We start from the raw sequence: 57,671 nt of genomic DNA, 5'->3' as shown, positions 1-57,671 counted from the left end.
GTTGAGACTGGCGAAATTGTTACTTCGTGGACGCTGAAGTAAACTTGCAAAATTGTAGCGGGCAAACCCAGATTTTGCCCGCTCATTGACAGGGTAGTGCCGTTGGTAATGAAAACGTGTTGCCCTATTGGAATGAGTTTGGAAACGCCTTTGCGTCCCCTTTCTGGAAAAGAGACCGATGACAAAAGAACGGCTTTATATCTTTGATACCACTTTGCGAGACGGAGCCCAGACCTCCGGCATTGATTTCTCGGTGGATGAAAAGATTGCCATTACCGGTCTCTTGGAGCGCCTTGGCGTTGATTATGTCGAGGGCGGGTATCCCGGGGCGAACCCTACCGACACGGAGTTCTTCAGCCAAAAGCGGACGAAAGCTGCGACGTTCACCGCATTCGGTATGACAAAACGGGCAGGGCGCTCTGTTGCCAATGATCCAGGCATCCAGTTGCTGCTCCAGTCCAAGGCGGATGCCATCTGCTATGTGGCAAAGTCTTGGGACTATCATGTGCGGGTGGCGCTGGGCTGCACCAATGAGGAAAATCTGGAAGGCATTCGCGAAAGCGTTGAAGCTGCCCGCGCAGCAGGCAAAGAGGCCATGGTGGACTGTGAGCACTTCTTTGACGGGTTCAAGGCCAATCCTTCCTACGCATTGGAGTGCGCACGCAGCGCCTATGAGGCTGGAGCGCGGTGGGTGGTCCTTTGCGATACCAATGGTGGAACACTTCCCCACGAAATTACCGAGATCGTCACAGCCCTAAGAGAAGTTGTTCCCCATACGAACCTTGGTATTCACGCCCATGATGACACAGGCCATGCGGTTGCGAACACTCTGGCGGCGGTGAGCGCTGGTGTACGTCAGATTCAAGGGACCTTGAATGGAATTGGGGAGCGCTGCGGCAATGCAAACCTCGTCACCTTAATTCCAACCCTTTTCCTGAAAGCCCCTTTTAAGGACAGTTTAGAACTGGGAATGCCTCAGGCTGTTTTTAAAGATTTAACTGCAATATCAAGGGGTTTTGATGAAATATTAAACCGGTCTTCTAACGTGCATTCACCTTATGTGGGGCAAAATGCTTTTGCCACAAAAGCCGGTATTCACGCCTCCGCCCTGTTAAAGGAGCCGGAGACCTATGAGCATGTTCCCCCCGAGACTGTTGGAAACCAGCGCCGGGTTCTGGTGTCTGACCAAGCTGGAAAATCCAACCTTTTAAGTGAGCTCAAGCGCCTTGGGGTTGAGGCCGACAAAAGTGACCCACGTCTGGACAGCCTTCTTGCCGAAGTGAAAGAACTTGAGGCCAAAGGTTTTTCCTATGAGGCCGCAGATGCCTCATTCGAGCTGCTTGCCCGCCGCAGGCTGTTCACTGTACCAGATTACTTTGATGTGATCTCGTTCCGCACTGGCGTGGAGCGCCGCTATAACGCAGTTGGAGACAAAATCACTGTTTCCGAAGCTGTCGTGAAAATAGAGGTGGACGGTGAGGTACTCATGTCCGTGGCGGAAGGGAATGGCCCTGTTAACGCGCTGGATGTAGCTCTTCGTAAAGACCTTGGAAAGTATCAAAGCCACATAGACCGCTTGGAATTGATCGACTATAAGGTGCGCATATTGAATGGCGGCACCGATGCGATTACCCGCGTGCTGATTGAAAGCTTGGACAGGGAAACTGGAAAGCGCTGGTTCACTGTCGGAGTTTCAAGCAACATAGTCGATGCCTCTTTTCAGGCTTTGGTGGATTCTGTTCGCTATATCATTCTCAAGAATAGCATTTGATCCTCTGTGCAATGGCGTAGCCTTTGATAGTGGTGCTGTTAAATGTCTTGAGCTTGACTTTACCCAAGTGTTGGTTCCGCAGGAGGCTGCCCTACCATCCAACCTCAGAGGATTCATGTTTTGGCAACTTTCGACCAGTCTGCAGAAAATGCCATCTCGGATGCTGACTATAAAATGGGCCTGCTGTCCGCTGCCACCGCCTACTTTATCTGGGGCATTGCACCTTTATATTTCAAACTCACTGCGAGCTCTCCTGCGCTGGTTGTCGTTTGTTACCGTGTGCTCACGTCTGTTGTTGCAGTTGGTATTTTGCTGGGTTTTCGCCAGCAATTGTATTCGCTTCTCCATATTTTCAAAAATAAGGCACTTCTTTGGCGTATCGCTCTCGCGTCTTTCGTGCTCACCTCCAACTGGCTGGTGTTCATATGGTCCATTGAAGTCGGGCGGGTGCTGGATGCCAGCTTTGGTTACTTCATAAACCCCTTGGTCAGTGTGGCCTTGGGCGTGGTTGTCCTGTCAGAGCGGTTGAGCCGCGGCCAGATGATTGCGGTGGCTCTTTCCGTCATTGGCATTACCTATCAGATTGTTGCAATGGGCACCTTGCCACTGGTCTCGCTGTTTCTGGCATTCACCTTCGCTACATACGCACTTATTCGCAAGAAAACAGAAGTTGCCGCAATTCCGGGCCAGCTCGCCGAAGTCATTTGCATGAGCCCGCTGGCATTGATTGGGCTGTTCTATCTGGGAGGGCAGGGTACGAGTGTTGCACCGCTGGCTGAGGTGAGCCTGTTCCTTGCTCTTCTAGGAACAGGTGTTGTAACAGCTGCCCCGCTCATTCTGTTTACATTTGGCGCAAGACGTATCCCGATGATTTACGTTGGCTTCCTGCAGTATATCGCTCCCTCACTTCAGTTCATACTCGCCTACTGGATTTTCGGGGAGGCACTTTCGACGGATCGATTAATTAGTTTCATCATTATCTGGGTGTCTTTGGGTGTGTTTACCCTCGATGGGTTTGCAAAAACGAAAAGCGCACAGTGATTCGCGCAGAAGAACGCAGTAGCGCACAATAAAAGGTAGGGTGCGCACAAGTTGCGTACTCCTGCCTTTGACTGTGCGATTCTTGAAAAAGAATTGTATTTACAGGCTCTTAGTTAGAAATCAGTAGCGTTCGATGTGAAAAAGGGGCGTCTCCGAATTCTGTGCATTCTGCGTCGCCCTTTTACTTAAAAGGGGGATAACCTCTTCAGTAGTTTCGGCCACTAAATAATCGATTCCATTTTCCTCATGAATAAATTTCTCCCCGTGCATGTGCTGGAGTAGAGTCTTGAGCGGATTCCAAAATCCGTCGATATTCGCGAGGAGGATGGGCTTGTTATGGCGGCCCAGCTGGGCCCAGGTAATCACCTCCACCAGTTCTTCCAGAGTTCCGATACCACCGGGCAGCGCAACAAATGCATCGGCTTTTTCAAACATCAGCTGCTTGCGCTCATGCATGTTCTGGGTAACGATCAACTCATGGCTTCCCTCAAGCATGACCTCTTTTTCCTTTAGAAAGTCAGGAATAATGCCTGTGACTTGGCCCCCATTGTCAAGCACAGCATTGGCGATGATGCCCATGATACCAATAGAGCCCCCCCCATAAACCAGTCTGATATTATTCTCGGCCATTTGCTTGCCAAGGGACAGGGCAGCCTTTCCGTAGGCCGGGTTTAAGCCATTGCTGGAGCCGCAATATACGCAGATGCTTTCTAAATGTTCCATGGTTTAAGTGTTTGCACTTACACCGAGAAACGTCAAGCGCGGCTTTGATGAAAGTTAGAAATTGGTTTGAAGATTGCTATAATATGCAATCAGGCTAGAGCGATTCTCGAAGAATACTTGTACAGTCGTTTGAACAGTTGCTGCGTATCCGTTAAACTAAATTAAAGTTTTTTCTATGCTGCAAATAATTGGTTTAAGGAGTAGGTGAATACCATGTCCAAGGTCGGGGTAGGCGGGGTGGTGACATCTGTTGCCATAGCAGTGGTTCTTGCCGGTGGGGCGCTATACTACTTCAAGGGAAATGACAGCTTCTTCAGCCTTGTCAGCAATTTTGGCAAGACTCCAAAAGTCGAAGTCAACGAACAAGAAAGCTTGCCTGAGGAACGTGAGAGCACCAAATATGTACCGACACAGGACATAAAGCGGAACGAGACCATTGAACTGGACGATGAAGTATTATCTGCTTCGACCATCCCAACTTTCGATGTCATGCGTGTGGAACCTTCGGGCGATGCTGTCATTGCGGGTCGTTCTGAAGCCGGCGCTATTGTGGCTCTGGTGTCCAATGGAATGGTTATCGGCCGCTCCCTTGCCAACGCGCAAGGCGAATTTGCTATTGTTTTAGACACCCCGCTTAAAGCTGGCAACCACGACATCTTGCTTGAATCTCATAGCAAAAGCACTAAGGAAAAAGTTCAATCTGAACAGCGTATCGCAGTTTCCGTTCCTGTCGATAAATCAAGCGAAGTTCTTGTTGTTCTCAGAGAACCCAATGAACCAACTAGGGTTTTACAACTTCCCGGTGTTAATGTGAAGGAGAGTAACCTCCTGACATCCTCAATTGGAGAAACTGAGGAGCTCGCGGCGGATCTACCAAGTGGGGAAGTCTCCAAGACAGGCAATGAAGGCGATGTTCGCGTTGCCGCAGTGGAAAGCGAAGCGGGTAAAATCTATGTTGCAGGGCAAAGTGAGCCAAACGCGAAGCTGCGGGTCTATGTGGATGACGACCTGGTTGGAGAAGCGGAAAGTAACAAGGATGGCAAATGGTTACTGGAAGCAGACAAAGAGGTATCTCTCGGTACAGTCGAAGTTCGAGCAGACAGGGTGTCTGATGAAGAAGGTACGGTGGAAGCACGAGCTCAAGTCGCGTTCAGCAAAGCTAAAAAAAGCGCGATCATTCTGGAGCCTGTAGTCGTTGCTCAAAGCTCCACAGCCTCGGGAAATTCTGGAGTTACCTCCGTTTCTGAGGTTGGCTCAATACCCTCTGTTATCATCAGAAGAGGCGATAATCTTTGGACAATTTCTGCCAGAGTTTATGGTGACGGAATGCGTTACTCAACAATTTACCGCGCCAACGATGCTCAAATTCGTAATCCTGATTTAATTTATCCTGGTCAGGTTTTTGTTCTTCCGGAAGGAGATTTGAACTGGCAGCAGTAACCCCCTAAAATGTTTGGTGAAAGGAGCACTCTAACGGTTGGGGTGCTTTTTTTTTGCAAAATTGAAGCTTGCAATTTCTCTCCATATTAATATATCGGTAAAAAGCGATTAATTAACCATCCTCTTTACTTGGTATAATGAATGTTGCCAGTAAAAATACTGAGAGGATCAAAGAGTATATCCTATGCCTTTGAAAAATATAGATAATGCGAGAGAGGTTGACGATGGTCAGTGGAGTGCCGATGACCTTGCCAGTCAATTTAAAGCCCTGTCCCATCCGGTACGCCTAAAAATAATTGAGCTTCTAGCAAACCAGCCCAATGCAGCCTGCTGCGGTGATATTGTTGACTGTTTTCCTTACTCTCAATCCACCATATCTCAGCACCTACAGATTCTCAGTAGAGCGGAGCTTATTAGCTTGAAAAGTGAAGGGCGAACGACCTGCGTACAACTGAATTGCGCAGGTCTGAAAAAATATAGTCAAGCCATGAGTTCCTTTTTTTCCTCATTAGAGGCGTCTCAAAGTCCTCTTTCTCAAAAACCTAACAAGTGTTCCCAAGGGAGCTAAAGGTTTCAATGATAAATAAATCGAAAATGAATATGAGACCTGAACAAACGGTTCTGAATGCCGATCAGGCCAGCTTGCTTGGACCAATCTCAACTCTCTGGCGCTTTATGTGGCCAGAAGACCGGCCAGACCTTAAAAGACGAGTGGGCTTCGCCACCTTTATTCTTCTCATTGCAAAAATAATTACTGTATTTTCTCCCTATTTCTTCGCTTGGGCAACGGATGCCCTCGCAGGAAAACCAGGTGTTCCCACTTGGTTACCAGAAGCTTTGGTCGCACCGGTAATGCTGGTTCTAGCATATAACGCTACCCGCATTCTGGCTGTGGCATTCAACCAATTGAGAGATGCTATTTTTGCAAATGTAGGCCTTCATGCCGTGCGGGAGTTGGCAAACCTGACATTCGAGCACCTACATTCCTTATCATTGCGGTATCACTTGGCTCGCCGGACGGGCGGGCTTACTCGTGTCATCGACAGGGGGGTGAAGGGAATTGAAGGTATCGTTCGCTTTACCATCCTTAATGGTATCCCAACTCTTCTGGAATTCGCCATTATGGCTGGAGTCATTTGGTATCAGTTTGGGTTGATCTATGTGGCTGTGGTGGCTTTGACAGTCTTTTCCTACATTTATTACACAGTTAAGGCCTCAGATAAGCGTATTGAGATCCGGCGTGATATGAACTCGGCGGATAATGATGCCAATCAAAAGTCCGTTGATACTCTCCTGAACTTTGAAACTGTTAAGTATTTCGGCAATGAAGAAATGGAAAAACGCCGTTTCGACAGTGCAATGGCGGGCTACGAAGATGCTGCAACGAAGACATGGACATCACTTGCCTGGCTCAATTTTGGTCAGGCACTTATTCTTGGAATAGGAATGGCAATTTGTATGGTCCTGTCTGCACGGGAAATTCAGGCAGGGACGCATACACTGGGTGACTTTGTCCTCATCAACGCACTGATAATGCAGCTGTCTTTCCCTTTGAATTTCATAGGCTTTATCTACCGTGAAATACGACAGGGAATTGCAGATCTGGAGGCAATGTTTGAGGTTCTTGCTGTTAAACCGGAGATTCAGGACCTGCCCGATGCTGTAGATCTCAAAGTGAAGCGAGGAACTATTAAATTTGACAATGTTTGCTTCCATTACGATGAAGAACGCTCCATTTTACATAACATCAGCTTTGAAGTTCCCGCAGGTTCTACACTTGCTATTGTCGGCCCATCAGGAGCAGGAAAATCAACTATATCCCGCCTTCTATACCGCTTCTATGATGCGACAAATGGAGCTATTTTGATTGATGGGCAGAATGTTCAGTCCGTAACTCAGAAGTCTCTTCGCCATAGTATCGGTATGGTTCCGCAAGATACTGTCCTGTTTAATGACACGATTGCCTACAACATTCGTTACGGCCGCCCGGATGCAACAGATGAGGAAGTCCGGAAAGCGGCCCAATTGGCCCAGATCGATAGCTTCATAGAAGCTTTACCAAAGGGCTATGAAGCTGAAGTCGGGGAGCGTGGACTGAAATTGTCGGGTGGTGAAAAGCAACGTATTGCTATTGCACGCACAATTTTGAAAGCTCCACCCATACTCATTCTGGATGAAGCAACGTCCGCACTGGATACACATACGGAGACTGAAATTCAGTCGGCGCTTGATGTGGTTTCTCAAAACCGGACTACAGTTGTAATCGCCCACAGGCTGTCTACTGTCATTAACGCAGACCAAATTCTCGTGTTGGAGAAGGGGCGCTCGGTGGAGCAAGGTACCCACAGCGAACTGTTAGAAAAAGGCGGTCTTTATGCATCCATGTGGGATCGACAGCGCGAAGTGAAAGAAGTTGAAGCCCGTCTTGAGGCCATTCGGCAAAATGATAATGGGATTGTGACAAGAAAACCGACCGCAGAAGAAAGCGAGATTGAATCACGGACCATAGAAGGCTAAGAGACTCCTAACTAAAATACTGATAGATTGGTACACCGCTACACAAATGGGCTGGCGGTGTACTTGTGTTTACAGTTTGTTTCGGGATTATTTAATAGGTGGTGTATATGTCTCTGGCAGACACGATTAGAAAAACCTTTGTTCCAATTCATAGGGAAGGGTATCCGTTTATCGCAATAGCTGCGGTTCTGACTATTGTTTTAGGATGGATTTGGGATCCTCTATTTTGGATTGGAGCTGCTCTTACTATTTGGGTTTGCTACTTTTTCCGAGATCCTCCGCGTGTGACACCAGTTAAAAAAGGACTTGTTGTCTCTCCAGCTGATGGCACGGTTTGCCTTATGGGTCCGGCAGTGCCTCCAAAAGAACTGGATATGGGTGAAGAGCCGCTCATGCGTGTATGTGTATTCATGAATGTGTTTAACTGCCACGTGAATAGAGCGCCAATTGCCGGGCGTATTACCCGTGTTGCTTATAAGGCAGGTAAGTTCTTCAATGCCGAACTGGATAAAGCAAGCGAAGACAATGAGCGCAATGGCATCATAATCGAAAATGATGAGCATAGAGTTGGTGTTGTCCAGATTGCTGGATTAGTAGCACGCCGTATTGTATGTTTTGTCAAAGAAGGTGAGACTATTTCAGCTGGAGATCGTTTTGGGCTTATTCGATTCGGGTCACGCTTGGATATTTATATGCCAGCAGGCACTCAGCCTCAGGTAGCTATCGGGCAAACGATGATTGCGGGCGAGAGTATTATTGCTGACCTGTCTTCGGTTTCTAAAGGCGACATTGTTGCACGTGTCTCCTAGTTTTATGAACTCGATTTCAAAGGTTAGTGTGCTTGACTGCTCAATTTCCACTTCCAGGTCCTCTGGACCCTAAAATGAACAGGAAACAAAAAGGTGCGCGGTTTCAACGCGTACCTATGCGCCTTGTTGCTCCAACCGTCGTGACATTACTTGCGCTTTGTTCCGGTTTAACAGCAATGCGCATGGCTCTTGAAGAACGCTGGGATTTAGCCATCGCCGGTATACTTGTTGCTGCTGTTCTGGATGGTCTAGATGGACGCATAGCGCGGCTGCTCAAAGGAACCTCGCGGTTTGGGGCCGAGTTGGATTCCCTTGCCGATTTTGTGAATTTTGGTGTTGCTCCTGCGATAATTCTATATTCATGGGCCTTGGATGACGTTAGATCGCTCGGCTGGATTGCTGCTTTACTCTATGCGATATCGGGTGCATTGCGACTGGCAAGATTCAATGTAGCTATGGATGATCCCGATAGGCCTGCTTGGTCTGCCAAGTTTTTTTCGGGAATTCCTGCTCCTGCTGGTGGTCTGGTGGTCCTGCTGCCAATTTATCTGGATAGGCTTGGTATGAATATCAGCGGCTTCTCAGCTGCAATCGCCATTTACTGCCTGTTTGTTGGGTTTCTAATGGTTTCTCAGCTGCCCTCGTTTTCTGGAAAACAGTTTGGCATGGCGATCCGCCGTGAGCTTGTATTACCTGTTTTTGTGTCAATTGTAGCTGCGGCTGCATTGCTAGCTAGTTACCCCTATGAGGTACTTAGCTTCGCTGTAACTTGTTATCTAATATCCCTGCCATTTGCGTTCAGTTCATTTAGAGCGCATCTGAAACGGGATAAAGAACAGAGCGAAGGTACTGTGGAGTGCGTTGGGGTTGACTAGAGCGCGTTCCGTTTGATTGAGTTCAATCAAACGACAAGAATTCGCTCAATATAAACAAGTTAGAGTGCACAGCGTGAATGCGAATGAACGCGATGTGCTCTGGACCAACATATTCAAGAAGGAAAGGCGATGTTTTTGAAATAAAACATCGCCTTTTTTATATCATTCAGCAGCCACTGCAACTTGTTTTCTATGATGAACATGCTCATCCACTGTTGTGATGAACCCGCCTCCATCAGGGGGAGGGGAGCCATCACGCCCGGTACGTATTCTATGTATCAGGCGAGTGAAAAACTGCGCATAGACGCGGGGGGCTGCAAGCATAGTGGGTATTACAACCAGTGTAAGAATGGTAGAGAATGTCAGACCCGCAATGATCGCAGTAGATAGCTGCACCCACCAGGTCGATGTGACAGAACCATAAGTTGTTACGCGATCAACAAAATCAAAGCTCACCTGTGTCGCCATTGGAATGAGACCGGCGATGGTTGTGATAGTTGTTAGCAGAACGGGCCTTATTCGTTGCGCCGAGGTCTTTAGGATCGCGTCAATGGGATCTTCCCCTTCGCTGCGCAAGCGATTATATGTATCTATCAGCACAATTGCATTGTTCACTACAATACCTGCCAAAGCGACGATGCCCGTACCTGTCATGATTATGGAAAACTTCTGACCAGTTATAAGGATGCCCAATAGTACGCCGAAGACCGACATAACAACGGTAGAGAGAGTAAGAAAGCTTTGATAGAAGCTATTAAACTGTGTAAGCAAAATCAAGAACATGAGAAACAGCGAGCCAAGCATGGCTTTTTGTAGGAAGTCTTGTGCTTCCTTTTGTTCTTCATCCGCACCTCGAAATGTCAGACTGACCGTTTCCGGCCACTCTTGGCTATCGATCCAGTTTTGAAGCTCTTTGACTTTAGTTGTGACGAGATAACCGTTGCTCTTATCTACAGTTGCCTTGATATCCATGATGTATTGACCATCACGCCGTACTATTGAGGAAACTTTCTGTTGCGGAACCTGCTCAATGAAGTTCGACATGGGTATTTGCCCAAGCGGCGTCTGGAGGCGTAGTTGTTCGAAACGGTCAAGCGTTCTTTCTTCTTGTGGCAACCGAACGCGGATCTCTACTTCATCTTCAGAGTCGGAGGGACGGTACTCGCCAATCAAAACACCATTTGTGACAAGTTGGATCATGGTCCCGGCGGGTGCGATGTCAGCTTTATAGCGTGCTGCATTTGTCCGGTCGATATTAATGACCCACTCAATGCCGGGCAGGGGACGGCTATCTTCTTGATCTAACAGCCCTTCCATGGAATCCAGATGTTTCCGAACTCTAGTGACAATACCAGATAACTCATCATAGTTGTTGGAAGCGACTTGAAGCTGAATGTCCTTGCCTGTTGGAGGACCCCCTTCTACGCCGCGAACCTCTACCTTGATACCAGCCAGATTTGCCGTTTTATTACGGATTTCCTGAAAGATTTCTTCGCCTTTGCGACGGCAGCAATAGTCTGCAAACTCCATCGTAATCTGGCCGATGAGATCAGCAGGCTTGTCTTGGCCTCCCGTTCCACCACCGGCTCCGCTAGGAAAGGCTTTGGCGGTTATATTCTGAATTCCGGAGATATTCATAACGATGCTGTTCACTTCGTTTACGAGCTCTACAGATTCCTTAGAGGACATGTTTCCGCGAGCGGAGACAAACAGGTTGGCAATTTCCGGTTCCTCGGCGACAAAGAACTCTGTTCCATTATTTTTGCCAATAAATAGGACAAAAATTCCGCAACAAATGAGCAACATGCCCCCCATGGTGGCGAATGTGCCTAATGGGTTCGTAACCAAAACCCTTAGTGTTCGAATATAGATTCCCATAAAGCCGGTAAGCTGTTGTGGGTCGAACTTTTCCTGTCCACTGAATACCTGCGCCTTTTCATTTTTCGAGGCACGGCTTTTACTAAGCCGTGCCCGCGTATAGGAAAAAACGGCCTTAAAGAGCTTATAGAGTGGAAAACAGACTAATAGGCCTGCGATTATCCCGAGCGTGAGAGCTGGATAACTACCTATCGAATCCTTTAGGGCTGGATTGCCAGCTAAAGCCAGAATGAGGAACAACGACGTGGCGCCGGTCAGAATGAACTCGCCATATTTAGCTAAAAACGAACTGGCCGATGATAGGACACCGCCTGTGACTGGAAGAAATATCATTGCCGTAATTAGTGAGGCAGATAGAACTATAATCACCATAACCGGCAAATAGCTCATGAACTTCCCGGAAACTCCGGGCCATAGCAGCATTGGCAAGAATGCTGCAAGTGTTGTGGCTGTAGAAGATACAATAGGCCAAAACATGAGTTTTGAGGCTCGTATATAGGCTGCCCTAGGGGGCATGCCCTCAGCGGCTTTCCTGTCAGCATACTCAACCATTACAATCGCGCCATCTACAAGCATACCGACTGTAAGAACAAGGCCGAACATGACCATTGTGTTAACGGTCATCCCAATAAAGGAGAGAATGAGAAAGCCGATAAGGAATGAAGTCGGGATAGAAAGACCAACAAGCAGACCGGATTTTAACCCGAGTGTTGCCACAACCAATATCATAACAAGGAAGATTGCTGTGAGAATGGAGGACTGTAGAGAGGCCAAAATCTCTTTAATATTATCAGATTGATCCAGCATATAAGTGACATGGATCGTCTCTGGTAAGTCCCTTGTAACTTGTTCAACCGCAGCTCTGACAGCCTGATTGTTTTCAATAATGTTTTCGCCTATGCGCTTAACGACTTCAAGCCCGATTGCAGGCTGCCCATTGACGATTAGTGATTTGGTCCTGTCTTTGAATGTGCGTTTGATTGTAGCGATATCACCTAGTGTTACAACGCTTTCACCCGACTGCTTAAGTGGTAGGGAGAATACATCATCCGCTGTTTCGACAAGGCCTGGAACCTTTATGTTGAAGCGCCCTTTTCCGCTATCCATGAAGCCCGCAGGAATCAGTTGGTTATTCAGAGCAAGAGCATTCACTAGCTCCGTCTGGGTAACTGAATAGGACTCCATCTTCTGGGTGTCTATGATCACTTCGAGAAGCTCTTCCCGGTGGCCCGACAGTGCTGCTTCCTTTACCGAAGGGATAGCCTCAATGACATCCTTAAGACGGCGGGAAATTTGATAGAGGGTCCTTTCAGGTACATTTCCAGAAAGTGAAATATTAATTGTCGGCTGAAGCGCCATATTGATAGAGTTTACCGAAGGTTCATCCGCATTTTCGGGTATCTTTACCTTCGCCTGATCAACCTTCTCCCTAACCTCATTAAGAGCTAGATCCTTGTCGAAGTTCACATCATATTCCAGCAGAATTCCCGCGTGACCTTCGGTTGTAATGGCCGTGATCTCTTTTAATCCTTCAAGGCCCCTTAATTCGGTCTCCATCGGGCGTGCTATGAGACGTTCCGCGTCTTCTGGTGAAATACCCTGCTGACTTATGGAGATATAGAAAATTGGGATATCAATATCCGGTGCAGCTTCCTTGGGAATAGAGCGATATGCAAGTACTCCGGCAGTAATGAGCACGAGCATTAAGGAGAATACAGTTTTGGGTCGGTTCAAAATGCCTTCAAGCATAGAGATCATGATCCCACCTCCAGCTCAACAGGCATTGGCTTAACAGTCTGCCCCTCAAGGACAAAGTCTTGTCCGACAACTATGACTTGAAGTTCGTCTGGAAGACCTTTTACCCAAACGCCTTCTGTAGTCCCGCCTTCAATGGCTACAGGATAAAAAAGGACTTTATTCTCATCACTTACTGCCCGAACCCCAATTTCTCCATTATCGTTCAATGTCAAAATCCCGGGAGAGATAAAATGAGCGGTTTGAATTGGTTTTATAAGGTTCGCAGTTGCTGTAATTCCATCACGAATTTTCCCTGTTTCATTCGAGATTTCGATTTCAACTCTGAATGTGCGCATATCCGGGTTAGCTGCCGGTGCGATATAGCGAACGCTTCCTGACAATTGTTCGCCTGTCACAAGGGAAACTTGAGCCTCTTGACCTATGTAGACATTATTTATGTCCCGTTCCGAAACCGTTCCAATTACAAGCATTGGATCAAAGTCTATAATAGTTGCACAGGGTTGGCCTGCTTGCAGCATAGAGCCAACTTCCACCATTGGGCTTTCAACTATCCCGCGACCAGGAGATCTTATTTCAGTCTTATCAAGTTCAAGTTCCACTTCCTGTAACTGTGCTTTTGCCGCATCGCGGGAAGCCTTAAGTGCAGCTACTTTGTTTTGAGCTGTAAACCCTTTGTTATTGAGCTTTGTCGAGGCCTGATAATCGAGTTCTGCTTGGGCGAGTAACGCATTTGCATGAAGTACTCTTGCAGCTCGCGCTCCTTCATCAAGCACGCAAAGAAGGTCACCTTTTTCGACGAGATCACCTTCGTTTACAAATCGCTTTCTGACTACGGCGGTAGTTTCGGCTCTAACCACTACCTTGACATCAGCTTCTGTTCTACCGCGAACTTCCAATTTGGCCTCTCGCGGTTGTGCATGAAAAGAGGCAACCCTTACTGCAATTGGTTTGTTTGAAATATTCTTCAATTGCTCAGCCGGAGAGGGTGGAGATGACTCGCCCGCACCACCGATCACAACTTTGCCAGAGGCCATCCATAGGCCGACACCGGAAGCTATCCCAAGAGCGAGCAGGTAAGAGAAACGTAACGCCATGTATAACTCCGAATTTCGTCGCGCAATATCAAGGATTTTAATAAGGATTCGAGAATTGTGAAGGAACTTGATTCTGACGTTCATCTATTATCAGTTAAAAATAAAAAGCAATGCCTCCTAGTATTTTGTACACCAGTTGTCTTCTGGCCATTAGAGGCACTACTTAAGAATTAATTTGCAATGTTTGCTGTGTGTTTTTTCACTCTTCTCAAGGGAATATGTCTCCACTTTCAGTTTGCAAGTTCATCTTTAACTTGAAACGGTCACAAGAGGAGAAAGTTATGAAGTTCACTGATATACTTGGGGTAGCAATCGTAGGAGGGGCGCTTTTAATCGGGTTACCTGCATTGGCGGATGCGAAAAAAGGCGAATTTTCTGCTCCACTAAAGAAGATTTATGCTGTCCAAAACACTGGGTCACCTGCTCCAGAACAGAACAAGAAATGTGAAGATAAATATTTTTCGCTTGTTGGTCAGCCTATTGATGTAACTTATGAAATTGATCCGACATCCGGCAAGATGAAGGCTGATGCCCAGTTCATGGAATCTCATACCAACTTGTTTCCGTTAGGTATAAAAGATCGATATGATTTTATGTCTGATGGTGTTGCCCCCAAACTTAAAGATCTCGATATATCCCGTATTATTTTTAATATGGACCAGAATATGGAAAATGAGCGAGTATCCGTCATGGGAGGTCTTGATGAGCAGTTTAACTGTGTCCTCATAAGTGAGCCATCAACATAAAATGCTCTAAAATCAACGGCGCCAAAGTGCGCCGTTTCTCCTAAAAAGTAGGCCCTAAAGGAATAATGTTGACCTGTTCTCCGGTTTGCGCAGCTGGGGCGTTGGGCTTTCTTACGATAAGCGCATGAGCTTTAGTGAACATTGAAAGCATGGATGAATCTTGAATAGCAAATGGTGTTGCAACAAGGTTTCCATTGTTATCTTCGGTAAGTTCTGCGCGAAGAAAATCCTGCCGGAAATCGTTCTCTTCCAAACTTGCCCCAAGGATTGCGGCAACTCTTTCGCCGCCAAGATCAAGTTGCCCTGTTATTTTTCTAAGAATAGGTTTCAGAAAAAGTAATGCACAAACCAAACTGGAGACTGGATTGCCAGGAAGGCCAAGGACTTTTGTTTGTCCAATATGGCCCGCCATAAGCGGCTTGCCCGGTCGCATAGCAATACGCCAAAACTCAAGTGACATTCCAACTTGACCCAGTACTTCTTGAATATAGTCGTGATCACCGACTGAAGCCCCGCCTAGTGTTACCAAAATATCTGCCTTGGCTTCAAGAGCTTGCTTTATTTTATCTGCTATTTGCTCTTTATTATCTGGGGCTATTCCCAGAAGAAGAACATTAGCATCGCACTCTCGCGCAAGACGGGCAATACCAATTTGATTGGAAGCAACAATTTGGTTTGGTCCGGGCTCTTCTCCCGGTGCAACAAGTTCATCCCCATTTGCTAGAATTGCCACCAATGGGCGCTTGTATACAGGGAGCTGAGAATAGTTCATGGACGCTGCCAAGGAAAGCTCGCGATAGTCTAGCTTGGTCCCGCTTTTGAGAAGAACTTCTCCTTTGGAAAAATCCAAACCTTCCGGCCTTATGAACTTTCCTTTTGAAACAGGTTGTTTGGCAAAGACGATATTGCTTTCTCTATCCGCATTTTCTTGCATTAAGATAGCGTCTGCTCCATCTGGTACTGGGGCCCCCGTAAAAATTCTTACTGCTGATCCCTTCGTAACTTTACCCGAAAAACTCTGTCCCGCTGCAACTTCCCCAATAACTTGAATAGGTCTTTCTGAGTGGTTTGTATCCTCTGCAATAACAGCATATCCGTCCATTGCAGAGGCGGCGAATGGGGGCTGGGTGCGCTCCGCGCATAAATCCTTAGCAAGTATCCTGCCGCCTGCATCCAAAAGTGATACCATTTCAGCTTCTAGAGGATAGGTAGATGCAAGAAGTCTGGCTTTTGCTTCTTCAACGCTTATCAGAGACATTATTCAATCCTTTGCCGCAATGAAATGGCCAGATTTTCCGCCCTTTTTCTCAAGTAGAGTAATACCGGTGATTTCCATGGTCCTATCAACAGCTTTCGCCATATCATAGATCGTCAGACAGGCAATTGATGCCGCTGTTAGTGCTTCCATTTCAATGCCGGTTTGTCCACTAACCTTGGCAAACACTTCAACGTGGATACCTGGAAGCTCAGGTGCTGGAGTGAAGTTAATTGTAACTTTCGAAAGAGGGAGGGGGTGGCACAACGGGATAAGCTCATGTGTCCGTTTGGCTGCCAGAATACCAGCAATACGCGCAGCACCCAGTACATCTCCCTTTTTCGCATTACCAGAGCGAATAAGCTCCAGAGTTTCAGGTTTCATCTTTACAGAGCCGGAGGCACGGGCGATGCGCGCTGTTACCGCCTTTTCAGAGACGTCCACCATATGGGCTGCGCCAGTTTCATCCAAATGCGTAAGTTTAGAGTTTTGGGACATTGCTCAGACTTCTTGCTGGTATGCGTTCTATTTTTCTAGAAGTAACTTTGTTGCTTCTTCCACATTCTTCTGGCGCATCAAACTTTCACCAATAAGGAACGTGGATATTCCGGCTCTTTCCATACGGTTAAGATCCTCACTCGTAAATAGGCCAGATTCTCCAACAACTATCCTGTCCTTTGGAACCAGCGGAGCCAACTTCTCGCTGGTTTCAAGCGATGTTTCGAATGTTCGAAGATTTCTGTTATTGATTCCAATAAGTTGGGACTTCAATTTAAGTGCCCGGCCCAACTCATCCTCATTGTGCACTTCTATCAAAACATCCATACCCAACTCAAAAGCAACTTCCTCCAACTCTTGAGCTAGACCATCCTCGATAGCAGCCATAATTAGCAAGATACAGTCAGCACCCCAACTACGGGCCTCATAGACTTGATAGGGATCATACAGAAAGTCTTTGCGCAGGACTGGCAGGCTTACAACCTTCCTTGCTTCAATTAAATATTCTGGTTTCCCTTGAAAAGACGGAAAATCAGTCAAAATGGAAAGGCATGCCGCCCTGCCATTTTCATAGGATTTTGCAAGTTGACGTGGGTGGAAATCAGGCCTAATGAGACCTTTTGAAGGACTTGCTTTCTTTACTTCCGCAATTAAAGCGTATTGGTTTTGCCTGTGTTTTTCTTTAATTGCACTGCAAAATCCACGAGTGGGATCAGCCTCAGCTGCATTGTTTTTGATGGTTTGCAGAGGAGTATGCACTTTTGCCGCCTCAATCTCTTCTTTTTTATAGGCTTCGATTTTCTTTAGGATATCAGCCATTGTACCACTCTGACTTTACGATTGGGACACAGTAATGATGCGTTGCAAATGAGCAAGAGCGCTACCACTGTCTATACTTTGCGCGGCAAGCTCAACGCCTTCCTTTAGATTAGAAACGCGCTCAGCCACAATTAATGCAGCTGCTGCATTGAATAGCACAATATCACGGTAAGGATTGTTTGCCCCGTTGAGGACGTCAAGAAGTGCTGCTGCGTTGTAGGCAGGGTCGCCGCCCTTCAATTCCGCCAAAGATGACATAGACAGTCCAGCATCCCTAGGGTGTACTTCAAACTCGGTGATTGCACCATCTTTAATCTGGGCTACCCGCGTTGAGCCAGTGGTTGTGATCTCATCAAGGCCATCGGAGCCATGAACTACCCACGCTGACTTGGTTCCCAGTTTTAACAGGGTATCGGCGATCGGGCGCACCCACTTTGTGTCATAAACGCCAGTCATTTGACGGCTTACGCCAGCTGGGTTTGCCAAGGGGCCTAAGATATTAAATATAGTACGTACACCTAGTTCTGTACGGGTTGGGGCAACATACTTCATTGCACTATGGTGTGCTGGTGCAAACATAAAGCCTATTCCGGCTTTGTTGATGCACTCGGAAATCTCTTGTGGTCCAAGGTTAATATTAATACCCAGCTCTACCAGCGCTTCAGAAGAACCTGACTTGGAAGAAAGTGAGCGATTACCATGCTTGGCTACCATAACACCGCAGCCAGCTACGACAAAGGCTGTGCAGGTTGATACATTGTAGGTACCGGAGTTGTCGCCCCCCGTTCCAACTATATCTATCGCATCTATGGGAGCGGAGACGCGCAGCATTTTTTTACGCATAATTTCAACAGCCGCCGCAATTTCATCAATTGTCTCGCCCCTCATTTTCAAGGCGATGAGGAACCCCCCTATTTGGGACGGAGTGGCCTGACCGGACATGATGATTTCGAAGGCTTGTTGAGCTTCTTCACGACTTAGTAAGTGTGCATCCGCGACCTTGGCTATTAGAGCTTTTAAATTGCTCAAGGTACGTTCCTTCCTGCAAAGCTTGTTTTTGAATAATGGCAGGTACCCAGTTTGTGTTGTGTCCAAACTGGGTACAGCTAGGTCTCCTAGCGAGCGGCGGAACGCGAGACTTGCGAGAGCAGGTTTTGATTCACCTGCACGTTGGCATCTGTTTCCAGCCTCTGAACATATTGATTCACCAATGTATTTTGAACGTCATTGGCCATCTCTTGTTCAAGTTGCTGCATCTGCTGCTCATTGGTAACAGGGGTGTTTGAGCTGATAACCTTAATTAGAAGCCGCTCATCGGGACGTCCTATAACCTCGGCTGTCGAGCCAACCGGCTCGGAAAATGCCGCTGAAACAGCCTCTCTGGAGAGAGAAGACGGTACAGAATTCCTTGAAAAGGGTTCTGATGTTTCAACAGTCAAGCCTGTCTCGTGTGCAATTTCAAATAGAGGCGTACCATTCTCAAGCTTTTGCAGAAGGCTTTTCGCCTCTTCGTCTAGAAGCTTTGATCTCTTGTCATCAGTCCAATCTGTTTTAACCAGCTCATTAACCTCAGAGAGAGACTTGTCCCTTTCTGGTATAACTTGATCAACTTGGTACCACAGGTATCCATTTGTACCTAAAGCGATAGCGTCATTCTCTTGACCAATATCACTGCCGAATACATCTGAAATAAAGTTTTCAGCGGAAGGCACTTCAACTTTGTTACCCTCCTGGCCTATGCCGGATCTATTGAAGGGAGCAGATGTTTCTAGGTTAAGCTTGAAACGACTTGCGATTTCCTGAAATGTGCTGCCACCTGCGCGAGCATCTTCAATTTCCTCATAGAGGTTCTGGATTTCATCCTCGGCAATAGATTCGGCAATTTCCTTGCGTAACCGAGGCTCTTCCTGCTGAAGAGAAGACGTTGTCGCTGGTTCTATTTTGTTAACTTTTATGATTACATTGGATAGTTTTCCATTGATAACGCCGCTTGTTTCGCCTTCAGCTAAGGCAAATGCCGCATCTGCAATAGATTGGTCCAAAAAGCCAGATTTCGTCATAAGGCCAAGATCGACATCACTTTCAGTCAAATCTCTTTCACTCATGATATTCTCAAAGCTGGCTCCGCTTTGAAGCTGCTGTGCGGCTTCTTCTGCTTGGCTTTCATTGGCAAATGAAAGTTGGAAAACTTGACGCTGCTCTTTTGTTTGAAGTCTTGGCTTCTGGCGCTCATACTCTGCTTTTATTTGCTCATCTGTAACAGATTGAGGCAGAGCAACGGAGGCTGGAGTTAATTCAATAAATGTGGCTTTACGGAACTCTGGGGCACGGTAATTTGCTTTGTTTTCTTCAAAGTAACTGTTTAGCTCTTCTTCTGTTGGTGGTGTTACTGTACCAACAAGAGTTTCGGGCAGAGAAACAAATTGAATTACACGTTCTTCGTTTTGATATTGATATGCCAACTGTACTAAAGGTTTGGGAGCCGCAACATCTCCCGCAAGAGCTTCGACAAGCTGTTGCCTTTCAGCCAGTTTTTGCTGAAGAACAACAAATTCATCCGAAGAGATCTGAACTGCGCGTAAAAAGTTGTTCAAGCGGTTACGGTCGAAAGTTCCGCCTATTCCTTGGAAACTTGGATCTTTTTGAATGACTTCCAAAATAGCGTCATCTGAGACGCCAAGTTTCAATGATGTTGCCTCATCATTTACTGCAGCCTCGGCTATCAACCGACCCAGAACTTGCCCCGGTATACCAAAAGCGGCCCCTTGTTCAGCCGTAATCTGCTGGTTAAGCTGGTTTGAAAGTGCACTTAGCTCACGTTGATAAGCCTCCTGAAATTGCAAGGTAGAAATTTCAGTTTTACCGACTTTTGCGACTGAGTCATTCCCAAAGCCCGTAAAGACATCAGCAATACCCCAAACGGCAAAACTGATTGCAAGTAAGCCTATAAGTACTTTTGCAATCCAAGAACCTGCCTTTTTCCGCAGCGTGTCCAGCATATTAAAATCCGTTCTTTTGTTTATTTCCTTAGAAATAACACAGTTGTGTCAGCCCGTTGTACAAGGTTGGCGGATAATAAAGTTCCTTTATGATTTGAGCAAGCTCAGTCAAGATTGAACACAGTGAAAATATGAGGGTTTTTGTGAAGTTGTGCAAAAAATAGCAGTATTTGTAGCTGTTGTGGCTCAAAGTGGGTCCTACTACGCGAGTAGGAAAATAATAGTGCGTTATAGGCTGCCTGTATAACTAGATGGTTCGCTCTTCTTTTATAGTTACCAGTCTAAAGATCGACGCATACGTTCCCATGCTGAAAGCTCTTCCACTGGTAAGCCTGCTGGGGGAGTTGGTTGTGCGAGTGGCCTTCTGCGAGTAAAAACCGGAAAGCCCCAGTATGGAGGGTTTGTTACAGGCGGAGCTGTAACAATAGGTGGAGGCCCGCCTTCTAAAGGAGCAATATAATTTGAACTAACCCATCCATTTCGACCGGCATAGACAACTAGACACCAAGAGAGGCAACCTCTTACCTCCAGATAGTTCCCGTAGGGAATAATCAGAACGACTTCGTCATCGAGGCTAGGGCCTGTACGAAAGTTGAGTGGCTGTGTGGTTCTGGCTGGCCATGCGAACACTTCAGATGCAAAAAAAGTAAATAGAATCAGAGATGTAATCAAGAGGTGGCGGAAAGTGCGCATTCCAAACTACCCTATTGCAAATTAAGTATTCTGCTGAGCCTATCTCAGCAGAAGGATGCGCACTATTGGCAAAAGCTGAAAGTTCCCGACCATAAGAGATTAGCTAGCGATGATAGCGAGATCTAGGATATTATCTGGGCTGATGACTAGGTAACCATTGTGTTCTCTTGGGTCCGCATTTTTCGCAAATTTTTCAAACCGTGATAGCTCTTTGAAGCGACAATGAATGGCCGCTAGTTGCAAGCCCTGTGTATTGTTAGGCGCAGCTAAGTCGTAGAGAGCTTTGTAGGCGGAGGGGGAAAGGACCTGAATGGATACATTCCCTGTCTCAAGCTCCAGACCTAGGCTGGATAATCGCGCACTTTTAGATCCAGTGAGAGCTTTCAAGTACTCATGGTGATCGGCAGGGTTATCGGCTACAAGAACAATGGATGATATATCTTCTGCGCCATTAGAGTGGGTAGCTAGTGCTGAATCAAGCTGTGTTTTAGTGTTACTAAAGCTATGCGAAGAAAAAGAAATCTCAGAAGTTAGTGGGTCCCGAGAAAAAAGACATGCAGCTTGGTTGGAGTTATCTGGCTGCAAAAGGCGTCTGTCAACGTAATCTCCAAATCCGGCAGTATTCAATGCAGCGTAATCTCTTTGAATATCTTGACTGCTAAATGAAAGCTCAGTCCTGTGCAAAGAGGATTTCGAAGCATTTTGTAGATATGATCTGAGGGCAGATTTTTCGTGAAAAGGAATCGGTTGAGCCGAATTTTTCTTCTCTGAAAACAGTTGAATAGTAACATTCTTCAAAGATATCTGATGGTAATTATTATCAGATGTAAGAGAACTTATGTTCTCTACAGAAAAACCGAGCATAGTCCATTGCTTAACTGCCTCGTCCATAGACGAGACAGTTTTAATAATATTCTTAAGGGCAATTGCCATGAAAGTTCACCCTATACCAAGCGGCTGTAATCCCGTGCAGCAGCAACAAAAGATGCAAACAACGGGTGAGGCTCAAATGGACGTGATTTTAACTCAGGGTGATATTGGACCCCAATAAACCAAGGGTGCTCTGGGATTTCAACGGTCTCGGGCAAATAGCCATCAGGTGAAGTTCCAGCAAATTTCAGGCCAGCTTGTTCCAAACGCTGGCGGTAGTCGATGTTGACTTCATACCGATGGCGATGGCGTTCAGAGATATTCTGATTGCCATAAACTTCCGCAATGCGTGAGCCCTTTTCTAAGAGTGCATCATATGCGCCTAAGCGCATTGTGCCACCAAGGTCACCATCATGATTACGGGTTTCTTTTTCATTTCCTTTATTCCACTCGGTCATCAATCCGACAACAGGCTCATTGGTTGTGCCGAACTCTGTGGAACTAGCCTCTGCAATGCCAGCCATATTTCTGGCAGCTTCTACAACGGCCATTTGCATACCAAAACAGATGCCAAAGTAAGGAATTTTATTTTCTCTGGCATATTTGGCCGCGGCAATTTTACCTTCTGAGCCACGTTCGCCAAAGCCGCCCGGAACCAGAATACCGTTCACATTTGAAAGGTAAGGGGCAGGATCTTCCTTCTCGAAAACTTCAGATTCGATCCAGTCGATATTGACTTTGACAGAGTTTGCAATCCCGCCATGTACGAGGGCCTCAATAAGAGACTTGTACGCATCTTTAAGGACTGTGTATTTGCCAATTACTGCAATATTGACCTCACCCTCGGGGTTTGCCAATGAATTAGAAATACGCTCCCAGCGCGAGAAGTCTGGAGCAGGGGCGCCAGTAATACCAAATGCCTCCAAGACTTGCTCATCAAGACCTTCTTTGTGGTAGGCAATCGGCACATCGTAGATGCTTTTCGCATCATATGCGGGAATGACGGCCGATTCGCGAACATTACAGAATTGCGAAAGTTTTCTGCGTTCAGCTTCGGGAATCTGGCGGTCACAGCGGATGAGAAGAATATCAGGCTGAATACCAATCGAACGCAGCTCTTTTACCGAATGCTGTGTAGGTTTGGTTTTCATTTCTCCAGCGGCTGGAATATATGGAAGAAGCGTCAAATGAATGAAAATTGCCTGACCTCTTGGCAGGTCATTCCCAAGCTGGCGAATAGCCTCAAAGAAGGGAAGTCCTTCAATGTCACCAACGGTTCCACCAATTTCACACAGTACAAAGTCGTAGTCTTCGTTTCCATCCAAAACGAAATTTTTGATTGCATCGGTCACGTGCGGGATAACTTGTACTGTACCGCCCAAGTAGTCGCCGCGACGTTCTTTTGCAATAATTTCTTGATAGATACGACCGGTGGTTATGTTGTCCTGCTTATTTGCTGGACGACCTGTGAACCGTTCGTAGTGTCCCAGATCAAGATCAGTTTCGGCGCCGTCATCTGTGACATAACACTCTCCATGCTGATAGGGGCTCATCGTGCCCGGGTCTACATTGAGGTATGGGTCCAACTTTCTAAGACGAACCTTGTATCCACGAGCCTGCAAAGCAGCGCCGAGAGCGGCTGATGCTAGTCCCTTTCCAAGAGAAGACACAACACCGCCTGTAATAAAGATGTAACGCGCCATTGATCGCTACCGTATCCTTAGGAATAGCACCTCAAAGGGTACTAATTATTATGGTTATTAAACGCAAGAAAACGAGCGCTGCGTTAAACGCAACGCCGTTATTATAATGTTCGATGTACCTTTCAGCACAAAAGAAGTTTATTGTGCTGCGGGCACTTGTGGTCCTGATGGCTGAGCTGGAGCCTGTTGCTGACTGTTACCTTGCAACTGCTCTAACAAACCTCTACCAGTATCTTGAGTTTGCTCGCTTTGAACAGCTGTAGGTACATTATCAAGCAAAGAGCCTGGTCGTTCATCCCAACGGGAAATAAGAGCCAAACTTAATGAGGTGATAAAAAATACAGCAGCGAGTATAGCTGTGCCACGTGTGAGGACGTTGGCTGTACCACGGCTTGTCATAAAGCCGCCGCCACTGCCGCCGCCTCCTCCCATACCCAGAGCTCCGCCTTCAGAGCGTTGCAAGAGTACAAGAGCAACCAAGGCCAGAACGACCATTAAGTGTATTACGATAAGAACGGTTTCCATTGGTACCCTTGATGCCTTTGAATTACGTTTTCACGCGTTTCTAACCGAAAAAAGTTCAGCTTTCTACCCTCAAGGCAAAGCATTTTAATAGACTGCACGTATTCTTGTTGTTGTTTTTCTTGTTTCTAGTAATTTGGTTGCCTTTTTGAGGAGTGGAACCTGACAATTCATGTCTGATGCAGTTGGCTGAGTAGGATCGGTTGTTCTACCCCCATAAAGAATAGGAGTTTTAGGAGCTTGCTGGATGTAGGATAAAGGTGTTTTGTATCGAGTATGCTTTTGAAGTAGTTCCTCTGCACTTTGAATAAGGTTTAGTGTGTATTCACGAAAATTGGCTATTTTTGATTTTGATGGCACCCTCGCCACTAGTGGTGAGTGGTTCTATGATGTCTACAACAATATCGCCCGCAAATATAAAACGCGCGTAATTTCCTTTGAAGAGTACAAGATGTTGAAGGGGAGAAATCCACGCTTTGTCATCTCATACCTGAAAATTTCCGGTTGGAAGCTCCCTATACTTGTTCGTGAAGTCAGAAAAATGGCAACTAGAGACGTTGATATGTTTCAAGCCTACGACTGGGTATATGATGTTTTGAAGGATCTTAGGGAATTAGATGTCTCCATAGCAGTTGTGAGTTCCAACTCGGAAAAAAATATGAGGTATGTGCTGGGTGGTCAGGTTGCTAGCCTGATTGATTATTATTCCGCCGGTGTGTCGATCTTTGGGAAGGCGCCTAAGTTTAAAAAGGCTATTAGAAAATGTAAGGCATCACACTCATCCACCTTTTCCATTGGAGATGAGATACGGGATATCGAAGCTGCGCGTAAAGTTGGAATAAAGAGTATTGCAGTGTCTTGGGGCAATGGAACCTTTAGCTCACTAAAGGATATGAACCCGACTGCTGCGGTTGAAAGGCCTGAAGAAATTCTGACTTTGTTTCAAAGTGGAAGTCACTCGAGATAATGGGGTGTTTCTATTCGATCACTGTTTTTGAGGAGCTTTAGAAGGGGCAATAGATATTCAGTAGAGGGAGTTGCGTCCGTACTTGGGCCTTCTAAAGAAGGACAATTTCAATAAAAATTAGGAAGTGTGTTTTCGTATCAGCTAGGTATATAATCATACAGCTAACGAGTTTTTCGAGCACACTCCCAAGGAGCTTAAGATAGAAAGTCCGCTGCCAATCGTCTGTCTCTCAAAGGGCGTACGACTTCAATGGATTTATGATAAATATCATGAGCCTTAAAGGCACTTAGCTGTTCCTCATTTTCAAATTCACCGTAAACTACAAAATCAACCCAGTTCTCAGAGATACTGTCTGTTTTTATATTTCGACCAACTTCCAAATGCATACAAAAAGGATTTTGCTTCAATAAGTTTAGTCCCTCATAAACTTTTTCTCTATCCTTTGGATTTTTGGCATTAAACAAAACTATATGGCGGATCATTACAAACTATGTCTCTCTTTGGACGCTTTGAGTGGTTTAGTTAAGGGGGTAATCTTTTAGTTTCGAATTAGCAAACAGTCTATATGAAGGCAACGTGTGCGGTATAAGGTCTTTGAGTAGGGTATTAGTTATATGCAGGCTATTTTCTGACATCGGTCAGCTGAGTTCTTGATGAATTGCATTTTAAATATATCTTTAAATACAAATGGATAAAGTAAAGTCTTGAATTGTGAATATTCGGCTTCTCTCATGTGTTTAATTGAAAATGAAGCCTGTATTGCTACAGGCCTCACTCTTTGAAAATATGTAGATAAAGCCAAATGGCACTACTATGCGCAATTAGCTACAACCGCTCGTACTGCCGCAAGTGTCGCATTTCAAGCAAGTCCCGTTGCGGACCATTGTGAAGTTACCACAGTCGGAGCAGCTTTCACCTTCGTAGCCTTTCATACGGGCTTGGGCTACTTGCGTGGCCTTGGAAGTTTCCGCTTTCACCATTTCGACTTTACCGCTGTCTCTAGAGCTATCAGAGTTTTTGCTGAGAGTCTGCGAAATGACAGTTGAAGTTGATGTTACGTGGGCTGCAAAGCTTCCACCGTCTTCGTTTCCTTTAATTAGGCGAAACTGTTCGGTCTGTCCCCTTACAAGCCCGTGAGACACTACTGCAGGTTGCGCTTCCGCATCTTGTTTGCCTTCATTGAAACGCGAAACCGATGTGGATGTTACAAGACTTTCCGGAGGAACATGGGCAAGGTCATTTCGGCCAAGGTAGGAAACTGCTAACTCTCTGAAAATATAATCAAGAATGGAAGTGGCATTTTTAATTGCATCATTACCCATGACCATACCAGCAGGCTCAAAACGGGTAAATGTAAAAGCATCAACGTACTCATCCAAGGGAACTCCATATTGAAGCCCCAAAGAGATAGCTATTGCAAAGTTATTCATTAACGACCGGAACGCTGCACCTTCCTTATGCATGTCAATGAAGATTTCACCGATGCGTCCGTCTTCATACTCACCGGTCGTTAAATAGACCTTGTGTCCGCCAACTGAGGCTTTTTGGGTGTACCCTTTACGCCTGTTGGGCAGCTTTTCACGCGTACGTACAGAGCGTTCAATAATCCGCTCAACAATACGCTCGGCCAGAACTTCCGCCTGTGCAGCCTGTGGTTTTGCGGTGATTGCTTCAACTGCGTCTTCAGCGTCTTCGTCCTCCAGAAGTTGTGCGTTCAGTGGCTGAGAGAGTTTTGAGCCGTCGCGGTAAAGGGCGTTAGCTTTCAAACCCAACTTCCATGACAACATATATGCGTCTTTACAATCCTCAACAGTCGCGCCACTTGCCATATTAATGGTTTTTGATATGGCGCCAGAAATAAATGGCTGAGCGGCTGCCATCATTCTTATATGACTCTCAACGGACAAATATCTCGTACCTGTGCGCCCGCAAGGGTTAGCGCAATCAAATACCGCATAATGTTCCTTAGAAAGGTGAGGGGCACCTTCAAGGGTCATTGCTCCACAAACATGCGTATTTGCTGCTTCAATTTCGGATTTTGTAAAACCAAGGTGAGCTAGTAAGTCAAACTCGGAATTTTCAAGCTGATCTGCGCTTACTCCTAGAGACTGGGTAAGAAGCTCGTCACCGAGTGTCCAACGGTTGAATATGAATTTTACATCAAAAGCCGAACCAAGGGCCGAGGCAATTTTTTCTAGAGCTTTATCATCGAACCCCTTTGCTCGCAAAGATGTTGGGTTGATTGCGGGTGCTTGCGATAGGGAGCCGTGCCCTACAGCATAAGCTTCGATTTCAGCAATTTTAGCTTCTCCGTAACCAAGCGCTCTAAGGGCTTCGGGAACAGCTCTGTTTATAATTTTAAAGTAGCCACCGCCTGCAAGCTTCTTAAACTTTACCAATGCAAAGTCAGGCTCGATACCCGTGGTATCGCAATCCATGACAAGGCCAATCGTACCAGTTGGAGCGATGACACTTGTTTGGGCGTTGCGATAACCATGTTTTTGTCCCAGCTTTAATGCGGTATCCCAAGCTTCTTTGGCTCGGTCTATCAAAATAGGCTCTGGACAGGATTTGTGATCTAAAGAGACTGGAGGGGTGGATAGTCCTTCACATTCTTCGCTTATGCCATGAGCGGCCCGCCGATGGTTGCGAATTACTCGTAGCATATGATCGGCATTGGCTTTATAGCCCGGGAAAGGCCCTAGCTCTCCAGCCATTTCGGCGGAAGTTGCGTAAGATACGCCTGTCATGATCGCGGTAATTGCTCCGCAAAGCGAACGCCCTTTATCACTATCGTAAGGAATGCCGGCTGTCATAAGTAGGCCGCCGATATTTGCATAGCCTAAGCCCAGAGTTCGATATTCGTATGAGAGTTGGGCAATCTCTTTTGAAGGAAACTGTGCCATCAATACGGAGATTTCCAAAACCATGGTCCAAAGCCGAACGCCGTGTTCAAAATTATCGTAGTTAAAGCTGCCGTTCTCATTCCGGAACTGGATTAGGTTCAGTGACGCAAGATTACAAGCCGTGTCGTCAAGGAACATATATTCAGAACAAGGGTTTGATGCCCGAATCTCGCCTGCATTCGGACACGTGTGCCACTCATTAATCGTGGTATGGTATTGAAGGCCTGGGTCTGCTGATGCCCAAGCGGCGTATCCAATTTGTTCCCATATGTCTGCTGCTTTGACTGTTTTTATTGTCTCCCCGGTCGTTCGGGCAGTCAAATCCCAGTCAGTGTCTTGGAAGACTGCGTTCAGAAAACCATCAGTAACGCGAACGGAGTTATTTGAATTCTGCCCGGCAACGGTCAGATAGGCCTCTGAATCCCAATCTGTATCATAGGTTGGAAATTCAATTGTCTTATAGCCCTGCCGCGCAAATTGAATGACCCGTTGAATATAATTTTCTGGAATTAGAGCCTGCTTGGCTGCGCGCATTTCCCGCTTTAGGACAGGGTTCTTCTTTGGGTCAAAGCAATCATCTCCACTACCTTCGCAGTTGATGCAAGATTTCATTACTGATTGAAGGTGTTTTTGACATACTTTGGATCCTGTTACGAGAGCAGCAACCTTTTGCTCTTCTTTGACTTTCCAGCCGATGTATTCTTCAATGTCGGGATGATCAACATCAACGACCACCATTTTTGCTGCACGCCGTGTGGTTCCGCCAGACTTGATAGCTCCAGCAGCTCGATCTCCAATTTTGAGAAAACTCATGAGGCCGGAAGATTTGCCGCCGCCAGCGAGTTTTTCACCATGAGATCGCAAACGGGAGAAGTTGGAGCCTGTGCCTGATCCATATTTGAAGAGGCGAGCTTCTCTAACCCACAGATCCATAATGCCATTCTCGTTCACCAAGTCATCATCTACCGACTGAATGAAACACGCATGGGGTTGAGGGTGCTCATAGGCTGAGTTGGAGCGCACCAGTTCGCCGCTCTCAAAGTCTACGTAGAAATGCCCTTGGCTTGGACCATCAATACCATAGGCCCAATGTAGGCCTGTATTAAACCACTGTGGTGAGTTGGGGGCGACCTTTTGGGTAGCGAGCATGAAACGCAATTCATCGAAAAAGGCGAGAGCATCTTTTTCGCCGGTAAAGTATCCACCCTTCCATCCCCAGTATGTCCAGGTACCTGCCAAACGATCAAAAACCTGACGCGAATCGGTCTCTGAGCCATATCTATCGGAAGTCTTTAGCTTGCTAAGAGATTTTGTGTCTGCAACTTTGCGCCAAAGCCAGCTTGGTACGTTGTTTTCCTCTATTGCTTTTAGCTTGGTGGGAATTCCAGCTTTACGGAAATATTTTTGCGCAAGAATGTCAGAGGCAACCTGAGAAAATTGTGTCGGAACTTTAATGTTATCGAGACGAAAAACAATTGACCCGTCCGGGTTTCGTATTTCGCTTGTAGCGTCACGGAATTCGATCCCGGCATAAGGGCTTTGCCCTTCTTTCGTATAGCGCCGTTCAACTTTCATAAATGCCCCCTAGCATTGGCCAAAGATTGCAGTGGTTTTGGAACCTATAGAGTTTCACTCGAAGCCGCTCACCGCACGGCTGAAATAGTGAAAAAGATACAAAACTAATTGCAATTCAATTCTTAAAAAGAATCTGAAACCCTATCTTTTATACCACATATAGTGCGTGATGAAAAATCAAACGCCATATATAGAAAAAATTGACACGCAATATTACAGCCTTTGAACTGGTTCAAAGGTTCTATAAACAATGAGAGATTTAGAGATCGCCTAGCAGTAGCCTTTTTGATAGCGCATCAGATTACTCATTGGAATTTGATTGAATCGGTGAGAAGGGTCAAGCGCGTAAAATCCTCCATATAGGGCTTTGATATGGAAAATGGCACAAAATATTGTGTTTATTGTAGGTTGTATGGAGTGGATAAAGTAGGGGTTGATAAAAGAATGCCCATAGGAACCAAGCCCTTTTAAAGGGAATTTCTGTCTAGTACTTTTTATCAAAATATTTTTTCTGAAGACCGCATCTGAGTGGAAACAAATGTGTGGGTAAGCAGACTAGGATTTTAACTAGTTTGATTGGTGTAATTGGGAGGGGCAGAATCTTGAGGTGTGTCTCGTAATTCATTCTTTAGGGAATAAAGGGGTAAAGTTGAGTACATGGAATTATTTGAAGATGATAAGGCTATAATCTCGATATCTGTATTTACGCCCATATATTCCGGTTGCATTTCCAAAGTCCACTGGACACGGAGATAAACAGTCGCCATATTCGCCAAAATTCGTATGAAATTGGACTTAGAAATAAAAAAAGGACCTGCGGTAATGAAGAGGTTTATTCTCCAGTTGTTTTCTTGGTGGCATGAAGAGACCATGGGAACACGCTTTTTTACATGGAGGAAAGGTGTGCTTGTGGGGACTGATGAGAATGGAAACACTTATTACAAAGAACGGGATGGCAATCGGCGCTGGGTAAAGTACAGCGGCTTGGCAGAGGCTTCCATGATACCACCGGGTTGGCACGGGTGGATGCACCATAGGACCGACACTCCTCCTACTGAAGAAGAGTATAGCCCAAAAGAGTGGGAAGGAAAGCACCAGCCTAATATGACTGGAACATCCGGCGCATATAGACCGAAGGGTTCGATCCTAGGGGCGGACAAGCGCCCAGAAGTTACCGGGGACTATGAGGCTTGGACCCCAGGGAACTGATGCAATTGTTTATGTAAAAAGACCCGGCTAGTCACCGGGTCTTTTTTTATTCTATTTAAGCAAGTCGGATCGAGAATTTACACGCGTTCAATCCTGTGTGGCTTGCTTGTATTAACTCTCATGTTCTGGAATGAGGCCAAGGCGGCGGTCAAGGTATTCAGCGCAATTACCCATCAAGGTGTCGATATGGTTCTCGAAAAAGTGATTCGCACCAGGGATTATTTGATGATCAATGGTGATCCCTTTTTGGGTTTTTAGTTTATCGACCAGCGCTTGAACGTCTTTTTGCGGAACAACCTTATCCTGATCTCCGTGAATAATCAGGCCGGAGGAAGGGCAGGGTGCAAGGAACGAGAAGTCATGCAGGTTTGCTGGTGGCGCTACTGAAAGGAATCCCTCTACTTCAGGTCTTCTCATCAGCAGTTGCATACCAATCCATGCGCCAAATGACACGCCGCTGATCCAGCATGCGCGTGCGTCGGGATGAATGGTTTGAACCCAATCCAGCGCTGCCGCAGCATCGGAAAGTTCCCCCTGTCCATGGTCGAATTGGCCTTGGCTTCTTCCTACGCCTCTGAAGTTAAAACGTAAAACTGCAAAACCACGTTGAGCGAACATATAATACATCTTATAGACGATTTGGTTGTTCATAGTTCCGCCAAACTGCGGGTGCAGATGGAGGATTAGTGCGATTGGCGCGTTGCGTTTTTTTGCGGGATGGAATCGGCCCTCCAAACGACCGGCTGGACCGTTAAAAATCACCTCTGGCATAGACGTGGAAAATCCCTTGTTGTTTCTGTGTGTATCTTTCCAATTTCTAAAATGGCTTTGCTATCAATAGTAATTAAAACTTGACTATTACCTACAAGTTTAATACACCAGTTTAGAATTATTCGAATGTGCAGCCTTTTGGTGCCTATGTTATCTCACGATATATACAAACATAGTGTCAAAATGGAAGCGTAATCGAATTCTAATTGAGCTTTATCATGAGTCATTTGGAAATTGCTAAGGTTTCCTAAGGCATTGATCAGTTTTCTGGGATAAAGTAAATCCTGAGCTTTGTGCTAAGAATGAATAAAGAACCGATGATAACATACCTTGACTATAACGCTGGAGCGCCAATTCGCCCGGAAGCTCTTGAGGTGGTTGTTGAGTCTCTTAGTGAAGTAGGGAATGCCTCGTCCATTCACCAGTATGGCCGTAAAGCGCGGCGTACGGTAGAAGAGGCAAGAATTGCAGTTGCAGAACTGGTCTCCGCAAACCCTCAGAATGTTATCTTTACCAGCGGTGGAACGGAAGCCAATGTTATGGCCCTTTCACCCACTTGGTATCGGGAAGGGAATCCATTCGAAGTTAGTCGGCTGTTTGTGAGCTCCGTGGAGCATCCTTCAGTTCTATCGGGTGGTAGATTTCCGGTGGAAAAAACCAGTCAGCTACCTGTATCGAAGGATGGGGTTGTTGATTTAGACGAGTTGCGAGGGATTCTGCAAGAGGTGCCAGATGGAGAGACTGCTCTCGTCTCAGTTATGGCTGCCAACAGCGAGACCGGCGTACTTCAACCGCTTCAGCAAATTAGCGTGATCGTTGAAGATGCAGGGCATCTGCTCCATGTGGATGGGGTTCAGGTTGCTGGGAAGAGTTTTGTTGATCTGGGGTTGGTCGGATGTAACAGCTTTTCCATTTCTTCCCATAAAATTGGTGGTCCACAAGGTGTTGGCGCGCTGGTTCTTTCTAGTGGCTCGTTACGCCCCGCGCCCCTTCTTAATGGTGGTGGGCAGGAGAGTTGGCGGCGGGCCGGTACAGAAAATAAATCCGGAATTGCAGGTTTTGCAGCTGCGGCCAATGCGGCATTAAGAGAACTAGATAGTCAAGAGGTTATCGGTTTCCAAACCCAACTTGAAAGAGGTCTCAAACGTATTAGCCCTGATGCAGTGGTTTTTGGTGAGCAGAGTTCGAGGTTGGCTAATACCACGTGTTTTGCCTGCCCTAAAATTGTGGCCGAAACTGCTTTGATCGCCTTTGATTTGGCTGGAGTTGCTGTTTCGTCCGGCTCGGCATGCTCGTCAGGTAAAGTTGGTGTGTCTCACGTTCTAGAGGCGATGGGAGTTGGTGGGGATTTGGCTCGCGGTGCAATTCGGGTGAGTTATGGATGGAATTCCTCATGTGAGGATATTGATAGGTTTTTGGAAGTGTGGGCTCGGATCTATGAGCGAATGGGTCCGGCAAAGCCCCTCCGATCTAGAGCTATTTAAGCTCTTCGTACTTCCAGTGATGGTTTAGTATGCTACCTTAACTAATTGGGTAGTAAAGGAAAAAGAAAAAGTTTGCGAGAGTTTTTTCGCAGGGACTAGCCCCGAACGGAGTTTAAAATGGTTGCAGTGCAAGAGACCATTGATCAAGTCAAGGCGATTGATGTTGATCAGTATAAATACGGGTTTGTTACAGATATCGAATCCGAACTCGCACCAAAGGGCCTGAATGAGGATATCATCCGCTTTATTTCTGAAAAGAAAAATGAGCCGGAGTGGATGCTTGAGTGGCGACTGGATGCCTATCGTCGTTGGCGGACGATGGAGGAGCCTTCCTGGGCTCGGGTGAACTATGAGAAAATCGACTTCGAGGAACTGCACTATTATGCTGCGCCAAAAACTGCGCAGGGTCCAAAGAGCTTGGACGAAGTAGACCCTCAAATTCTTGATACCTATAAAAAGCTGGGTATTCCTCTTTCAGAGCAGGAAATTCTCGCAGGCGTTGCTCCAGAAAACCGGATCGCAGTTGATGCTGTATTTGACAGTGTGTCTGTTGCGACTACTTTTAAGGAAGAGCTGGCAAAAGCGGGAGTTATCTTTTGTCCGATTTCAGAGGCAATTCGTGAGCATCCAGAACTGGTGAAGAAGTATCTGGGTTCCGTGGTTCCTGTCTCCGATAACTTCTATGCGACGATGAACTCCGCCGTTTTCTCCGATGGCTCGTTTGTATACATTCCAAAAGGCGTACGCTGCCCAATGGAGCTGTCAACCTACTTCCGCATCAATGAACAAAAGACCGGGCAGTTTGAACGGACATTGATTATCGCGGATGAGGGGTCATACGTCTCCTATCTGGAAGGGTGTACAGCTCCTCAAAGGGATGAAAATCAGCTACATGCTGCTGTTGTTGAATTGGTCGCTCTGGAAGGTGCTGAGATCAAGTATTCAACCGTTCAGAACTGGTTTCCAGGAGATGCTGATGGAAAAGGCGGTATTTTCAACTTTGTGACCAAGCGCGGAGACTGCCGAGGAGCCAACTCCAAAATTGCTTGGACGCAGGTGGAAACCGGATCTGCGGTTACTTGGAAGTATCCAAGCTGTATATTACGTGGCGACAATTCTGTTGGTGAGTTTTACTCTATCGCTATTTCTAATGGTCATCAGCAAGTCGACAGTGGCACAAAAATGATCCACCTAGGCAAAAACACATCTAGCCGTATTATCTCAAAGGGGATTTCTGCAGGGGTTTCTCAGAATACCTACCGTGGTCAGGTTTCTGCTCATAAAAGAGCGTCCAACGCTCGAAACTTTACCCAGTGTGACTCTTTGCTCATTGGCGACAAGTGCGGTGCGCACACAGTTCCATATATAGAGAGCAAAAACTCTACTGCGGTTTTCGAGCATGAGGCAACAACCTCGAAAATTTCCGATGATCAGATGTTCTATTGTCAGGCACGCGGATTGAGTGATGAGGAAGCTGTAGCGCTCATTGTCAATGGTTTCGTGCGCGATGTTATTCAACAGCTGCCAATGGAATTTGCTGTGGAGGCGCAAAAGCTGATTGGAATTAGTTTGGAAGGCAGCGTCGGGTAAGGGCCTTTCAAGGTCAAGCGCTAGTCAATCTACATAACAAATTAAAAGAGACGAGATTAACTCTATGTTGGAAATTAAGAATCTGCATGCTCAGGTGGACGGCAATGAAATTTTGCGGGGCGTGGACCTTGTTGTTAAGCCCGGTGAAATTCATGCAATTATGGGCCCTAACGGTTCTGGAAAGTCTACATTGTCCTATGTTCTTTCAGGTAAGGACGACTATGAGATTACTGAGGGTTCGATCACGTATAATGGTGAGGATATGCTGGAATTGAGCGCGGATGAGCGGGCAGCTGCCGGTATGTTCCTTGCGTTCCAGTATCCAATTGAAATTCCCGGCGTTGCTACAATGACGTTCTTGAAAACTGCTTTGAATGCGCAACGAAAAGCTCGTGGAGAGGATGAAGTCTCCACTCCGGATTTCATGAAGCTTGTGCGTGAAAAGTCTGCGGACTTGAATGTTACTCCTGAAATGTTGCGCCGCCCTCTTAATGTCGGTTTTTCCGGTGGTGAGAAGAAGCGCGCAGAAATTCTTCAGATGTCTCTCTTGGAGCCAACACTTTGTGTTCTCGATGAAACTGACAGTGGTCTTGATATTGATGCGTTGCGTATCGTGTCAGAAGGTGTCAACAAACTACGTTCACCGGAGCGTAGCATGATTGTCATAACCCACTATCAGCGCTTGCTGGACCATATTGTACCAGATGTGGTGCATGTTCTTTCCAAGGGTAAAATTGTAAAGACGGGTGGGAAAGAACTGGCTCTTGAGCTTGAGAAAAATGGTTATGCCGACTATGTCGGTGAGAACGCTGCTTAAACGCGAGGGACAACTATGACTGCTGAAGCACGGGTGACGAAAACCCCAGCAGAAACTGGCTTGACCGAGCAGTTTGCTGCAACCAAAGTGAGTTTGGCGGGTAACACCGCTGTTCTTGCCAGAAGAGAAAAAGCCTTTGCCGTCTTTGAGGAAAAAGGGCTACCGCACCGCCGCATTGAAGAGTGGCACTACACGGATTTGCGCGGCAAGATGCGCAACGCGTTTGCCATGGCTGCTGGAGCCAGCGGGGCGGATAAAAGCGACCTTGAACAAGCTCTTGCAATAGACAGCTATAAAGTCGTTATACAAAATGGACTTTTGGTAGTAGGTCTTTCTGATTTGGGAGAGCTTGAGGCAGGTCTGACTGTACGCAGTTTAAAAGCCTCTCTTGAAGCCGGCGAAGAAGATGTCCTGAATGATGACGGGCTGGTTGACGATGCTGCCGTTTTACTGAATTCTGCATTTGCGCAGGATGGTATTTCCATTAGCGTTGCGGAAAATGTTACACTGTCCAAGCCGTTGCAGATTTTGCATGTGTCTAGCGAAGGTGAGACATGTTCTTACCCTCGTCATGACCTGCAAGTGGGTAACGGTGCAAACGCAACAATTATCGAGAGTTTTGTTGGGGCATCGGAGGCATCCTATCAAGTTAATACCTTGAGTAAGGTTTTTGTGGGTGACAAAGCAAAGGTGCTTTGGGTGAAGCTGCAAAAAGAGGCAGCCGACGCTCAGCATATCTCTAGTTTTGCGGCGACTGTGGGAGCTGACTCGGATTTCTCTCACTTTACCATAACAACAGGATCATCCTTATCACGTAACCAGATTTGGATAAAATGTGCAGGTGAGGGCTCAACGATTGGATGCCGCGGTATATCCATGCTTAACCAAAAGCAACATGCTGATGTGACATTGCTTGTTGACCATGCAGTCCCTTCATGTGACAGCCGCGAATTCTATAAGTCTGTTGTCGATGATCAATCTCATTCAGTCTTTCAGGGGAAGATTATTGTCGCTCCTGATTCCCAAAAGACTGATGGGCAGATGATGGTCCAGTCTTTGGTTCTCAATGATGATGCGCAAGTCAGTGTGAAACCAGAACTGGAAATCTTTGCTGATGACGTTCAGTGTGCTCATGGTGCGACCACAGGAGATATTGATGAAGATCTTCTGTTCTATTTGCGTGCTCGAGGTATACCAGAGAAACAGGCTCGTCACCTGCTCATTATCGCTTTCCTCGCTGAAGTGATTGAGGAATTGGACAACGAGGCTGTGATTGAGGTTCTGGAAGCTGAAGTCAGAAGCTGGCTCGGCACAGAAGAGGTATAATTTCTATGAACATCCGCGAAAGGATTGATCCCGTAATGCCAGTCTACGATTTGGAGAAAGTCCGTCGGGACTTTCCAATTCTTTCGCGGGAAGTCTATGGAAAGCCTCTGGTTTATCTGGATAATGGTGCATCAGCGCAAAAGCCCCAACAGGTTATTGATGCGATAACTAACAGTTACTCTCATGAATACTCTAATGTTCATAGAGGGTTACACTTTCTTTCTAATGCAGCTACTGAGCGTTTTGAAAGTGCTAGGGAAAAAGTTCGAACATTCTTGAATGCTCCAAGCATCGATCAGGTTGTCTTTACCCGTTCCTCTACAGAGGCCATTAACTTGGTTTCTTACGGGTTGGTTGGCTCTGTGAGTGAAGGGGATGAGATTGTTCTCTCCATTCTGGAGCATCATTCGAATATCGTACCTTGGCATTTTCACCGTGAGCGTTCCGGCGCTGTTCTTCGTTGGTCACCTGTGGCAGATGATGGGACATTCTTGTTGGATGAGTTTGAAAAGCTTCTGACAGACAAGACCCGTCTTGTTGCAATAACGCAAATGTCAAACGTGACGGGAACTGTCGTCCCAATTAAAGAAATATGCCGGTTGGCGCATAGTCGTGGGGTTAGGGTCCTTGTGGATGGCTCGCAAGGTGCTGTTCATATGCCAGTGGATGTCCAGGATTTGGACTGTGATTATTATATTTTCACTGGGCACAAGGTGTATGGCCCCTCTGGCATTGGAGTTCTCTACGGAAAAAAAGAGGCCCTTGAAGAGCTTCGTCCCTTTAATGGCGGTGGAGAGATGATCAAGGGCGTGACAGAAGACATCGTAACCTATGCTGATGTCCCACACCGCTTTGAAGCGGGAACTCCGCCCATAGTTCAGGCCATTGGCTTGGGTGCAGCCCTTGATTATATGGAGAGTTTGGGGCGGAACAATATTGCGCGGCATGAGGAGGTACTTCGTGATTATGCGAGTGAAAAACTCGCCGAAATAGGTTCTCTGCGTGTTCTTGGGACAACCAAGGAAAAAGGTGCCATATTCGCATTTGAAATAGATGGTATTCATGCCCATGATATTTCTATGGTGATTGACCGAGAGGGGGTTGCCGTAAGAGCGGGGACGCATTGCGCTCAGCCACTGCTATCGCGTTTTGGAGCAACGAGTACCTGCCGTGCAAGTTTTGGATTGTATAATAGTATTGAAGAGGTAGACCGGCTTGCTGATGCACTCCGGAAGGCCCAGAGAATGTTTGGATAGGACCCCATATGACTGACCAACCTCTTATCAGTGAGTTCACTCAGGAGCCGTTACAGTCGACTGAGATCAGCAATAGTTCCACCATTCCTGCAGAGGAGCTGGAGCGGCTAACATCAGATATTGTTGCCGCCCTCAAAACGGTTTTTGATCCAGAGATACCTGTTGATATTTATGAACTTGGCCTCATCTATAAAGTTGACATCGAAGACGACCGGTCTGTGAAGATCGATATGACGCTAACTGCTCCAGGTTGTCCGGTTGCAGGCGAGATGCCAATTTGGACCGAGAATGCCGTGAGCGCGGTCCCTGGAGTAAGTCATGTAGATGTAACGATGGTTTTCGATCCTCCGTGGGACCCTAGCCGTATGTCAGATGAAGCCAGAGTAGCGCTAAACTACTTCTAGGTGCATGGTTGTATGAATTAGTTGGAGGGATTGAGATGGCTGGGTTGGCTGATTTCAAAATTATATCGGTTGATGATGAGGCGGCTGCTCAAATTCAACAAATTATGGCTAGTCGCAGCGAAAAAGTTGAAGGCTTGCGAATTGGAATTAAAAAGGGCGGCTGTGCTGGCATGGAGTATACCATGGACTTGGTGGAGCAGGCCCAGCCTGGTGATGATATTGTTGAAGACAATGGGGTGAAGGTGTTTATTGAACCCTCGGCCGCCCTTTATCTTCTTGGTACAAAAATGGGATTTGAATCGACCAAATTTCGCTCGGGGTTCACGTTTAAGAATCCCAATGAAATTTCTGCCTGTGGGTGTGGTGAATCTGTAGAGATTTCTCCAGCAGAGTTACCAAACTCCTAAACGTATTAAAGGTTCTATCGTGTCGTTATTTGAACGCTTAAAAGCGGACTGTCCTGTTGTTTGGAATAACTATATTGACCATGAGTTCACACGGGGGGTAGGGAATGGCTCTCTGTCTAAGGACGCTTTTTTGCGATATCTTGCCCAAGACTATCTATTTTTGATTGAGTTCTCGCGGGCCTATGCTCTTTCAATATATAAGAGCAATACCCTTGATCAGATGAAAAGGGGCCTAAAAGGCGTCCAGTCCATTTTAGATACTGAAATGCAGCTTCATGTCCGTTTCAGCGAGAAGTGGGGCATTCATGAGCAAGATTTGGTAAACACCAAACCCGAGATAGCAACAACAGCTTATACTCAATTCGTACTACATTCCGGCATGAAGGGGGACCTGTTAGATTTGAAGGTTGCTTTAGCGCCTTGTGTTATCGGCTATGCCGAGATAGGGCGGAGCTTACTTCAAAGTTCCAATGCAACAGGTGCCGAAAATCCTTTCAACGATTGGATATTGGAATACGCGGGTGAGGAGTACCAAAACCTTGCTAATGAGGCGATCCAGGAATTGGACCTTCTAGCCTCTGAGTATATGACAGAGCAAAGGTATTCGCGGGTTTTAGAGATTTTTGAAAAGGCCACTCAGTTAGAAGTTAATTTCTGGGATATGGGGTTGGGGCGTTAAGCCCCAACTGCGGTCAATAGGAGAGGCACGAATACCTGCGGGTGATTTTTAAAGTAGGTAGTAAGCGTTAGTTTCAGGCCTGAGATGCCACGAAACTTCCAAATTTCGACCTAAGCTACTTGACCAAAATCTGGAAGATCAAGTTCAGTTTTTACAAGGTTACGCCCCATGCCCTTCGCTTGATAAAGGGCAGCATCGGCCCGTTCTATCAGACTTTGACTGGTATCCCCGCTCCGAAATGAAGCGACGCCAACTGAAAGCGTTATGCGTCCCAAGTTCTCACCAGTAGAGCGCTTAATCAGTTCTTTAGACAGAACTGCCCTTCTGATTTTTTCGGCTATTTCCTGTGCAACTGTCAATGAAGTTAGGGGAAGGATGACGCCGAACTCCTCACCACCATATCTACAAGCTATATCTTGAGGGGTCACGTTTTGTTTGGTTGCCATGGCTACCAATCTCAATACCTGATCACCTGTTTGGTGGCCATAATTATCATTAAACTGTTTGAAGTGATCTATATCGGTAATTAGAAGAGCGAGTGGCGTTTCACCTTCATTTGCCGCTTGCACAGCTCTGTCAAGAGTTTGATCAAAGTGCCGCCGATTATAAAGGGTAGTTAGCTCATCTTTCAACGATTCAGCGCGAATGGTTTCGAGGTTCTCATGAAGGTCGGAAAGGTGGTCTCGGGCAGTCAGAAGCTTATCTTGGTGAGCCCGGTTGATGTCCAATGTAGATGCCGTAATTCGAATAAGATCAAGAGTGAGTAGCTTGAGTTCACTTTGTGTGAGCTCAGTTCCCATCTTATCCAAAGCTGTTTCCAGATGATCAACGTAAAGGGTGTTCTTTTGTGAGCTTCGCTTCAGTATCTCTACAAGATCATTAATCTTGTCAGTGACTTTGCCCCCAACCTCATCAATGCGTTCACTCAGACGATCAACTGATAGATAGCGATTATATATACTATCCGCTTGTTCCTCTGTGAGTTTTCCCGTCTCACTTAGGATCTTGTTGATTGAGCGCGTCAGATTTGGGTTTATACCTGAAGAGTAACTGTACCAAAGCTCATAGTTTCTAGGAAATGCAGGGATTTCACTAGTTTTAATATGCTTTAATGCGCTATCTGCATAAACAAGAGAACGTTTGATATTTTCGTCTTTTGACATCGAAAGCTCGTAGCTAATAACCACATTGGGAGGTTTCCCCAGTGTGGTTATTAAAGACGTAACCCTAAATCAAGGTTAACAAAAACTTAAAATTTTAGGTTAATTGGCTATTTGAGGCGAGAGTCAAATTCGCGCAAAATGAATGCGGGAACGTGTGAGCTGTTTTTGAATAAGACTAAGTCTTCTGGGTGCGTACGGCTATGAGCTGGCTTGCTGGAGACCTGTTCGTGATAAGCTGCAGGCACTGAAGGCTGTGGCGTCATATCTGTGATAAGTGTAGAATCAGGCTGGTCTTCCATTTTTGTTTGCCGTGTAACCTTTTTCGAGCTGCGAGTTGTTGTTTTATTTCTGGAAGACGAGCTTTTTGGTTGCCGCTTCCGGGATTTTTTCTCTTCTGCGAATGCAGCAAAATCAAGTGGAGAGCCAAGCCATTCCAAGTTTTTGGAAATATTCTCTTCGATGGCTTTCAATAGCTTTTCATCTTTACCTGTAACAATTGATGTTGCAGTGCCACTTCTTCCCGCGCGCCCTGTTCTACCGATCCTGTGTACATAATCTTCAGCGTGCAGGGGAAGGTCATAGTTAAACACATGGCTAACGCTTGGAATGTCCAGACCTCTGGCCGCTACATCACTGGCAACAAGAATGGAAATATTCCCTTTCTTAAAGTTATCAAGCATTGTCATTCGGGTACGCTGATCCATATCCCCGTGTAGCGCACCTACGGAAAAGCCGTGTTTGTCCAGAGAGCGGAATAGAATTGATACATCCCGTTTTCGGTTGCAGAAAATAATCGCGTTGGTGAGCTCTTCAGCTTGATTGATTTGATCCCGCAGAATAGCCCTTTTTTCGTAATCCTCAGGCTCGGACGCAACAACCCTTTGGGTAACAGTGTCCGCAGTTGTGGAGGCTTTGGCGATTTCAATTTTTTCCGGGTTATGGAGAAAATCGTCTACAAGCCTTTGAATTTCTGGAGGCATCGTCGCCGAGAAGAAGAGTGTTTGGCGTGTAAAGGGTATTAACTTACAGATGCGTTCAATATCTGGAATGAAGCCCATGTCCAGCATGCGATCAGCTTCATCAATAACCAAGATATCGACACCTTGTAAGAGTAGCTTTCCTCGTTCCACATGGTCTAGAAGGCGTCCTGGCGTCGCGATTAGAACATCGGCACCGCGTTCCAAAATTCTGTCTTGATCGCCGAACGAAACGCCGCCAATGAGGAGCGCCACGTTTAACTTTTGGTTTTCACCGTATTTTCGGAAGTTCTCTTCAACTTGAGCAGCAAGTTCTCTTGTAGGCTCGAGTATGAGTGTTCTTGGCATACGTGCTCTTGCACGGCCCTTTTCCAAAAGCGTAATCATCGGAAGAGTAAACGAGGCTGTTTTCCCAGTCCCTGTTTGAGCAATTCCGAGGACGTCCCGGCGCTCTAGGACATGAGGAATGGCTCCTGCCTGAATGGCAGTGGGCTCTGTGTAGCCAGACTTTTCAACAGCTGCGAGAACTTTCTCGCTTAGTCCAAGAGAGGAAAATGACATTACAGTTGCGATCTTTACGGTGAACTCCAGAAGATATGGCTCCCAATCAATTAGGGTATCTTCACTCAATATGATCGGCACACTACATGCCCAAGGTATATTGTCAATAAATTCCGAGTGTTCTGCATGTGAAATGAGCAAATTTACATGCATAAACTGGGGAGCTATATTGAGCAGGTACTTTGACGGGAGGCTTTAAGTATTGAGAAGCATATCCCCATAGAAGGCTTTTATATCTTTGTGATAGCGAGTTTGTAGCTTTCTTGTAAGAGTGCTGTGATCTGGTCCGTTAAGGAAGTTATGATCGGTTTGAAGTTGGTTTTGTAATCTGGGGCATTCTCCAATTTCAAGTCCGTGATGGAGAATTAGTAACTTCCTCAGGCGCTCCCACTCGTCCCTTTGGTTTTCGGTTCGAAAGTAAAAGGACGGAATGAGCTTTCCCTTGTAGCTGACTATATCACTTTGGCTGCGAAAGAAGTTATCTGCCCTGTAATCAGGTATGGAGACAATGCGGTTCACAAATTTTTTAAATGTTTGGCCGGGAACGATGCCGTAATGCGCAAGCCGAGAGGATGCGGTATTTGTATGTGCAATGCGTTTAGCGTAGCAATCAGTTATTTTGGCAAGAGGGTCTCGTGTAAAGGTAATGGTTAGGCACCTGCTGCTGCTGCGCACTAGGTCACGTGCAGATGCAATTTCAAACTGGCACAGAGAGATGAGGGGAGAAGGGTGTCTAAGGTGAAGTGGTTTCCCATATCCCTCGGTTAATAATGCCAGCCTTTCAAGTAGAGTTGGAAGCAGGTTTTCGGCTACATCCGGAATTCGTGCAACGGCAATATTGAGATCTCTGAGTAGAAAGAAAGATTGATCCCGAAGTGGGCGTCTCGATTTGTCGTAGAGGCTGTAAGCAGCTTTCAGCATAATGCCAGCCAACTCTGGTGTGCAGGAAACGGGTGTTGTGATCTCGAATCTTTATCACAACACAATCCTTGCACATCTCATCGAGATTTCAGATCCTTTACAAATCTAGGTCACTGGTAAATGCTGCTCTTTCTTGAATAAACTGGAAGCGTGCTTCGGGCTTGTTACCCATTAACTGCTCCACGATATCTCTAGTGTCATGAATGTTATCTTCATTGATAACAACCTTTAGAAGTGTCCGCCGCTCCGGATGCATGGTCGTCTCTTTCAATTGGGCTGGTAACATTTCGCCAAGACCTTTAAAGCGCCCGATTTCTACTTTGCCGTTTTTCTTGAACTCTTTTGCCAGAAGCTGGTCCCTGTGCTCATCGTCTCGCGCATATAAAGTTTTGCCGCCTTGGCTTATGCGATAAAGTGGAGGAACTGCTAGGAATAAATGACCGTGATCAATGAGTTCGGGCATTTCGCGATAAAAGAATGTTATGAGAAGTGCGGCAATATGTGCGCCATCAACATCAGCATCTGTCATGATGATGATCCGCTCATATCGAAGGTCTGTATCCTTGTAATTAGAGCGAGTGCCGCAGCCAAGCGCTTGCATCAGGTCCGCAAGTTGCTGGTTTGCAACGAGTTTGTCACGGCCAGCGTTGGCAACGTTCAGGATTTTACCTCTTAAGGGAAGAATGGCTTGCGTGGCGCGGTTGCGTGCTTGCTTTGCTGAGCCACCCGCTGAATCGCCCTCCACGATGAAGAGCTCTGTTCCTTCTGCTTGGCTGGTGGAGCAGTCCGCCAGTTTTCCAGGTAATCTTAGTTTTCTAACCGCTGTCTTACGTGCAACGTCTTTCTCTTGCCGACGTCGCATGCGCTCATCAGCGCGCTCGATAACCCACTCCAAGAGCTTGTTTGCTTGGTTTGGGCTAGCGGTTAGCCAGTGATCAAAGGAGTCACGAATTGCATTTTCAACAATGCGGGTGGCAGCGTTGGTTGCCAATTTATCCTTGGTTTGTCCTACAAATTCAGGCTCCCGAATAAAGACAGAGAGCATTGAGGCGGCGGACGTTAGAATGTCATCACCGGTTATGTGAGCGGCTTTTTTGTTGCCAACTAACTCTCCATAGGCCTTTAAGCCGCGAAGTAGAGCATACCTAATGCCCGTTTCGTGGGTGCCGCCCTCAGGTGTTGGGACTGTATTACAATAGGACTTGGAGAAGCCGTCCCCCGCAAACCAGGAAACAGCCCACTCTACCGCTCCGTGTTTGCCGGTGGCGCTTGTTCTGCCAGAGAAAGCTTCATCAGTTACAAGGCGTTCATTTTGAAGAGATTCTTGAAGGTAATCTTTTAGTCCGCCAGGGAAATGGAATGTGGCTTCCCGGGGAACTGCCTTTAAATCGGCACACAACTCAGGTGCGCAGCGCCAGCGTATTTCTACGCCTCCAAACAGGTAGGCCTTAGAACGCGCCATCTGTAGAAGAATCTGAGGCTTGAATTTTGCGCTTTTCCCAAAAATCTCAGTGTCCGGCTTGAAACGAACCATTGTGCCGCGCCGATTGTGGACATCGCCCACATGTTCAAGCGGGCCTTGAACAATTCCTTGTTTGAAGTTTTGCCGGTAAAGCTGTCTGTTCCTGGCAACCTCTACCACCAGATCCTCGGAGAGGGCGTTAACTACAGACACGCCAACACCGTGAAGGCCGCCAGATGTTTCGTATACCTTACTGTCGAACTTACCGCCCGCATGAAGTGTCGTCATAATGACTTCAAGGGCGGACTTGTCCTTGTATTTTGGGTGAGGGTCAATGGGAATGCCGCGACCATTGTCGGTAACGGACAAGTAGCCGTCATTGTCCAAGTACACGTCAATCCAGCTGGCGTGCCCTGCGACGGCTTCATCCATTGAGTTATCAATGACTTCCGCAAATAAGTGATGGAGTGCTTTTTCGTCGGTACCACCGATGTACATTCCCGGTCGCCGGCGTACAGGTTCAAGTCCCTCCAGCACTTCAATATCGGCAGCCGAGTAGTCTTGAGTACTGTTTTTCTTGGAATTTTTAGCAGGTTCAAGGTCAAGCTTCTGAGCGCTTGCAGATTTTGAAACGGGCTTGCCAAATTCATTGCCTTGATTTGGAAGGGCTGTTTCGGCGAATAGATCGTCTCTTGAACTCATTGTCTCTCTTTAACTTGCTTATACCGGCCAAAAAGTCGGCCAGGATTCCAATATGCGCAGTAATAACAAGGTGCTACCATCTGTCAAATAGACGCGGAAGAGACCCTTGTTTTGTTTTAAAGAAACTCTCAGCGCCTTTGCATATAAGATTAATAGCCCGTTTAGAGTTAGGACCAAATAGGGAAAGGGGAAAAAAGGACATTTCTGCATTTAGCCAACAGAAAAATAGTAGCAGAAAGACTTGGAATTGTCTGTTGTGATGGTGCGTGGGTAGCCTGCTGGTCAAAGTGTAATTTGGTACAAGGGGTATGGAAGTGGCGTGCTTTGTACTTTGTTGCTCTTATGCAACTAGTCACGTTCTAAGAGGGAAGTTTCCTTTAAAGGAATGGCGAAGTTGGTTAATGTGAAATATTAGAGGACAAGGTTTGGAGACACTTGTTGAATTAGTCGCAATAAGCTGAGGAATTCATAGAAGTGTCGTAATTCCAATGTGATTTGGGGCCAAAATTGACACTATTTGAAAACATGTATGGTTGAACATGTTTAATTTGAATTGTTAGACCAAGAAGTTAGTCGGGCTGGGCATTACACTGATGAATGAAATGTATAAAGTTGGCATTCCTGTGGGGAGTTCACCTAATACAAGCCATTCTTTTTTCAAGAAAATTCAAGCTGCTAGGTCACTGTATCTTGCATCTGTCTGCTATGTCGTTCTTGGAGGATATGCTTTCGGGTTTGATGGGGCGCAGACACAGGACTCTGATCAGAATGCTTTGCAGGCTGTGAGTAATTTTGCCCAGATGTCTCCAAAGGAAGCGATGCGCTTTGGGGCAAAGGCATATTACTCGGGTGATAAAGAATCCGCTCTTAAACCCCTCCAGTATGCGGCTGAGCAAGGCGTGCCCATGGCGGCATGGAAGCTCGGCCAGATGTATGCCGAGGGTGATGGTGTGCAAGAGGATGATGGAATTGCTTTTGGTTACTTTTCTCAGGTAGCCCATCAAAGTGGGCAGGCCAATCCTGATGGCCAATCTGCTCCATTTATTGCCAACTCTCTTGTGGAACTGGGTACCTACTATCTGAAGGGGATAAAGGGGACTGAAGTTGTCGCGGATAGAAGGCGCGCAAAAGACTTATTTGCTTATGCTGCCACGTATTTTGGAAATGCAGATGCGCAATATGAACTGGGAATGATGTATCTTGAAGGGGAGGATAAGCCCCGTTTGCGCCAAGCTGCGCGCTGGTTGAAGTTGGCGGCTCAAAAAGGTCACCTAGATGCGCAGGGGCGCTTTGGTGAGCTTTTATTTTTCCAAAAAGACAATCCCCGTCTTAAGGTTCGCGGGTTATTCTGGTTGAGCTTGGCGAGGCGTCAAGTTTCTGATCAGGAACATGCTTGGCTTATCAAGTCCCATGAGCAGGCAAGGGCGCTTTCTAACGAAGCTGAACGGGCCAAGGCGGCAAAGTGGGCAGATGCTTGGCTACAAAAGAAGCAAGTGAATGTGGCGGTTGCCGACTAGAAGAATGGAATCAGGAACTTAACTCCCTGCATAGCGGCGCGAAACTATCCACTGGTGATTAGCGCATGAGACTATGGAAAAGTTATTTTTCCTATTGCGTTTGAAAGGGGAGGTGCCTATATACCTGCCTCAAGAAGACGTCGGGAGACGTTGAAGAAAAACGGGGCATAGCGCAGCCTGGTAGCGCATCTGGTTTGGGACCAGAGGGTCGCAAGTTCGAATCTTGCTGCCCCGACCATTTCTTCAATTATCCTGCTGGACGGGGCATAGCGCAGCCTGGTAGCGCATCTGGTTTGGGACCAGAGGGTCGCAAGTTCGAATCTTGCTGCCCCGACCATTATCTTCTATAACTCTGTTGGCGGGGCATAGCGCAGCCTGGTAGCGCATCTGGTTTGGGACCAGAGGGTCGCAAGTTCGAATCTTGCTGCCCCGACCATCAAAACTTCTCCCCTTTTAAATATTGTTTGTTTATGCGGATTCTTTCTCATTTTCTTGGGGAACGGCTTGAGCCGTTCACTGAATGGGCAACGGTAAACTATTCAATTTTCTTGGAAAATATCAAAATAACGACAGTTGATGTGGTTCGTGCGGAAAACGGAGTGTTTTGTGCGCGAGATGTCTGCTGGTGTGCTCTGTGTGTTCGCTGGTTGCCTATGATAAGTGTCTGGTCGATCATGAGGCCTACGAGGTGTCACTGTTGAAACGACACCTCGTAGTTTTGTAGTTGGAGCCCGCCGCGTGCTCGCCTATTTAGATGGAGCACGCTCTACAACTTTATTTCACGATATGAGCCCTGCAGCCCGTTCCATGAACCAATAGGAGGCCATGAGGCCGATGCCGGTGATCAGGACCGTATTGACTGCGCCTTGATGACGCCTGACGGGCGGGATTGCCATCATGACCAGTTTTGCGGCAACAAGGACCACTGCGATAAAGATCACCTGTCCAATTTCAACGCCAAGGTTAAAGAACGCGAGTGCGGTGAAGTGGAGGGACTGAGGCAAGCCGTAATCAGATAGAACACTGGCAAAGCCGAAGCCGTGCAAAAGGCCAAAGAAGCTGGCGAGTGCGACAGGATAGCGTTTCGTTAGTGTATCGGGGTTCTTGCGTGCAATTTCCGCAGCCAGAACAAGAATACTCAAGGCAATGAGAACCTCGATGAAAACAATAGGTACCCAAACCAGTTGCATGCTGGATACAACTAGTGTGATCGAGTGGGCAATTGTAAATCCGGTTACTGTTATAAGGAGCTGGCGGAAACTTCCTGCTATATATATGAGACAGAGAATAAACAGCAGATGGTCGTAGCCGATCAGAATGTGTTCTGCGCCCGAGACCACATACTGCAATGCCACTTCCGTGAGGGTCTTGTCATTATAAGGATGCAGGACGAATACATCTGGAGCGACGAACTGTTGACTTTGATTTCCCTCAATATCCTCCAATATCAGTAGGCTGGACAAGGCCGGATTGGCACCGGGGAATGTTATGTTGACTTGTCGCTCTGTGCGCTGCCCAGAACATTCATAGAGAACCTTTCCGCTTAAGCGGGCAGGGAGTGTTTGGGGCTGCTGCTGATTTGGATTGGAACACAATCCGCCGGACAAAGTGATGGAAGGCGCGAGGTGATCCTCCATGACCGGCGGGATTTTCCATTGCAAGGAAACTTGCGTTGGAGAAAGCTCCTGAAGCTTTATGTAAATGGGTCGCCCTTCATGTGCGGCGCTACTTGCACATGTGAAGAAACCCATGAGAACGAATAGGAAGGCTCTCAAAGTACGTCCTCTCTTGTGATGATGTTGTAATTTGAGAGCATCTTCTCATAGTTGATTTTCTTGTTATGTTCCTTGTTTGATCTCCTTATGTCCCAAAGAACAGCAGTAGCGACTTCCTCGAGTTGAGGAATGCGGGAAGGCTTGGAATCGTTGATATAAAGAAGGTGGGCGCCGTGTTCGGATATAAACGGCCCCTGCCAGTTTTCCGAGGTGGTGTTATCAAAGGCGGATTCCGCGAAATTACCGCCAAAGTGATTTGAAACCAGCGTATAGGGGCGATCTTGATAACTTCTGTTGTACAGGAAGCGGTCTCCGTACTTGGCCGCATCGGAAAAGGAGACTTGCTGGCTGTTCAACTGCGGCAGTAGGTGGGTTGCCATTTGCTTGGCCGCATCGAAGCCGTTCTTTTCACCGGAAAAGAAGATATGGGTGAAGCTCATGCTGGCTGGAACCCGGTAGGTCTCCTGATTCTCCTTAAAATAGGCGATCAGATCCTCTTCCTTGACCTCTGGCATATCCTGAAGGAAGCCAGCGGATACATATTCCATCTTGAGTATCAAGCGGCGCTTGATGACTTCATCATTACCATCAAGTCCCAATGAGAGCGCTTCATTATAAAGGACCTGATCACGCACGTAATCGGCGTGCAAGGTTTCTTTGCTCTGCTCATCTAGAGCTTCAAAATGCTCTTCTGCGTTTCCGGGAGTGAAGCTCTTGGCGCGAAATTGCATATAGTTGATCAGTGCAGGTTTCGTGACTTCAATCTGGTTTTCACTTGTCCGCTCCAATTGCTCAGGAGCAAGCCCCTGCACGGCAGAGTAGAGGAGAAACCCCAATCCCAAAAACTGGAAAAGAGGCTCCTTTACTATTGTTTTCAATGGCATAGTAATTCCGTTAGCTGTTTGGTGTGAACCAGATAGGTGAAGTGTACGCACGTTCTTGAAGGGTTGCAGGACCTTCTTTTGGCGTATTGATTTTTAACGCAAGACCATCTAGCAGCGAGTGGCGCGGGGTTGGGATTTCCAGAACTCGAGCATAATAAAATGCATGATGTTTATTGTTGAAATCGGGGTCCTGCCAAACGGTTGACAGTTCGGCCTGACCAATGTCATTTGTATACCCGCCGGTTTTCAAATCTACTGTGTTGCCCACAGGTGGCAATTTGCCATCGGGGTTCACATTTCGATCACCTGACCACGAGACATTGTAGACCTTCTCATACTGCTTACCATTTTCATCAACCCAGCCCTTAATGATCTGGACGCGGTCCAGATTGGCGCCGATCGGGTCTTTTGTTGCTCGGATCAGGAAGCTTGGTGCCTTGGTTGAAGCCATGGAGGAAGGGGGTAAGTCACTTCCCATAGGTACGCCTTGGTTGTAACCGATTTCCGGCAACTCTTCGGCATCGGCCATGCTTTCTTCAAAGTTCCAGCCGCCAAACATGCGCACTGCCATGCGTGAGCCTGTTGTCGCGTAAACTTCGCGGCGTTTGAAAGCCGCATAAATTTCTTCGCGTGTATTCTCTTTGGCCCAAACGGCTGCAAGGCCCGCTGCGGCCATTTTCCAGCCACCGGAAATGGGCTCGCCGTCCTGACCGGAGCGGCGCTTTTCGGCTGGAATTGAATCAAGAGCATACTTGCCAAGGAAGTTATCTTCTTCAGCGGTTGACAGGCCGGTGTGGGAATCGGTGGAACCGATCATGCCGAACTTGTAGGGATTCGCGCCAATCTTCTGCTCTATCTGAATACCGGTCTTCAGGGCCGAGCGTATAAAGTCACCTGATTGCGGATTGAATTTGTACTGCCCCTTCTGGATGTAGTTTGTGTAGTTTTCGAAATCAGCAAACTCATCATCAGGAGAAAGGGAAGGGTGGGTTTCCGAATCGCCCTTCACCTGTGTCACTTCCACCACAGGCTCCCAGTTCACACGGGTGCGTGCATAATCCTGCGTAATCGGGCGGCCCTTCAGTGTGGTCTCTGCAAACATATACCCCTTTGATATGTTTGAGTTGTGAGGGATTGCGACAAACCGGGCGCCAGTTTTCTTGGAGGTTTCATCCAGGAAATTCCAAAGCTGTTCCGGATATTCGCCCTGATCAGATCCGAAGGGGCGGAATTGACGGGCTTTGTCACCACCGTCGGGGGTAAAGACTACGCGGTGCAAGTTGGCGCCTGTGGGAACGGAGCTCCACTCCCAGCCGATAAAACTGGTGAACTTGCCGGGGTCGTTGTGATGCTCTGCTGCATCCACAATTTCGTGCCACGCAACGCGTTGGGTGCCGGAGGTGTCGCCAAGCTCGTTACGACTGTTGGGGTCGTCGTGATTGGGGTCGGTGATCGGATCTGAGCCCGGATTTTGACCAGCTCGCGGCATCAAGTCGGAAAACAGCTCGAAGCCACCTTCAGGAGTTGCGACGGAGTTTTTCAATAAGCGGATCACCAGCATGCGCTTTAAAGAGAGCATCATACCAGCATCCGGCTTAAGGTCTTCACCTTTCAAGATGGACTGCACCACGCCCATGCCTTCGGCATGATCTGAAACCACTAGAAAATCAAGGGGGGTTTTGATCTGAACGCGGGCACCGGTGTAAGGGTGAACAACAGGCAGTCCTTTTGCCCACCTATAGGCAGTGTCCGGATCCGCTGACTTGTTCTGATTCAAAAACGCATCGAATGAGTAGGACGTATGAAGGTGGGTATCTCCGAAAAGAAGTTCACTAGGATATTTATCGGATTGCGCGAGTGATTCGCCAGATGATGCTATAAGCGTAAATATTCCGCTTGAAATAACAAGCGAAGCCGCCAAGGAGCCACGATTAAACAATATTCCCTCCCAGAAAATGCGAAATCTATTCATGTATTGCCGGATTTAGGCATAACTTTTATCTATCATCAATAGCCGTTGCCCTGTGAAATACTGTTTTAATACGGATAAGTTCGTCAAAATCACTTGTTTTGTGCGGGTTATTCTTGACGAAAAATGATCTGTGATGAAATAATTTTCCAAGTTCTGGTCCATGTTTTAGGTGGGTAGGGCCAAACAATTCTGGATTAAGACAGGGGGCACATGTAGGTATGCACACCAGATACGAGGAAAGATCGAGGACAATACTGTGAAGAGTGAAGAAGAGGTTGACCGCCGGTTTGCAACCACACTGGCACGTGGCCTGAAAGTGCTCAGGGCCTTTCGCCCCTCTGATGACGGGTTGGGGAATCAGGAAATTTCCAAGAGAACCGGGATACCCAAGTCCTCCGTCTCTCGCCTGACCTTCACACTTCATAAATTGGGATACCTTTCCCACTCCCACCGTCATGACCGGTATCGCTTTGGTCCTGCGGCTCTGGCTCTTGGCAATGTTGCCAATGCCTCGGTGACGTTTGTCGAAGCTGCCAACCCCTTGATGCAAGAGCTGGCGGATGAAACGGGAACGCTGGCGATCATTGCTGTGCGCGATGAGCACAAGATGCTTTTGACAAAGACTTGGCGGCCCAAAGGGGGATCCACCATCTGGCTGGATGTGGGAACCCGTATTCCACTTGCCCAATCCTCCTCAGGTCATGCTTATCTTGCCAGTCTTTCCGATCAGGAGTTTGAGAACGCGTTGCAGCAGATTTTACCGGCTGATGCTAGTGTGAATGAGGAATTGCTGCGCCGGTTCCGCCGTGAGGGCTACCAGCAGATGATCAACAACGGTTTTGTAAGCCCTGCACCGGAGCAGCGCTATGCGGAAACCATCAATGCTGTGTCCACGGGCTTTAGAAGTAACGACTTTGGAGACCCGGTTGCCATTTCGTGTGGAGCGACCAGTGAAGACCTATCCACTGCAAAACTGTTCGAAGAAGTTGGACCAAAGTTGAGGGATAAGGTGCGCGAGCTTGAAAAGTCCATGGGGTTGCCACCGGTGATGGTGACACGGGGGTAAGCGCCCATAAGATTAGGGAAGTCCTAGGGTTGTAAGACCGGAGCTGTGTTCTCACATGCTCCGGTTTTTTTTAACCATTCTATAAATTCTGCATTTTAGAATAGTGTGATGCATATTGAAACTCACAGGAAAGTGTGCAAGGATTGAAACCATGATGAACGATGGTGGTGTTTGATGGGAGACAAGTGCCACTTAGGGAGGAATTGGTAATGCACAAAGGCGAAGTACGCAGCGGTATCGACTATAAAGTTGTCGATGGTGTCGCACTTTTCACAGTAAGTAACCCCCCGGTGAACGCGCTTTCTCACGCCGTTCGAGTGGACTTGGAAAAAAACCTCAAGCTTGCTGCTGAAGACGAGACTGTCAAAGCGATAGTTCTGACCGGTCAGGGCAGGGGTTTTATAGCCGGTGCCGACATTCGTGAGTTCAAGAAGCCACCACAGCCTCCGCATTTGAACGAGCTCATCAGTGGACTGGAAGACAACGGTAAAATCGTTATTGCAGCTATTCACGGTGCAGCGCTTGGTGGCGGGCTGGAAATGGCGCTCGGGTGTCATTATCGCATTGCCCATCCAAAATCATTGCTCGGTCTGCCGGAAGTGAATTTGGGGATTCTTCCAGGTGCCGGTGGTACACAGCGCCTGCCGCGTTTGGTTGGGCTTGAAAAAGCGCTGGGCATGATCACAACAGGTCGGCCAATTAAAGCCAATGATGCTCTTGCTTGTGGTCTTATTGACCAGATAAGCGAAGGGGATGATATGGCAGCTGCGGGGATTGCTTTTGCCAAGTCTCTCATTAGCGAGGGCAAGAAGCCTCGTGCCGTTTCTGCTCTGCCAGCTCCTGCAGACGATCCGGAACTGTTTGCTACATGGGAGAAGAAAGTTGCAAGGTCCGCCCGAGGGCAAAAGTCTCCGGTTTTATGCGTTGAATCCATCAAGAACGTCACGCAGATGCCATTTGAGCAGGGGTTGAAGCGAGAGAGGGAACTGTTCCTTCAGCTGAAGAACGACGAGCAGCATTCCGCTTTGTCCTATGCCTTCTTTTCTGATCGTGCCTTGGGCCGTCTTCCCGAGCTGGAAGGTGTGAAGGCTCGCGAGATTCAAACGGTTGGTGTTATTGGCGGCGGCACTATGGGTGCAGGCATTGCAACCTCCGCTGTTATGAACGGTTTGATCGTTACTCTTATCGAGCAGAACGAAGACGCGCTGGATAAGGCCTTTGGCCGTATCTCCAAAAACTTCGCCGCGGCTGTTAAACGCGGCAAGATGAGTCAGGAGCGTGCTGATAAACTGTTGAGCAAAAGCCTGCATATGTCGGCTGACTTAAATGACTTGGCAAACGTGGATGTTGTTGTTGAGGCCGTCTTTGAAAAGCTTGAGGTAAAGCAGGAAGTCTTTGGCAGGCTGGATAAGATTTGTAAGCAAGGCGCTGTTCTTGCAACCAATACCTCTTATCTGGATGTGAACAAGATTGCCGATGTGACGTCCCGTCCGCAAGATGTGATTGGCCTACACTTCTTCTCACCTGCCCATGTGATGAAGCTGCTGGAAATCGTTATCGCGGATAAGACAGCACCGGAAGTAACTGCGACCGGCTTCAAGCTTGCCAAAATCATGAAGAAGGTGGCAGTGCGTGCCGGTGTTTGCGATGGTTTCATCGGGAACCGTATTTTAACCAAGTACCGCGCAGCTGCTGAAGAAGTCGTACTGGCTGGTGCGACCCCATTTGAAGTAGATGCGGCCATCAAAGGCTTCGGTTTCCCAATGGGTACCTTTGAAGTGAGCGATCTGGCCGGAATTGATATTGGCTATATGACCCGCCAGCGCCGCGCATCAACTCGGGATAAACGGGAGCGGGTCTATTCGTACTCCGACCGTCTTTATGAGCAAGGCTGGTACGGCCAAAAGACCGGCAAAGGCTTTTATATCTATGAGGCCGGCACCCATAAGGGGGTACCGAACCCCGAGGTGAACAAGATTGTCGAGGCAGAACGGAAAGAACGAGGCATTATACCGCGTAAGTTCTCTGCGGAAGAAATCATCGATCGCTATATGGCAGCCATGATCAATGAGGCAGCCAAGGTTCTGGAAGATGGTATTGCCCTGCGTCCTCTGGATGTGGATATGACCCTTCTTTATGGCTACGGTTTCCCGCGTTGGCGCGGTGGTCCGCTTCATTATGCCGATCATGTGGGGCTGCCGAAAATTCTGGCCCGTATCGAGGAATATGCCAAGGACTACGAGTACTTCTGGCAGCCGTCCAAACTTTTGAAAAAGCTCGTGGATGAAGGCAAGACCTTCAGCTCCTTGAATGATCTGGCAAAGTAAACACCTAAAGTAGAGGTTTAACACATGCGTGAAGCTGTATTTGTTTCAACGGCCCGTACACCCATCGGCAAAGCCTTTCGTGGTGCCTTTAACGCCACGCCCGGCCCAACTCTTGTTGCTGAATCTGCCAAAGCGGCTGTAGAGCGCTCTGGAGTGGAACACGACATGATCGAGGATTTCTACCTTGGTTGCGCGTTCCCTGAAGGTGCCACAAGCCGCAACGTGGCACGCCTTGCAGCTATTCGCGCGGGCCTGCCGGTGACAACAGGTGGCGTGACCATTACCCGTTTTTGCGCCTCGGGCATTCAGGCCATTTCCATGGCGGCAAATGCCATTGTTCAAGATGGCGTACCGTGTGTGCTTGCTGGCGGTGCGGAGTCAATCTCCCTTAACCACAATATCAAGCACATTCAGGACCCGTGGCTGGCAGAGCATAAGCCTGCCGTTTACATGCCTATGATTGAAACTGCGGACATTGTGGCCAAACGCTACAATGTTTCCCGTGAGGCGCAGGACGAATATGCCTTGCAAAGCCAGATGCGCACCGCAAAGGCACAGAAGGCTGACTTGTTTGCCGATGAAATTATCTCGGTCAGCACTGTTAAAAAGGTGAAGGACAAGGAGACTGAAGAGGTTTCTGATGTGGCTGTCACCATTGAGCGGGATGAATGTAATCGTCCGACCACTACGCTTGAGGGCCTTTCCAAGTTGGAGCCTGTGCGTGGTCCCGAGCAGTTTATCACTGCTGGCAACGCCTCCCAACTTTCCGATGGTTCTGCAGCCGTTGTTATGATGGAAGCAAAAGAGGCTGAAAAGCGTGGCCTGAATCCGCTGGGCGCCTTCCGTGGCTTCGCCACTGCGGGCTGTGAGCCTGACGAGATGGGCATTGGACCTGTTTATGCCATTCCGCGTCTGTTGGAGCGTCATGGTCTCAAGATCGATGATATCGACATTTGGGAACTGAATGAGGCCTTTGCCTCGCAGGTTCTTTACTGCCGCGACACACTAGGCATTGACAACGAGAAGCTGAATGTGAATGGCGGAGCCATCTCCATTGGGCACCCCTATGGCATGACCGGAGCCCGTCAGGCTGGGCACATCTTGCTGGAAGGCAAGCGTCGCGGTGCCAAATACGGTGTTGTGACAATGTGCATTGGCAGTGGCCAGGGTGCTGCCGGTCTCATCGAAATTTACTAATATACACTTTGAATAAAGGGACACGTTATGGACCTGAATTATACGCCAGAAGAACTTGCCTTCCGCGATGAAGTCCGGGAGTTTTTAAAGGAGCAGCTTCCTGCATCCTTGGCAGAAAAAGTACGTAACCACCGCCGGATACCCCGTGAAGAATACATCGACTGGCATTCGCGTATCAATGCGCGTGGCTGGTTGAACCACCACTGGCCGGTTGAATTTGGCGGTCCGGGCTGGAACGCGGTGCAAAAGCATATCTTTGATGAAGAGCTTTCTCTCGCCCACGGCCCGCGCCTGTTACCGTTTGGCTTGACCATGCTGGCGCCTGTTATACAGGCCTTTGGTTCCAAAGAGCAGCAGGACTTCTTCCTGCCCAAAATTCTTGATGGAACACACTGGTGGTGTCAGGGGTACTCCGAGCCGCAGTCCGGTTCCGATCTAGCCTCCCTTAAAACACGCGCTGTGCGTGAGGGGGATCACTACATCGTAAATGGGCAGAAAACCTGGACAACTCTTGGACATCACGCAAACTGGATCTTCTGTCTTGTGCGGACAGATCCGAGTGTCAAAGCACAGGAAGGTATTTCCTTCCTGCTGATTGACATGAAAACACCGGGTATCACCGTTCGCCCGATCAAGCTGATTGACGGCAGTTCGGAAGTGAACGAAGTTTTCTTTGATGATGTAAAGGTTCCCGCATGGAACTTGGTTGGTAAAGAAAATGAGGGCTGGACCTACGCCAAGTATCTGCTGGCCTATGAGCGCACAGGTGTTGCAGGTGTTGGCTACTCAACTGCTGCGCTTGAAACCCTCAAGCGGATTGCGCGTAACCAGAAATGCCGTGGCAAGAGCCTAATGGAAAACCCTTTGTTTGCGTCCAAAATTGCCAAAACGGAAATTGATCTGATGGCAATGAGAACAACCAACTTGCGGGTTGTGGCCAAAACGGCGGCTGGCAAGTCTCCCGGTGTTGAAAGCTCCATGCTGAAGATCAAAGGAACAGAGGTTCGTCAGGAAATCAACGATCTCATGTGCCGCGCCGTTGGGCCCTATGCTATGCCGTTTGCTTCTGAAGCCGTGGATGAGGGTGCCAATGAGCAGCGTGTTGGACCGGAATACGCGTTGCCTGCCACCAAGGAGTATCTGAATAACCGGAAACTCTCCATTTACGGTGGGTCCAACGAGATCCAGCGCAACATCATCAGCAAAGCAATTATTCGACTTTAAGGAGACATCCCATGGACTTTAATCATACTGAAGAACGGCGGATGCTGAAAGACAGTCTGGCGCGTTTCCTTGAGGCAAACTACTCTCATGAACAGCGTATAAAGATTGTAGATGCTGGCAAAGACGGCTCGCCAGAGGTTTGGAAAAGCTTTGCCGAGCTGGGCGTGATCGGTGCACTGTTTAGCGAAGAACAAGGCGGCTTTGGTGGTGGTGGCTTTGATATAGCTGTTATCTTTGAAGAGCTGGGCCGTGTTGCCAGTGTCGAGCCTCTTCTCCAGTCTGCTTTGCTGGGTGGGCGATTGCTTTCTGAGCTTGGCACACCTGAGCAAAAAGGCATGATTGAGCAGATAATTGGCGGCGAGCTGAAAGTGGCTTTTGCCCACACAGAGGCAAACAATCGCTACGAGCTGGACTATGTGGACACAAAGGTTGAAGCAGCAGGTTCTGGTTTTGTTCTTAATGGTGAAAAGGTAGTTGTCATCAGCGGCGGCAGCGCGGACAAGCTGATTGTGAGTGCTGAT

At 47.3% G+C, this 57,671-nt stretch carries 47 protein-coding genes and 3 tRNA genes (2 of these 50 running past the window's edge); 28 read left to right on the top strand and 22 right to left on the bottom strand.

Going from position 1 to position 57,671, the window contains the following annotated elements; translation table 11 throughout:
* From cysS to rarD, 3 genes are all read left to right on the top strand, one after another.
* Window positions 1-42, top strand: the 3' portion of a protein-coding gene (cysS, locus tag P6574_RS10375) for a cysteine--tRNA ligase (RefSeq protein WP_310620208.1). Its footprint begins 1,395 nt before the window's first position; the window shows 42 of its 1,437 coding nt (coding positions 1,396-1,437); the start codon falls outside the window, past its left edge; it ends in the stop codon at window positions 40-42.
* Between the two features lie 136 nt (window positions 43-178).
* Window positions 179-1,771 (top strand): citramalate synthase, encoded by a 1,593-nt coding sequence (gene cimA / locus P6574_RS10370; RefSeq protein ID WP_310620207.1) that lies wholly within the window; start codon window positions 179-181, stop codon window positions 1,769-1,771.
* A 120-nt stretch (window positions 1,772-1,891) separates the two neighbouring features.
* On the top strand, window positions 1,892-2,812 hold the full coding sequence (gene rarD / locus P6574_RS10365; RefSeq protein WP_310620206.1) for an EamA family transporter RarD: 921 nt from the start codon (window positions 1,892-1,894) through the stop codon (window positions 2,810-2,812).
* 120 nt (window positions 2,813-2,932) lie between these two features.
* On the opposite strand, the gene P6574_RS10360 is transcribed toward rarD, so the two are convergent.
* Entirely contained in the window at window positions 2,933-3,535 is a 603-nt protein-coding gene (locus P6574_RS10360) for an LOG family protein (protein ID WP_310620205.1), read from the bottom strand.
* Between the two features lie 213 nt (window positions 3,536-3,748).
* Between P6574_RS10360 and P6574_RS10355 the strand changes: the two genes are divergently transcribed.
* The 5 genes from P6574_RS10355 (at window position 3,749) to pssA (ending at window position 9,176) form a co-directional block, all read left to right on the top strand.
* On the top strand, window positions 3,749-4,975 hold the full coding sequence (locus P6574_RS10355) for an Ig-like domain-containing protein (RefSeq protein ID WP_310620204.1): 1,227 nt from the start codon (window positions 3,749-3,751) through the stop codon (window positions 4,973-4,975).
* A gap of 184 nt (window positions 4,976-5,159) precedes the next feature.
* On the top strand, window positions 5,160-5,543 hold the full coding sequence (locus tag P6574_RS10350; protein ID WP_310620203.1) for an ArsR/SmtB family transcription factor: 384 nt from the start codon (window positions 5,160-5,162) through the stop codon (window positions 5,541-5,543).
* A gap of 32 nt (window positions 5,544-5,575) precedes the next feature.
* On the top strand, window positions 5,576-7,492 hold the full coding sequence (locus P6574_RS10345) for an ABCB family ABC transporter ATP-binding protein/permease (protein WP_310620202.1): 1,917 nt from the start codon (window positions 5,576-5,578) through the stop codon (window positions 7,490-7,492).
* 107 nt (window positions 7,493-7,599) lie between these two features.
* On the top strand, window positions 7,600-8,301 hold the full coding sequence (locus P6574_RS10340; protein ID WP_310620201.1) for a phosphatidylserine decarboxylase: 702 nt from the start codon (window positions 7,600-7,602) through the stop codon (window positions 8,299-8,301).
* 74 nt (window positions 8,302-8,375) lie between these two features.
* The gene (gene pssA, locus P6574_RS10335; RefSeq protein WP_310620200.1) at window positions 8,376-9,176 is read left to right on the top strand and encodes a CDP-diacylglycerol--serine O-phosphatidyltransferase; all 801 of its coding nucleotides are present in this window, start codon (window positions 8,376-8,378) and stop codon (window positions 9,174-9,176) included.
* A gap of 162 nt (window positions 9,177-9,338) precedes the next feature.
* Here pssA and P6574_RS10330 read toward each other — a convergent pair whose 3' ends face one another.
* Entirely contained in the window at window positions 9,339-12,812 is a 3,474-nt protein-coding gene (locus tag P6574_RS10330) for an efflux RND transporter permease subunit (protein WP_310620199.1), read from the bottom strand.
* Complete coding sequence (locus P6574_RS10325) at window positions 12,809-13,906, bottom strand: efflux RND transporter periplasmic adaptor subunit (RefSeq protein ID WP_310620198.1); 1,098 nt, start codon at window positions 13,904-13,906, stop codon at window positions 12,809-12,811. Before P6574_RS10325 ends, P6574_RS10330 begins: the two co-directional genes overlap by 4 nt.
* 281 nt (window positions 13,907-14,187) lie before the next feature.
* Between P6574_RS10325 and P6574_RS10320 the strand changes: the two genes are divergently transcribed.
* The gene (locus P6574_RS10320; protein WP_310620197.1) at window positions 14,188-14,652 is read left to right on the top strand and encodes a hypothetical protein; all 465 of its coding nucleotides are present in this window, start codon (window positions 14,188-14,190) and stop codon (window positions 14,650-14,652) included.
* A gap of 40 nt (window positions 14,653-14,692) precedes the next feature.
* On the opposite strand, the gene P6574_RS10315 is transcribed toward P6574_RS10320, so the two are convergent.
* The 9 genes from P6574_RS10315 to secG all read right to left on the bottom strand — a co-directional run bounded on the left by P6574_RS10315 (window position 14,693) and on the right by secG (window position 24,014).
* On the bottom strand, window positions 14,693-15,910 hold the full coding sequence (locus P6574_RS10315) for a molybdopterin molybdotransferase MoeA (protein ID WP_310620196.1): 1,218 nt from the start codon (window positions 15,908-15,910) through the stop codon (window positions 14,693-14,695).
* A gap of 3 nt (window positions 15,911-15,913) precedes the next feature.
* Entirely contained in the window at window positions 15,914-16,405 is a 492-nt protein-coding gene (gene moaC, locus P6574_RS10310; RefSeq protein ID WP_310620195.1) for a cyclic pyranopterin monophosphate synthase MoaC, read from the bottom strand.
* 27 nt (window positions 16,406-16,432) lie between these two features.
* On the bottom strand, window positions 16,433-17,224 hold the full coding sequence (gene trpC, locus P6574_RS10305; protein WP_310620194.1) for an indole-3-glycerol phosphate synthase TrpC: 792 nt from the start codon (window positions 17,222-17,224) through the stop codon (window positions 16,433-16,435).
* Window positions 17,225-17,239: 15 nt separating this feature from the next.
* Window positions 17,240-18,253, bottom strand: a complete 1,014-nt coding sequence (trpD, locus tag P6574_RS10300) for an anthranilate phosphoribosyltransferase (protein ID WP_310620193.1) — start codon at window positions 18,251-18,253, stop codon at window positions 17,240-17,242.
* 86 nt (window positions 18,254-18,339) lie between these two features.
* Window positions 18,340-20,223 carry a SurA N-terminal domain-containing protein gene (locus P6574_RS10295; RefSeq protein WP_310620192.1) on the bottom strand — a complete coding sequence of 628 codons (1,884 nt, stop codon included), beginning with the start codon at window positions 20,221-20,223 and terminating at the stop codon, window positions 18,340-18,342.
* 273 nt (window positions 20,224-20,496) lie between these two features.
* Window positions 20,497-20,916 carry an SH3 domain-containing protein gene (locus tag P6574_RS10290; RefSeq protein ID WP_310620191.1) on the bottom strand — a complete coding sequence of 140 codons (420 nt, stop codon included), beginning with the start codon at window positions 20,914-20,916 and terminating at the stop codon, window positions 20,497-20,499.
* A 99-nt stretch (window positions 20,917-21,015) separates the two neighbouring features.
* Window positions 21,016-21,849 carry a hypothetical protein gene (locus tag P6574_RS10285; protein ID WP_310620190.1) on the bottom strand — a complete coding sequence of 278 codons (834 nt, stop codon included), beginning with the start codon at window positions 21,847-21,849 and terminating at the stop codon, window positions 21,016-21,018.
* Window positions 21,850-21,860: 11 nt separating this feature from the next.
* Window positions 21,861-23,489 carry a CTP synthase gene (locus P6574_RS10280; RefSeq protein ID WP_310620189.1) on the bottom strand — a complete coding sequence of 543 codons (1,629 nt, stop codon included), beginning with the start codon at window positions 23,487-23,489 and terminating at the stop codon, window positions 21,861-21,863.
* Between the two features lie 138 nt (window positions 23,490-23,627).
* Complete coding sequence (gene secG, locus P6574_RS10275; protein ID WP_310620188.1) at window positions 23,628-24,014, bottom strand: preprotein translocase subunit SecG; 387 nt, start codon at window positions 24,012-24,014, stop codon at window positions 23,628-23,630.
* A gap of 331 nt (window positions 24,015-24,345) precedes the next feature.
* On the opposite strand from secG, the gene P6574_RS10270 reads away from it, so the two are divergent.
* On the top strand, window positions 24,346-24,978 hold the full coding sequence (locus tag P6574_RS10270; protein ID WP_310620187.1) for an HAD hydrolase-like protein: 633 nt from the start codon (window positions 24,346-24,348) through the stop codon (window positions 24,976-24,978).
* 194 nt (window positions 24,979-25,172) lie between these two features.
* Here P6574_RS10270 and P6574_RS10265 read toward each other — a convergent pair whose 3' ends face one another.
* The gene (locus P6574_RS10265) at window positions 25,173-25,460 is read right to left on the bottom strand and encodes a Dabb family protein (RefSeq protein WP_310620186.1); all 288 of its coding nucleotides are present in this window, start codon (window positions 25,458-25,460) and stop codon (window positions 25,173-25,175) included.
* Between the two features lie 339 nt (window positions 25,461-25,799).
* A complete protein-coding gene (locus tag P6574_RS10260; RefSeq protein WP_310620185.1) occupies window positions 25,800-29,459 on the bottom strand; it encodes a vitamin B12-dependent ribonucleotide reductase in 3,660 nt (1,219 codons plus the stop codon).
* Between the two features lie 822 nt (window positions 29,460-30,281).
* On the opposite strand from P6574_RS10260, the gene P6574_RS10255 reads away from it, so the two are divergent.
* Window positions 30,282-30,668: an NADH:ubiquinone oxidoreductase subunit NDUFA12 gene (locus P6574_RS10255; RefSeq protein ID WP_310620184.1), complete on the top strand. Its 387-nt coding sequence runs from the start codon at window positions 30,282-30,284 to the stop codon at window positions 30,666-30,668.
* Between the two features lie 111 nt (window positions 30,669-30,779).
* Here the strand turns inward: P6574_RS10255 and P6574_RS10250 are convergent, their stop codons facing one another.
* Window positions 30,780-31,439 (bottom strand): alpha/beta hydrolase, encoded by a 660-nt coding sequence (locus P6574_RS10250; protein WP_310620183.1) that lies wholly within the window; start codon window positions 31,437-31,439, stop codon window positions 30,780-30,782.
* Between the two features lie 302 nt (window positions 31,440-31,741).
* Here P6574_RS10250 and P6574_RS10245 point away from each other — a divergent pair, with 302 nt between their 5' ends.
* The 8 genes from P6574_RS10245 to tenA all read left to right on the top strand — a co-directional run bounded on the left by P6574_RS10245 (window position 31,742) and on the right by tenA (window position 39,402).
* Window positions 31,742-32,923: a cysteine desulfurase family protein gene (locus tag P6574_RS10245; protein ID WP_310620182.1), complete on the top strand. Its 1,182-nt coding sequence runs from the start codon at window positions 31,742-31,744 to the stop codon at window positions 32,921-32,923.
* Between the two features lie 117 nt (window positions 32,924-33,040).
* Window positions 33,041-34,513, top strand: a complete 1,473-nt coding sequence (sufB, locus tag P6574_RS10240) for a Fe-S cluster assembly protein SufB (RefSeq protein WP_310620181.1) — start codon at window positions 33,041-33,043, stop codon at window positions 34,511-34,513.
* A 64-nt stretch (window positions 34,514-34,577) separates the two neighbouring features.
* Window positions 34,578-35,330, top strand: a complete 753-nt coding sequence (gene sufC / locus P6574_RS10235) for a Fe-S cluster assembly ATPase SufC (RefSeq protein ID WP_310620180.1) — start codon at window positions 34,578-34,580, stop codon at window positions 35,328-35,330.
* A 15-nt stretch (window positions 35,331-35,345) separates the two neighbouring features.
* Window positions 35,346-36,656 carry a Fe-S cluster assembly protein SufD gene (sufD, locus tag P6574_RS10230; protein ID WP_310620179.1) on the top strand — a complete coding sequence of 437 codons (1,311 nt, stop codon included), beginning with the start codon at window positions 35,346-35,348 and terminating at the stop codon, window positions 36,654-36,656.
* Window positions 36,657-36,661: 5 nt separating this feature from the next.
* Complete coding sequence (locus tag P6574_RS10225) at window positions 36,662-37,912, top strand: cysteine desulfurase (protein ID WP_310620178.1); 1,251 nt, start codon at window positions 36,662-36,664, stop codon at window positions 37,910-37,912.
* A gap of 8 nt (window positions 37,913-37,920) precedes the next feature.
* Window positions 37,921-38,316: an SUF system Fe-S cluster assembly protein gene (locus tag P6574_RS10220; protein WP_310620177.1), complete on the top strand. Its 396-nt coding sequence runs from the start codon at window positions 37,921-37,923 to the stop codon at window positions 38,314-38,316.
* A gap of 35 nt (window positions 38,317-38,351) precedes the next feature.
* Complete coding sequence (locus tag P6574_RS10215) at window positions 38,352-38,723, top strand: HesB/IscA family protein (protein ID WP_310622144.1); 372 nt, start codon at window positions 38,352-38,354, stop codon at window positions 38,721-38,723.
* A gap of 19 nt (window positions 38,724-38,742) precedes the next feature.
* Window positions 38,743-39,402 (top strand): thiaminase II, encoded by a 660-nt coding sequence (gene tenA, locus P6574_RS10210; RefSeq protein ID WP_310620176.1) that lies wholly within the window; start codon window positions 38,743-38,745, stop codon window positions 39,400-39,402.
* A 110-nt stretch (window positions 39,403-39,512) separates the two neighbouring features.
* On the opposite strand, the gene P6574_RS10205 is transcribed toward tenA, so the two are convergent.
* The 4 genes from P6574_RS10205 to parE form a co-directional block, all read right to left on the bottom strand.
* A complete protein-coding gene (locus P6574_RS10205) occupies window positions 39,513-40,565 on the bottom strand; it encodes a GGDEF domain-containing protein (RefSeq protein WP_310620175.1) in 1,053 nt (350 codons plus the stop codon).
* A 107-nt stretch (window positions 40,566-40,672) separates the two neighbouring features.
* Window positions 40,673-42,103 (bottom strand): DEAD/DEAH box helicase, encoded by a 1,431-nt coding sequence (locus P6574_RS10200; RefSeq protein WP_310622143.1) that lies wholly within the window; start codon window positions 42,101-42,103, stop codon window positions 40,673-40,675.
* Between the two features lie 195 nt (window positions 42,104-42,298).
* Window positions 42,299-43,024: a hypothetical protein gene (locus P6574_RS10195; RefSeq protein ID WP_310620174.1), complete on the bottom strand. Its 726-nt coding sequence runs from the start codon at window positions 43,022-43,024 to the stop codon at window positions 42,299-42,301.
* Between the two features lie 97 nt (window positions 43,025-43,121).
* On the bottom strand, window positions 43,122-45,188 hold the full coding sequence (parE, locus tag P6574_RS10190) for a DNA topoisomerase IV subunit B (protein WP_310620173.1): 2,067 nt from the start codon (window positions 45,186-45,188) through the stop codon (window positions 43,122-43,124).
* 593 nt (window positions 45,189-45,781) lie between these two features.
* Between parE and P6574_RS10185 the strand changes: the two genes are divergently transcribed.
* From P6574_RS10185 to P6574_RS10170, 4 genes are all read left to right on the top strand, one after another.
* Window positions 45,782-46,705 (top strand): tetratricopeptide repeat protein, encoded by a 924-nt coding sequence (locus tag P6574_RS10185; RefSeq protein WP_310620172.1) that lies wholly within the window; start codon window positions 45,782-45,784, stop codon window positions 46,703-46,705.
* Between the two features lie 161 nt (window positions 46,706-46,866).
* A tRNA-Pro gene (locus tag P6574_RS10180) sits at window positions 46,867-46,943 on the top strand.
* Window positions 46,944-46,965: 22 nt separating this feature from the next.
* Window positions 46,966-47,042, top strand: a tRNA-Pro gene (locus P6574_RS10175).
* A 22-nt stretch (window positions 47,043-47,064) separates the two neighbouring features.
* A tRNA-Pro gene (locus P6574_RS10170) sits at window positions 47,065-47,141 on the top strand.
* A gap of 343 nt (window positions 47,142-47,484) precedes the next feature.
* Here P6574_RS10170 and P6574_RS10165 read toward each other — a convergent pair.
* Genes P6574_RS10165 through P6574_RS10155 form a run of 3 tightly spaced genes read right to left on the bottom strand, consistent with a single transcriptional unit; the run spans window position 47,485 to window position 51,303 of the window.
* A complete protein-coding gene (locus P6574_RS10165; protein WP_310620171.1) occupies window positions 47,485-48,456 on the bottom strand; it encodes a HupE/UreJ family protein in 972 nt (323 codons plus the stop codon).
* Between the two features lie 20 nt (window positions 48,457-48,476).
* Complete coding sequence (locus P6574_RS10160; RefSeq protein WP_310620170.1) at window positions 48,477-49,364, bottom strand: peptidylprolyl isomerase; 888 nt, start codon at window positions 49,362-49,364, stop codon at window positions 48,477-48,479.
* A 10-nt stretch (window positions 49,365-49,374) separates the two neighbouring features.
* Window positions 49,375-51,303, bottom strand: a complete 1,929-nt coding sequence (locus tag P6574_RS10155; protein WP_310620169.1) for a DUF3604 domain-containing protein — start codon at window positions 51,301-51,303, stop codon at window positions 49,375-49,377.
* 289 nt (window positions 51,304-51,592) lie between these two features.
* Here P6574_RS10155 and P6574_RS10150 point away from each other — a divergent pair, with 289 nt between their 5' ends.
* The 5 genes from P6574_RS10150 to P6574_RS10130 form a co-directional block, all read left to right on the top strand.
* Window positions 51,593-52,402, top strand: a complete 810-nt coding sequence (locus P6574_RS10150) for an IclR family transcriptional regulator (RefSeq protein ID WP_310620168.1) — start codon at window positions 51,593-51,595, stop codon at window positions 52,400-52,402.
* 209 nt (window positions 52,403-52,611) lie between these two features.
* On the top strand, window positions 52,612-54,729 hold the full coding sequence (locus P6574_RS10145; protein WP_310620167.1) for a 3-hydroxyacyl-CoA dehydrogenase NAD-binding domain-containing protein: 2,118 nt from the start codon (window positions 52,612-52,614) through the stop codon (window positions 54,727-54,729).
* Window positions 54,730-54,753: 24 nt separating this feature from the next.
* Window positions 54,754-55,926, top strand: coding sequence for an acetyl-CoA C-acyltransferase (locus P6574_RS10140; protein WP_310620166.1), 1,173 nt, complete (start codon window positions 54,754-54,756; stop codon window positions 55,924-55,926).
* A 27-nt stretch (window positions 55,927-55,953) separates the two neighbouring features.
* Window positions 55,954-57,150, top strand: a complete 1,197-nt coding sequence (locus P6574_RS10135; protein ID WP_310620165.1) for an acyl-CoA dehydrogenase family protein — start codon at window positions 55,954-55,956, stop codon at window positions 57,148-57,150.
* Between the two features lie 11 nt (window positions 57,151-57,161).
* A protein-coding gene (locus P6574_RS10130) for an acyl-CoA dehydrogenase family protein (protein ID WP_310620164.1) crosses the window boundary here: on the top strand, window positions 57,162-57,671 show its start. It continues 615 nt past the right edge of the window; 510 of the gene's 1,125 nt are visible here — the first part of the coding sequence; it begins with the start codon at window positions 57,162-57,164; the stop codon falls past the right edge of the window.

It is taken from the genome of Pseudovibrio sp. M1P-2-3, assembly GCF_031501865.1.
GTDB lineage: Bacteria > Pseudomonadota > Alphaproteobacteria > Rhizobiales > Stappiaceae > Pseudovibrio > Pseudovibrio corallicola.
This window is presented reverse-complemented; position numbering and strand designations above follow the sequence as displayed.

Excerpts from the sequence above, each read along its gene's own strand:
- cimA (WP_310620207.1), top strand. The coding sequence starts at position 179 with ATGACAAAAGAACGGCTTTATATCTTTGATACCACTTTGCGAGACGGA.
- P6574_RS10360 (WP_310620205.1), bottom strand. The coding sequence starts at position 3,535 with ATGGAACATTTAGAAAGCATCTGCGTATATTGCGGCTCCAGCAATGGC.
- P6574_RS10355 (WP_310620204.1), top strand. The coding sequence starts at position 3,749 with ATGTCCAAGGTCGGGGTAGGCGGGGTGGTGACATCTGTTGCCATAGCA.
- P6574_RS10350 (WP_310620203.1), top strand. The coding sequence starts at position 5,160 with ATGCCTTTGAAAAATATAGATAATGCGAGAGAGGTTGACGATGGTCAG.
- P6574_RS10345 (WP_310620202.1), top strand. The coding sequence starts at position 5,576 with ATGAGACCTGAACAAACGGTTCTGAATGCCGATCAGGCCAGCTTGCTT.
- P6574_RS10340 (WP_310620201.1), top strand. The coding sequence starts at position 7,600 with ATGTCTCTGGCAGACACGATTAGAAAAACCTTTGTTCCAATTCATAGG.
- pssA (WP_310620200.1), top strand. The coding sequence starts at position 8,376 with ATGAACAGGAAACAAAAAGGTGCGCGGTTTCAACGCGTACCTATGCGC.
- P6574_RS10330 (WP_310620199.1), bottom strand. The coding sequence starts at position 12,812 with ATGATCTCTATGCTTGAAGGCATTTTGAACCGACCCAAAACTGTATTC.
- P6574_RS10325 (WP_310620198.1), bottom strand. The coding sequence starts at position 13,906 with ATGGCGTTACGTTTCTCTTACCTGCTCGCTCTTGGGATAGCTTCCGGT.
- P6574_RS10320 (WP_310620197.1), top strand. The coding sequence starts at position 14,188 with ATGAAGTTCACTGATATACTTGGGGTAGCAATCGTAGGAGGGGCGCTT.
- P6574_RS10315 (WP_310620196.1), bottom strand. The coding sequence starts at position 15,910 with ATGTCTCTGATAAGCGTTGAAGAAGCAAAAGCCAGACTTCTTGCATCT.
- moaC (WP_310620195.1), bottom strand. The coding sequence starts at position 16,405 with ATGTCCCAAAACTCTAAACTTACGCATTTGGATGAAACTGGCGCAGCC.
- trpC (WP_310620194.1), bottom strand. The coding sequence starts at position 17,224 with ATGGCTGATATCCTAAAGAAAATCGAAGCCTATAAAAAAGAAGAGATT.
- P6574_RS10295 (WP_310620192.1), bottom strand. The coding sequence starts at position 20,223 with ATGCTGGACACGCTGCGGAAAAAGGCAGGTTCTTGGATTGCAAAAGTA.
- P6574_RS10290 (WP_310620191.1), bottom strand. The coding sequence starts at position 20,916 with ATGCGCACTTTCCGCCACCTCTTGATTACATCTCTGATTCTATTTACT.
- P6574_RS10285 (WP_310620190.1), bottom strand. The coding sequence starts at position 21,849 with ATGGCAATTGCCCTTAAGAATATTATTAAAACTGTCTCGTCTATGGAC.
- P6574_RS10280 (WP_310620189.1), bottom strand. The coding sequence starts at position 23,489 with ATGGCGCGTTACATCTTTATTACAGGCGGTGTTGTGTCTTCTCTTGGA.
- secG (WP_310620188.1), bottom strand. The coding sequence starts at position 24,014 with ATGGAAACCGTTCTTATCGTAATACACTTAATGGTCGTTCTGGCCTTG.
- P6574_RS10265 (WP_310620186.1), bottom strand. The coding sequence starts at position 25,460 with ATGATCCGCCATATAGTTTTGTTTAATGCCAAAAATCCAAAGGATAGA.
- P6574_RS10260 (WP_310620185.1), bottom strand. The coding sequence starts at position 29,459 with ATGAAAGTTGAACGGCGCTATACGAAAGAAGGGCAAAGCCCTTATGCC.
- P6574_RS10255 (WP_310620184.1), top strand. The coding sequence starts at position 30,282 with ATGAAGAGGTTTATTCTCCAGTTGTTTTCTTGGTGGCATGAAGAGACC.
- P6574_RS10250 (WP_310620183.1), bottom strand. The coding sequence starts at position 31,439 with ATGCCAGAGGTGATTTTTAACGGTCCAGCCGGTCGTTTGGAGGGCCGA.
- P6574_RS10245 (WP_310620182.1), top strand. The coding sequence starts at position 31,742 with ATGAATAAAGAACCGATGATAACATACCTTGACTATAACGCTGGAGCG.
- sufB (WP_310620181.1), top strand. The coding sequence starts at position 33,041 with ATGGTTGCAGTGCAAGAGACCATTGATCAAGTCAAGGCGATTGATGTT.
- sufC (WP_310620180.1), top strand. The coding sequence starts at position 34,578 with ATGTTGGAAATTAAGAATCTGCATGCTCAGGTGGACGGCAATGAAATT.
- sufD (WP_310620179.1), top strand. The coding sequence starts at position 35,346 with ATGACTGCTGAAGCACGGGTGACGAAAACCCCAGCAGAAACTGGCTTG.
- P6574_RS10225 (WP_310620178.1), top strand. The coding sequence starts at position 36,662 with ATGAACATCCGCGAAAGGATTGATCCCGTAATGCCAGTCTACGATTTG.
- P6574_RS10220 (WP_310620177.1), top strand. The coding sequence starts at position 37,921 with ATGACTGACCAACCTCTTATCAGTGAGTTCACTCAGGAGCCGTTACAG.
- P6574_RS10215 (WP_310622144.1), top strand. The coding sequence starts at position 38,352 with ATGGCTGGGTTGGCTGATTTCAAAATTATATCGGTTGATGATGAGGCG.
- P6574_RS10205 (WP_310620175.1), bottom strand. The coding sequence starts at position 40,565 with ATGTCAAAAGACGAAAATATCAAACGTTCTCTTGTTTATGCAGATAGC.
- P6574_RS10200 (WP_310622143.1), bottom strand. The coding sequence starts at position 42,103 with ATGTCATTTTCCTCTCTTGGACTAAGCGAGAAAGTTCTCGCAGCTGTT.
- P6574_RS10195 (WP_310620174.1), bottom strand. The coding sequence starts at position 43,024 with ATGCTGAAAGCTGCTTACAGCCTCTACGACAAATCGAGACGCCCACTT.
- parE (WP_310620173.1), bottom strand. The coding sequence starts at position 45,188 with ATGAGTTCAAGAGACGATCTATTCGCCGAAACAGCCCTTCCAAATCAA.
- P6574_RS10185 (WP_310620172.1), top strand. The coding sequence starts at position 45,782 with ATGAATGAAATGTATAAAGTTGGCATTCCTGTGGGGAGTTCACCTAAT.
- P6574_RS10165 (WP_310620171.1), bottom strand. The coding sequence starts at position 48,456 with ATGGGTTTCTTCACATGTGCAAGTAGCGCCGCACATGAAGGGCGACCC.
- P6574_RS10160 (WP_310620170.1), bottom strand. The coding sequence starts at position 49,364 with ATGCCATTGAAAACAATAGTAAAGGAGCCTCTTTTCCAGTTTTTGGGA.
- P6574_RS10145 (WP_310620167.1), top strand. The coding sequence starts at position 52,612 with ATGCACAAAGGCGAAGTACGCAGCGGTATCGACTATAAAGTTGTCGAT.
- P6574_RS10140 (WP_310620166.1), top strand. The coding sequence starts at position 54,754 with ATGCGTGAAGCTGTATTTGTTTCAACGGCCCGTACACCCATCGGCAAA.
- P6574_RS10135 (WP_310620165.1), top strand. The coding sequence starts at position 55,954 with ATGGACCTGAATTATACGCCAGAAGAACTTGCCTTCCGCGATGAAGTC.